The sequence below is a fragment of the Mesorhizobium sp. WSM4849 genome (assembly GCF_055811385.1).
Genome location: NZ_JBVVPW010000038.1, coordinates 1 through 57,283 on the forward strand (window position 1 = coordinate 1; position 57,283 = coordinate 57,283).

The 57,283-nt window shown below is 60.9% G+C and carries 52 protein-coding genes and 5 pseudogenes (1 of these 57 cut by a window edge); 31 read left to right on the top strand and 26 right to left on the bottom strand.

The genetic code is table 11. The annotated features are described in order from the left end of the window. A partial coding sequence (locus AC0L3L_RS30500; protein ID WP_473640796.1) for a DUF899 family protein occupies positions 1-406 on the bottom strand: 406 nt, incomplete at its 3' end. Between the two features lie 247 nt (positions 407-653). On the opposite strand from AC0L3L_RS30500, the gene AC0L3L_RS30505 reads away from it, so the two are divergent. Next, on the top strand, positions 654-1,049 hold the full coding sequence (locus AC0L3L_RS30505) for an MAPEG family protein (RefSeq protein WP_473640798.1): 396 nt from the start codon (positions 654-656) through the stop codon (positions 1,047-1,049). A gap of 230 nt (positions 1,050-1,279) precedes the next feature. Here the strand turns inward: AC0L3L_RS30505 and AC0L3L_RS30510 are convergent, their stop codons facing one another. Then, positions 1,280-1,672: a hypothetical protein gene (locus tag AC0L3L_RS30510; RefSeq protein ID WP_473640800.1), complete on the bottom strand. Its 393-nt coding sequence runs from the start codon at positions 1,670-1,672 to the stop codon at positions 1,280-1,282. A 215-nt stretch (positions 1,673-1,887) separates the two neighbouring features. Here AC0L3L_RS30510 and AC0L3L_RS30515 point away from each other — a divergent pair, with 215 nt between their 5' ends. Beyond that, entirely contained in the window at positions 1,888-2,271 is a 384-nt protein-coding gene (locus AC0L3L_RS30515; protein ID WP_473640801.1) for a VOC family protein, read from the top strand. 532 nt (positions 2,272-2,803) lie between these two features. Here the strand turns inward: AC0L3L_RS30515 and AC0L3L_RS30520 are convergent. Continuing rightward, positions 2,804-3,997 (bottom strand): IS91 family transposase, encoded by a 1,194-nt coding sequence (locus tag AC0L3L_RS30520; RefSeq protein ID WP_473640803.1) that lies wholly within the window; start codon positions 3,995-3,997, stop codon positions 2,804-2,806. Positions 3,998-3,999: 2 nt separating this feature from the next. Then, positions 4,000-4,901: pseudogene (locus tag AC0L3L_RS30525) on the bottom strand (tyrosine-type recombinase/integrase). A 384-nt stretch (positions 4,902-5,285) separates the two neighbouring features. Here AC0L3L_RS30525 and AC0L3L_RS30530 point away from each other — a divergent pair. Next, positions 5,286-6,455 carry an MFS transporter gene (locus tag AC0L3L_RS30530; protein WP_473640805.1) on the top strand — a complete coding sequence of 390 codons (1,170 nt, stop codon included), beginning with the start codon at positions 5,286-5,288 and terminating at the stop codon, positions 6,453-6,455. A 538-nt stretch (positions 6,456-6,993) separates the two neighbouring features. Here AC0L3L_RS30530 and AC0L3L_RS30535 read toward each other — a convergent pair. After that, positions 6,994-8,187, bottom strand: coding sequence for an IS91 family transposase (locus AC0L3L_RS30535; RefSeq protein ID WP_473640803.1), 1,194 nt, complete (start codon positions 8,185-8,187; stop codon positions 6,994-6,996). Positions 8,188-8,189: 2 nt separating this feature from the next. Beyond that, positions 8,190-9,091, bottom strand: a pseudogene (locus AC0L3L_RS30540) (tyrosine-type recombinase/integrase). Positions 9,092-9,289: 198 nt separating this feature from the next. On the opposite strand from AC0L3L_RS30540, the gene AC0L3L_RS30545 reads away from it, so the two are divergent. Beyond that, positions 9,290-9,922 carry a tyrosine-type recombinase/integrase gene (locus AC0L3L_RS30545; RefSeq protein WP_473640889.1) on the top strand — a complete coding sequence of 211 codons (633 nt, stop codon included), beginning with the start codon at positions 9,290-9,292 and terminating at the stop codon, positions 9,920-9,922. Between the two features lie 232 nt (positions 9,923-10,154). On the opposite strand, the gene AC0L3L_RS30550 is transcribed toward AC0L3L_RS30545, so the two are convergent. Both AC0L3L_RS30550 and AC0L3L_RS30555 read right to left on the bottom strand, forming a co-directional pair. After that, positions 10,155-10,781 carry a class I SAM-dependent methyltransferase gene (locus tag AC0L3L_RS30550; RefSeq protein ID WP_473640807.1) on the bottom strand — a complete coding sequence of 209 codons (627 nt, stop codon included), beginning with the start codon at positions 10,779-10,781 and terminating at the stop codon, positions 10,155-10,157. 365 nt (positions 10,782-11,146) lie between these two features. Further along, entirely contained in the window at positions 11,147-13,069 is a 1,923-nt protein-coding gene (locus tag AC0L3L_RS30555; protein WP_473640809.1) for a GAF domain-containing protein, read from the bottom strand. Positions 13,070-13,528: 459 nt separating this feature from the next. Here AC0L3L_RS30555 and AC0L3L_RS30560 point away from each other — a divergent pair, with 459 nt between their 5' ends. From AC0L3L_RS30560 to AC0L3L_RS30570, 3 genes are all read left to right on the top strand, one after another. Then, positions 13,529-14,047, top strand: coding sequence for a GNAT family N-acetyltransferase (locus tag AC0L3L_RS30560; RefSeq protein ID WP_473640811.1), 519 nt, complete (start codon positions 13,529-13,531; stop codon positions 14,045-14,047). Positions 14,048-15,233: 1,186 nt separating this feature from the next. Next, positions 15,234-15,905 (top strand): Crp/Fnr family transcriptional regulator, encoded by a 672-nt coding sequence (locus AC0L3L_RS30565; protein ID WP_473640813.1) that lies wholly within the window; start codon positions 15,234-15,236, stop codon positions 15,903-15,905. A 224-nt stretch (positions 15,906-16,129) separates the two neighbouring features. Continuing rightward, positions 16,130-16,630, top strand: a complete 501-nt coding sequence (locus tag AC0L3L_RS30570; protein WP_473640815.1) for a DUF4062 domain-containing protein — start codon at positions 16,130-16,132, stop codon at positions 16,628-16,630. Here AC0L3L_RS30570 and AC0L3L_RS30575 read toward each other — a convergent pair. Further along, positions 16,610-17,041 (bottom strand): hypothetical protein, encoded by a 432-nt coding sequence (locus tag AC0L3L_RS30575; RefSeq protein ID WP_473640816.1) that lies wholly within the window; start codon positions 17,039-17,041, stop codon positions 16,610-16,612. The two genes, AC0L3L_RS30570 and AC0L3L_RS30575, sit on opposite strands and share 21 nt — an antisense overlap. Before the next feature lie 72 nt (positions 17,042-17,113). On the opposite strand from AC0L3L_RS30575, the gene AC0L3L_RS30580 reads away from it, so the two are divergent. Continuing rightward, positions 17,114-17,500, top strand: coding sequence for an ATP-dependent DNA ligase (locus tag AC0L3L_RS30580; protein ID WP_473640818.1), 387 nt, complete (start codon positions 17,114-17,116; stop codon positions 17,498-17,500). A gap of 315 nt (positions 17,501-17,815) precedes the next feature. On the opposite strand, the gene AC0L3L_RS30585 is transcribed toward AC0L3L_RS30580, so the two are convergent. The 4 genes from AC0L3L_RS30585 to AC0L3L_RS30600 all read right to left on the bottom strand — a co-directional run bounded on the left by AC0L3L_RS30585 (position 17,816) and on the right by AC0L3L_RS30600 (position 22,531). Further along, entirely contained in the window at positions 17,816-18,016 is a 201-nt protein-coding gene (locus AC0L3L_RS30585; RefSeq protein ID WP_077376813.1) for a hypothetical protein, read from the bottom strand. 48 nt (positions 18,017-18,064) lie between these two features. Continuing rightward, complete coding sequence (locus AC0L3L_RS30590; RefSeq protein ID WP_254026881.1) at positions 18,065-18,412, bottom strand: hypothetical protein; 348 nt, start codon at positions 18,410-18,412, stop codon at positions 18,065-18,067. Between the two features lie 640 nt (positions 18,413-19,052). After that, on the bottom strand, positions 19,053-20,954 hold the full coding sequence (locus AC0L3L_RS30595) for a TPR end-of-group domain-containing protein (RefSeq protein WP_473640820.1): 1,902 nt from the start codon (positions 20,952-20,954) through the stop codon (positions 19,053-19,055). A gap of 659 nt (positions 20,955-21,613) precedes the next feature. Then, positions 21,614-22,531: an NADP-dependent oxidoreductase gene (locus AC0L3L_RS30600; RefSeq protein ID WP_473640822.1), complete on the bottom strand. Its 918-nt coding sequence runs from the start codon at positions 22,529-22,531 to the stop codon at positions 21,614-21,616. Between the two features lie 108 nt (positions 22,532-22,639). Here AC0L3L_RS30600 and pdxR point away from each other — a divergent pair, with 108 nt between their 5' ends. Continuing rightward, entirely contained in the window at positions 22,640-24,043 is a 1,404-nt protein-coding gene (gene pdxR / locus AC0L3L_RS30605) for a MocR-like pyridoxine biosynthesis transcription factor PdxR (protein WP_473640824.1), read from the top strand. Positions 24,044-24,258: 215 nt separating this feature from the next. On the opposite strand, the gene AC0L3L_RS30610 is transcribed toward pdxR, so the two are convergent. From AC0L3L_RS30610 to AC0L3L_RS30620, 3 genes are all read right to left on the bottom strand, one after another. After that, on the bottom strand, positions 24,259-24,954 hold the full coding sequence (locus AC0L3L_RS30610; RefSeq protein WP_473640826.1) for a type 1 glutamine amidotransferase domain-containing protein: 696 nt from the start codon (positions 24,952-24,954) through the stop codon (positions 24,259-24,261). A 209-nt stretch (positions 24,955-25,163) separates the two neighbouring features. Continuing rightward, on the bottom strand, positions 25,164-25,919 hold the full coding sequence (locus AC0L3L_RS30615; RefSeq protein WP_473640891.1) for an SDR family NAD(P)-dependent oxidoreductase: 756 nt from the start codon (positions 25,917-25,919) through the stop codon (positions 25,164-25,166). Between the two features lie 230 nt (positions 25,920-26,149). Beyond that, positions 26,150-26,665: a hypothetical protein gene (locus tag AC0L3L_RS30620; RefSeq protein WP_473640828.1), complete on the bottom strand. Its 516-nt coding sequence runs from the start codon at positions 26,663-26,665 to the stop codon at positions 26,150-26,152. Between the two features lie 164 nt (positions 26,666-26,829). Here AC0L3L_RS30620 and AC0L3L_RS30625 point away from each other — a divergent pair, with 164 nt between their 5' ends. Further along, positions 26,830-27,747, top strand: coding sequence for an AraC family transcriptional regulator (locus AC0L3L_RS30625; protein ID WP_473640893.1), 918 nt, complete (start codon positions 26,830-26,832; stop codon positions 27,745-27,747). A gap of 557 nt (positions 27,748-28,304) precedes the next feature. Here the strand turns inward: AC0L3L_RS30625 and AC0L3L_RS30630 are convergent. Beyond that, complete coding sequence (locus tag AC0L3L_RS30630) at positions 28,305-30,065, bottom strand: adenylate/guanylate cyclase domain-containing protein (protein ID WP_473640830.1); 1,761 nt, start codon at positions 30,063-30,065, stop codon at positions 28,305-28,307. Between the two features lie 601 nt (positions 30,066-30,666). Further along, complete coding sequence (locus tag AC0L3L_RS30635; protein ID WP_473640831.1) at positions 30,667-30,918, bottom strand: hypothetical protein; 252 nt, start codon at positions 30,916-30,918, stop codon at positions 30,667-30,669. 417 nt (positions 30,919-31,335) lie between these two features. Here AC0L3L_RS30635 and AC0L3L_RS30640 point away from each other — a divergent pair, with 417 nt between their 5' ends. Genes AC0L3L_RS30640 through AC0L3L_RS30660 form a run of 5 tightly spaced genes read left to right on the top strand, consistent with a single transcriptional unit; the run spans position 31,336 to position 36,730 of the window. Continuing rightward, positions 31,336-31,974, top strand: a complete 639-nt coding sequence (locus AC0L3L_RS30640; protein ID WP_473640833.1) for a thermonuclease family protein — start codon at positions 31,336-31,338, stop codon at positions 31,972-31,974. 44 nt (positions 31,975-32,018) lie between these two features. Beyond that, positions 32,019-33,482, top strand: a complete 1,464-nt coding sequence (locus AC0L3L_RS30645; RefSeq protein ID WP_473640835.1) for a hypothetical protein — start codon at positions 32,019-32,021, stop codon at positions 33,480-33,482. Beyond that, a complete protein-coding gene (locus tag AC0L3L_RS30650; RefSeq protein WP_473640837.1) occupies positions 33,463-34,302 on the top strand; it encodes a hypothetical protein in 840 nt (279 codons plus the stop codon). The genes AC0L3L_RS30645 and AC0L3L_RS30650 overlap by 20 nt, the downstream gene beginning before the upstream one ends. Continuing rightward, complete coding sequence (locus AC0L3L_RS30655) at positions 34,302-35,612, top strand: hypothetical protein (RefSeq protein ID WP_473640838.1); 1,311 nt, start codon at positions 34,302-34,304, stop codon at positions 35,610-35,612. The genes AC0L3L_RS30650 and AC0L3L_RS30655 overlap by 1 nt, the downstream gene beginning before the upstream one ends. Next, entirely contained in the window at positions 35,609-36,730 is a 1,122-nt protein-coding gene (locus AC0L3L_RS30660) for an OmpA family protein (protein WP_473640840.1), read from the top strand. Before AC0L3L_RS30655 ends, AC0L3L_RS30660 begins: the two co-directional genes overlap by 4 nt. A 353-nt stretch (positions 36,731-37,083) precedes the next feature. Here the strand turns inward: AC0L3L_RS30660 and AC0L3L_RS30665 are convergent, their stop codons facing one another. Then, positions 37,084-37,974: an ankyrin repeat domain-containing protein gene (locus tag AC0L3L_RS30665; RefSeq protein WP_473640841.1), complete on the bottom strand. Its 891-nt coding sequence runs from the start codon at positions 37,972-37,974 to the stop codon at positions 37,084-37,086. 226 nt (positions 37,975-38,200) lie between these two features. Between AC0L3L_RS30665 and AC0L3L_RS30670 the strand changes: the two genes are divergently transcribed. The 3 genes from AC0L3L_RS30670 to ligD all read left to right on the top strand — a co-directional run bounded on the left by AC0L3L_RS30670 (position 38,201) and on the right by ligD (position 40,515). Further along, positions 38,201-38,953, top strand: coding sequence for an IS5 family transposase (locus AC0L3L_RS30670; protein WP_473640843.1), 753 nt, complete (start codon positions 38,201-38,203; stop codon positions 38,951-38,953). Beyond that, on the top strand, positions 38,937-39,215 hold the full coding sequence (locus AC0L3L_RS30675) for a hypothetical protein (protein ID WP_473640845.1): 279 nt from the start codon (positions 38,937-38,939) through the stop codon (positions 39,213-39,215). The genes AC0L3L_RS30670 and AC0L3L_RS30675 overlap by 17 nt, the downstream gene beginning before the upstream one ends. Before the next feature lie 307 nt (positions 39,216-39,522). Further along, complete coding sequence (ligD, locus tag AC0L3L_RS30680; protein WP_473640846.1) at positions 39,523-40,515, top strand: non-homologous end-joining DNA ligase; 993 nt, start codon at positions 39,523-39,525, stop codon at positions 40,513-40,515. A gap of 29 nt (positions 40,516-40,544) precedes the next feature. Here ligD and AC0L3L_RS30685 read toward each other — a convergent pair whose 3' ends face one another. Next, complete coding sequence (locus AC0L3L_RS30685) at positions 40,545-41,135, bottom strand: SOS response-associated peptidase (RefSeq protein WP_473640848.1); 591 nt, start codon at positions 41,133-41,135, stop codon at positions 40,545-40,547. A gap of 58 nt (positions 41,136-41,193) precedes the next feature. On the opposite strand from AC0L3L_RS30685, the pseudogene AC0L3L_RS30690 reads away from it, so the two are divergent. Continuing rightward, positions 41,194-41,292: pseudogene (locus tag AC0L3L_RS30690) on the top strand (SOS response-associated peptidase family protein); the annotation flags it as partial. A gap of 221 nt (positions 41,293-41,513) precedes the next feature. Here the strand turns inward: AC0L3L_RS30690 and AC0L3L_RS30695 are convergent. Continuing rightward, positions 41,514-42,694 (bottom strand): annotated as a pseudogene (locus AC0L3L_RS30695) (extracellular catalytic domain type 1 short-chain-length polyhydroxyalkanoate depolymerase). Between the two features lie 839 nt (positions 42,695-43,533). Between AC0L3L_RS30695 and AC0L3L_RS30700 the strand changes: the two are divergent. Next, positions 43,534-44,091: a hypothetical protein gene (locus AC0L3L_RS30700; protein WP_473640850.1), complete on the top strand. Its 558-nt coding sequence runs from the start codon at positions 43,534-43,536 to the stop codon at positions 44,089-44,091. A 68-nt stretch (positions 44,092-44,159) separates the two neighbouring features. Here the strand turns inward: AC0L3L_RS30700 and AC0L3L_RS30705 are convergent, their stop codons facing one another. The 4 genes from AC0L3L_RS30705 to AC0L3L_RS30720 form a co-directional block, all read right to left on the bottom strand. After that, positions 44,160-44,657 carry a helix-turn-helix transcriptional regulator gene (locus AC0L3L_RS30705; protein WP_473640852.1) on the bottom strand — a complete coding sequence of 166 codons (498 nt, stop codon included), beginning with the start codon at positions 44,655-44,657 and terminating at the stop codon, positions 44,160-44,162. A 278-nt stretch (positions 44,658-44,935) separates the two neighbouring features. Beyond that, complete coding sequence (locus AC0L3L_RS30710) at positions 44,936-45,328, bottom strand: hypothetical protein (protein ID WP_473640854.1); 393 nt, start codon at positions 45,326-45,328, stop codon at positions 44,936-44,938. Between the two features lie 3 nt (positions 45,329-45,331). Continuing rightward, positions 45,332-45,691 (bottom strand): hypothetical protein, encoded by a 360-nt coding sequence (locus tag AC0L3L_RS30715; RefSeq protein ID WP_473640856.1) that lies wholly within the window; start codon positions 45,689-45,691, stop codon positions 45,332-45,334. 73 nt (positions 45,692-45,764) lie between these two features. Then, positions 45,765-46,478, bottom strand: coding sequence for a ParA family protein (locus tag AC0L3L_RS30720; RefSeq protein ID WP_473640895.1), 714 nt, complete (start codon positions 46,476-46,478; stop codon positions 45,765-45,767). 692 nt (positions 46,479-47,170) lie between these two features. On the opposite strand from AC0L3L_RS30720, the gene AC0L3L_RS30725 reads away from it, so the two are divergent. The 11 genes and pseudogenes from AC0L3L_RS30725 to AC0L3L_RS30775 all read left to right on the top strand — a co-directional run bounded on the left by AC0L3L_RS30725 (position 47,171) and on the right by AC0L3L_RS30775 (position 56,362). Continuing rightward, on the top strand, positions 47,171-47,572 hold the full coding sequence (locus tag AC0L3L_RS30725; protein ID WP_473640858.1) for a plasmid mobilization protein: 402 nt from the start codon (positions 47,171-47,173) through the stop codon (positions 47,570-47,572). Between the two features lie 3 nt (positions 47,573-47,575). Beyond that, positions 47,576-50,095, top strand: coding sequence for a relaxase/mobilization nuclease domain-containing protein (locus AC0L3L_RS30730; protein ID WP_473640860.1), 2,520 nt, complete (start codon positions 47,576-47,578; stop codon positions 50,093-50,095). Positions 50,096-50,101: 6 nt separating this feature from the next. Then, positions 50,102-50,308 carry a hypothetical protein gene (locus AC0L3L_RS30735; RefSeq protein WP_473640862.1) on the top strand — a complete coding sequence of 69 codons (207 nt, stop codon included), beginning with the start codon at positions 50,102-50,104 and terminating at the stop codon, positions 50,306-50,308. 44 nt (positions 50,309-50,352) lie between these two features. Beyond that, positions 50,353-50,541: a hypothetical protein gene (locus AC0L3L_RS30740; protein ID WP_473640864.1), complete on the top strand. Its 189-nt coding sequence runs from the start codon at positions 50,353-50,355 to the stop codon at positions 50,539-50,541. Positions 50,542-50,902: 361 nt separating this feature from the next. Continuing rightward, positions 50,903-51,371, top strand: a pseudogene (locus AC0L3L_RS30745) (Ros/MucR family transcriptional regulator). 33 nt (positions 51,372-51,404) lie between these two features. Beyond that, a complete protein-coding gene (locus AC0L3L_RS30750) occupies positions 51,405-51,695 on the top strand; it encodes a hypothetical protein (protein WP_473640865.1) in 291 nt (96 codons plus the stop codon). Between the two features lie 429 nt (positions 51,696-52,124). Next, entirely contained in the window at positions 52,125-52,631 is a 507-nt protein-coding gene (locus AC0L3L_RS30755) for a YciE/YciF ferroxidase family protein (RefSeq protein WP_473640867.1), read from the top strand. Positions 52,632-52,646: 15 nt separating this feature from the next. Beyond that, positions 52,647-54,194 (top strand): FAD-dependent oxidoreductase, encoded by a 1,548-nt coding sequence (locus AC0L3L_RS30760; protein ID WP_473640869.1) that lies wholly within the window; start codon positions 52,647-52,649, stop codon positions 54,192-54,194. Between the two features lie 107 nt (positions 54,195-54,301). Continuing rightward, positions 54,302-54,535, top strand: a complete 234-nt coding sequence (locus AC0L3L_RS30765; protein ID WP_473640871.1) for an endonuclease/exonuclease/phosphatase family protein — start codon at positions 54,302-54,304, stop codon at positions 54,533-54,535. Between the two features lie 136 nt (positions 54,536-54,671). Then, positions 54,672-55,103 carry an endonuclease/exonuclease/phosphatase family protein gene (locus AC0L3L_RS30770; RefSeq protein WP_473640872.1) on the top strand — a complete coding sequence of 144 codons (432 nt, stop codon included), beginning with the start codon at positions 54,672-54,674 and terminating at the stop codon, positions 55,101-55,103. Positions 55,104-55,798: 695 nt separating this feature from the next. Next, positions 55,799-56,362 (top strand): sigma-70 family RNA polymerase sigma factor, encoded by a 564-nt coding sequence (locus AC0L3L_RS30775; RefSeq protein ID WP_473640874.1) that lies wholly within the window; start codon positions 55,799-55,801, stop codon positions 56,360-56,362. 684 nt (positions 56,363-57,046) lie between these two features. On the opposite strand, the gene AC0L3L_RS30780 is transcribed toward AC0L3L_RS30775, so the two are convergent. Continuing rightward, positions 57,047-57,283 carry the final stretch of a class I SAM-dependent methyltransferase gene (locus AC0L3L_RS30780; RefSeq protein ID WP_473640875.1) on the bottom strand. 717 nt of this gene lie beyond the right edge of the window, so only the last 237 of its 954 coding nucleotides appear in the window; its start codon lies beyond the right edge, outside the window — the gene reads right to left on this strand; its stop codon occupies positions 57,047-57,049.

The following is a 57,283-nucleotide window of genomic DNA, read 5'->3' on the forward strand; positions in this document are numbered from 1 at the left end:
CGATCCACCGAGGCGACGAAAAAGCCAATCCGCCGCAGCAAGGATAACGCTCATGCCCTAAGTTAGCGCCTATGGGGCAGGGTCCCTCCTCAATCGGAAGCTCTGCCGCTGGCCCGCTGCTCGGACCCCGTCGCTTGTCGCTGCGGTGTCGGGGGAACATGTAATGGTAGAGGATCAAAGTATCGGTGCCGGGCCGGAACAGTTCGGACAGGCGCACCTTCGCTGCTGCCCCGTTTGTGTCAATGTGGTCGAATTCGTAATCTTCGGGAACGGCCCCGCCCGGCGGGAGTGCTCGGATCTCCGCGGCCACCGCCTCCATTTCGCGCCTGAGTGCCACCTCGCGCTGCAATAGCCTGTTGCGAGCGGCGCGATACTCCGGACTTTCATTCGGAAAGGAAACGCCCATGGATGACTCCAGCGAAAGCGAGTGCGCTGAATTGTAGCACAGCTCCAGCGGACCCGAAACGATCCGCACGTGGCAACGTTCGCTTCGGGGCAGCTCAGCCGGCCCGCCTAGTCGTGGAAGTCGAACGCTTGGTGCCCGATGCGCACCTGTTCCGACCCTCGGCGGGACAGTCAGTCCGGCCAGCGGACCGGCATACAATGCACGATTCTGGTAAGGTCTTTGAAGAACGGGCAGGTGTGAGGGTTGAATGAGCTTCGAACTAACGATGCTTGCAGCGAGCTGCGTGCTCTGTTTAGTCCAGATTCTTGTCTCCTCCCACGCAGCCAGCCTTCAGCGAGGTTATCGCTGGACGGCCAGCTCTCGCGACACCGAAGTCCCTCCGCTCACGGGCGTAGCAGGACGTTTGGAAAGAGCACTTCGAAACTTCCTTGAGACGTTCCCGGTGTTTGTAGCTGCGCTCTTCCTTGTTCACGTGCTCGGTCGTGAGAGCGCGCTGAGCGAATGGGGAGCTGGTCTCTATTTTTCGGCCAGATTGGTTTACTTTCTACTCTACGCAGCGGGCGTTCCCTTGCTGCGCTCGCTCGTCTGGAACGCCGCGTTCGTTGGAATTATCCTTCTTTTGCTCGCGTCAGTCTGGCCTTAGCTGTCGTGACCGTATGCCGATTGCCGCTGCGGCGACGTCCGCTTCCTTCACCATCGCGGAAGTTCCAAGAACAACTCTCGAACGACCTCATTGGGTCAGGTTTTGCCGCTTGAGCCGGCGGCCCGAACCGGTAACTAGCGCCATAAGGCGACCTTCATGTCACCGTTCGCGCTACGACCTGATGCGACCCCCAAGCTGACGTTAACGCGTCGGTCACTATTGCTCCGCAGTCAGATGCGCTGGATGTAACCTTTGAAGCTCAGAAAGGCGCCCAGCGTGCCGGTAATCAACGCCGCCACAACGGTTGAGGTGCGGCCGCTATAGATTGTCGAACCTACCGCAAGTGCGATCTGGGGCAAGACGATGCGCATGATGCCACCGATCGTCATTAGCCAACCCAGCACTGTAATGATTACGCGCCAGTCCAACTCCCATCTATTGTGCAGGTTAACGATTGCGAGGCCAGCGAGTAGCGACAGCAAACCGGACAGATAGAACAGGATGCCAGGGCGTAGTCCCTCAGCGATCATACTCTCGTACACGTCGAGATTAATCAGCATGCCGAGCGCGACAGCGATGAACGTCGGCCCCAGAAGTCTGGCGAGAAATAGCGATCGATCCAAGAGACACCTCCGCATCGCGCCGACCAATCAGAGTGTACACTCCTCAGCGTCCGCAAACCACCCGACACGGTCATACCACACTCTTAGGACGGTTTGCCCATGACGCGGGGCCCTGGGACTTGGTCGCGCCAATAGCCGACCTTCGGCTGGAATCGATTGTTGCCAATGGCATCATTCAGGGATCAATCTAATATTGTCAGGCAGCAGAAGAACCTATGAAACGCACATGGACGATCATTGGCGTAGCTGACGTGTCCCAGAGCATCAAGTGGTACCAGTTGCTACTTGGCCTGCCGGAGACGGCTCCTGCCCACGACTACTTCGGGCAAATCGTCGACTCGGATGGAACGGTCTTGCTTTGTCTCCACGAGTGGGGTGCCCACGAGCATCCCACGTTGACAAGTCCCCACTACGCCGCGCCTGGCAACGGCCTCCTCTTGTTCTTCCGGGTCGACAACTTTGACGTAGCTTTGCCAAGGGCGCGGGCGCTCGTCAGCCGGCTGGAAGAAGAGCCACATGTGAATCCCAGCACTGGAACTACGGAGTTTTCGCTCCGAGATCCTGACGGATATTACGTCACCATCAGTGCGCTTAACTAACCGCTCCATCTAGCCGACAGGTTTCCGGAAGGCTGTGTCGCTGGAAACTGCGGTCACGTGGAACGTCCCGCATGTCCGTGTTGGGTCACGAATGCTGGTTCCGGCCAATGTCGGCTTCCAAGAAGAATAATTCGACTCTGGAAGGTCTGGAAAGGGTCAGGTCACGACGATGCCCACACTAACCTGAATGGCCGCTCTTGAATATTCGCAGCCCGAAGCTGCCGGTCTGCTGTCGTGAAGAGTTTCGGGCGCCGGCAGGCGTACGAAACTCCCCGAGGAAGGAACCCGCGGGCCACAGTCGAAGGCTATGGGGATTTCGGGTTTCGGCTGATGTCCGGGATGGCGTGACCGCCGCTGGGAAGCGCCGGCATGGATGGGGATAGGCCGCTTCGTTGCGCCTCCGCGCGTTGTTGCCGGCCCGGCACACGGCTGGTTGCTACCCTGTCGACACCGATGATCACGATGCGCGCGCCTGGGTCCGTTGCCGGAGGCTGAGTGCCCTTGGCTGAAGGGGAGACCATGCCATGCCGGGTCATGGAGAGTTCTCCCGGTTCGTCGCCGTTTTGTCCGGCGGTCCGCGCGGCTGCTTCCACCGTTCGAACACCTCGATCACGATCATGCGTCCGCCGCAGCACGGGCACGGCGGGCGGAAGTCGTCCGGTTCAGCCGATGGATCGTTCGTGGCGGGAGGCGCGACCGCGAGCAGTTCGCGCGCGAGTGCGAGGCTGGCCTTGCGGGCGGAGCCGGCGAGCAGGCCATAGTGGCGGATGCGATGGAAGCCACACGGCAGGACATGGAGCAGGAACCGACGGATGAACTCGTCCGCGGTGAGCGTCATGAGCTGCTGCCGGTCGGCGCCTTCGCGACGATAGTCCTTGTAGCGGAAGGTGACGCCGCTCTCGTCGAGGCGGATGAGGCGGCGGTTCGAGATGGCGACCCGGTGGGTATAGCGCGACAGATAGGCGAGCACCGCTTCAGGCCCGGCGAAGGGCGGCTTGGCGTAGACCACCCAGCGCTTCTTCCGGATCGGCGACAGGTGGCGCAGGAATGCCCGCCGTTCTCCGAGATGAGCAATTGCGCCGAAGAAGGCGAGCCGGCCAGCGTCGTGCAGCGCGACCAACCGGGAGAAGAACAGCCGGCGGAACAGCTTGCCGAGCACCCGCACCGGCAGCAGGAAGGCGGGACGCGACGATATCCACCGGCTTCCGTCCGGCGAGATGCCACCGCCTGGCACGATCATGTGCACGTGCGGATGATGCGTCATCGCCGAACCCCATGTGTGGAGCACGGCGGTGATGCCGATGCGTGCGCCCAGATGCTTCGGATCGGCCGCGATGGTCAGCATCGTCTCCGACGCCGCCTTGAACAGCAGGTCGTAGACCGCCGCCTTGTTGTGGAAGGCGATGTCGGCGACCTCGGCTGGCAGCGTGAAGACGACGTGGAAGTAGCCGACCGGCAGCAGGTCGGCCTCGCGCTCGGCAAGCCATGTCCGCGCCGCGGCACCCTGGCACTTTGGACAGTGCCGGTTGCGGCAGGAGTTGTAGGCGATGCGCCAGTGGCCGCAGTCCTCGCAGGCCTCCACGTGACCGCCAAGGGCCGCGGTGCGGCAGTGCTCGATCGCCGACATGACCTTGAACTGCTGCAGTGTCAGATGCCCTGCATGGGCGGCCCGGTAGGCGGGCCCGGCAGTGCGGAAGATATCGGCAACCTCGATCGAGGCGCGCACGCTCAGCCGTCGGGTGAGATCTCTTCCGGCTTGAAGAGGCCAAGCTTGTCGAGCGGGCTGGTGACGGTGCGCACCGTGCGGGTTGCAACCTTGGTGTAGAAGGCGGTGCTATTTAGCTTGGCGTGCCCGAGCAGGACCTGAATGATCCGGATGTCGGTGCCGTCCTCCAGTAGGTGGGTGGCGAAGCTGTGGCGCAGCGTGTGCGGCCCGACGCGCTTGGCGATGTCGGCCGCCTGCGCTGCCTCGACGACCACGCGATAGAGCTGGCGGGTGCTGATGGGCTTCATCGCATGCTGCCCCGGAAACAGCCAGCCGTCGCGGTGCATCACGCCCTGCTGGCGTCCGACCTTCCACCACTGGCGCAGCAACAAGAGCAGGTCTTGCGACAGCATGGCGTTCCGGTATCGCCCGCCCTTGCCGCGCTCGACACGTAGCAGCATGCGCTCACTATCGACGTCGGCGATCTTCAGCGTCGACACCTCCGCCACGCGCAGGCCCGCGCCATAAGCGGCCGACAGCGCGGCCTGGTGCTTGAGGCAGGTGGTGGCGTTGAGCAGCCGGGCGACCTCGTCGCGGCTCAGCACCACCGGCAGCGTGCGCGGGTGCGCCAGACGAACGAGCTTGCGCGCCAGATCGGGACGATCGACCGTATGCGTGAAGAAGAAGCGCAGTGCCGACACGATGCTGTTCATCGTCGGCACGGGAACACCGTCGTCCTGCTGCTCGATCTGGAACTGGCGCAGGTCGTCGGTGGTCGCTGTGAACGCCCGAGGAACGTCGCCAGGCGTCCGATGTCGCGGAGATAGTTGCGCTGCGTCTCCCGTGAGAAACGCCGCATGTTCATGTCGTCGATCAGCCGCTGACGAAGTGGACTGATAGGTGCATCAAGAACAGGATAGGGCATGGTCAGGCTCCTTGTTGAAGAAGCCCGTAATGCTCTGCCGCTGCCGAACTACCCTCAATGCGAGCGCGACGTCCGGTTCGTGATCTCTACCTTACCCCACGCGCCCATCCCGCGCAGCGGGTTCGTTCTCCGGCCCCTAGGCTGCCGAGCAGCAACGCGCCTCATCTCGATCATTCCGCAGGCCGTTGCCGCATCGCTTTGATCATATCGCGGTTCGCTCCCGCAAGGCGCGAGAGCAGCAAATGGTGACAAGCCGCCGCCGTGGCGTTCTTCCCCGCGGGCGGCCGCGAAGGACTGGCTGGCAAACCGCCGGCGACCTGTCACTGCTGCCGTGCGGCACAGCGTGCTAGGAACCATTCTAAACGTCATGACGAGGATTCCGCCTTGCCCGCCGTTCCTGCCCGCATCCTGCCGACGATCGTCATCTCGCAGTTCGCCGCGACTTCGCTGTGGTTCGCCGGCAATGCGGTGATGCCCGACCTGCAGCGCAGCGCCGGCCTGCCGGCGTCCGCCGTCGGCGACATCACGATCGCCGTGCAGCTCGGCTTCATCGCCGGTACGCTGGTCTTCGCCTGGCTAGCGATCGCCGACCGCTACTCGCCGCGCATCATCTTCTTCCTTTCCACGCTCGCCGGCGCGGCGGCCAATGCGGCGACGCTGGCGAGCGGCGGTGAGTTTCTGCCCCTGCTCGCGGCTCGGTTCGCAACCGGCTTCTTTCTCGCCGGCATGTATCCCGTAGGCATGAAGATCACGTCGGGCTGGTACGACCGCGACCTCGGGCTCGCGCTCGGCTGGCTGGTCGGGGCGTTGGTGCTCGGAACGGCATTTCCCCATCTCATCCGCGGCCTGGGCGGCGATCTGCCTTGGCAGGGCGTGATCCTGTCGGTCTCGGCGGTATCGATCGCCGGCGGTCTGGCGATGCTCTTTCTCGTGCCGGACGGGCCGCAGCTCAGAGCGGGCGCGAAGTTTGACCCGGCCGCATTCGCGACGATCTTCCGCTCGGCCGATTTCCGGGCGTCGGCCTTCGGCTATTTCGGCCACATGTGGGAGCTCTACGCCTTCTACGCGTTCCTGCCGGTGCTGCTGGCGGCGCGACTTGGCAGCGACGGCGCGACGGTTTCGATGTGGAGCTTCGCGGCGATCGCCACTGGCTTTCTCGGCTGCATGGTCGGCGGCTACCTTTCGCGGGGGATCGGCAGCGCGCGCATTGCCTATATGCAGTTGTCGGCGTCCGGCCTGTGCTGCCTCGTCTCACCGCTGGCGTTCCTGGCGCCCTTGCCGGTGTTCCTCGCCTTCCTGTTGTTCTGGGGCGTGGTCGTTGCCGGCGACTCGCCCCAATTCTCCACGCTCAACGCCCGTTTCGCCCCGCCGAGGCTCGTCGGCTCGGCGCTGACGATCGCCAATTGCATCGGCTTCTCGATCACGATCGTTTCGATCGCGCTGCTTGACTGGCTGATTGAAACCGCCGGACCGCAGTATGTTTTCGTGATGCTGGTGCCCGGGCCGGTGCTCGGGCTGGCGGCGTTAAGACGGCTGGCCGCGAAGCCGGCGTAAGGAACACCCGGTGGCGGCACTGTGCCGCCGCGGCCGGGGATGGTGATGAAGGGGACGCCGAGACCGAAGGACGACATGACCGAGTAGAGTTCATCGCCTGTGGCTGCGGAGTCAGTCCAGCCAGCAGTCGCTGACCTTCATCCTATCTCCACTGCCGGCGAGCCGCGAGGTCTGCTGAGAGGTCGTGAACGGAAAGGCTGCTCTTCGCATATGGTTCCCGAAAGCAGACTTTCCGTTTCCGTGAAGAGTTTCGGGCGCCGGCAGGCGTACGAAACTCCCCGAGGAAGGAACCCGCGGGCCACAGTCGAAGGCTATGGGGATTTCGGGTTTCGGCTGATGTCCGGGATGGCGTGACCGCCGCTGGGAAGCGCCGGCATGGATGGGGATAGGCCGCTTCGTTGCGCCTCCGCGCGTTGTTGCCGGCCCGGCACACGGCTGGTTGCTACCCTGTCGACACCGATGATCACGATGCGCGCGCCTGGGTCCGTTGCCGGAGGCTGAGTGCCCTTGGCTGAAGGGGAGACCATGCCATGCCGGGTCATGGAGAGTTCTCCCGGTTCGTCGCCGTTTTGTCCGGCGGTCCGCGCGGCTGCTTCCACCGTTCGAACACCTCGATCACGATCATGCGTCCGCCGCAGCACGGGCACGGCGGGCGGAAGTCGTCCGGTTCAGCCGATGGATCGTTCGTGGCGGGAGGCGCGACCGCGAGCAGTTCGCGCGCGAGTGCGAGGCTGGCCTTGCGGGCGGAGCCGGCGAGCAGGCCATAGTGGCGGATGCGATGGAAGCCACACGGCAGGACATGGAGCAGGAACCGACGGATGAACTCGTCCGCGGTGAGCGTCATGAGCTGCTGCCGGTCGGCGCCTTCGCGACGATAGTCCTTGTAGCGGAAGGTGACGCCGCTCTCGTCGAGGCGGATGAGGCGGCGGTTCGAGATGGCGACCCGGTGGGTATAGCGCGACAGATAGGCGAGCACCGCTTCAGGCCCGGCGAAGGGCGGCTTGGCGTAGACCACCCAGCGCTTCTTCCGGATCGGCGACAGGTGGCGCAGGAATGCCCGCCGTTCTCCGAGATGAGCAATTGCGCCGAAGAAGGCGAGCCGGCCAGCGTCGTGCAGCGCGACCAACCGGGAGAAGAACAGCCGGCGGAACAGCTTGCCGAGCACCCGCACCGGCAGCAGGAAGGCGGGACGCGACGATATCCACCGGCTTCCGTCCGGCGAGATGCCACCGCCTGGCACGATCATGTGCACGTGCGGATGATGCGTCATCGCCGAACCCCATGTGTGGAGCACGGCGGTGATGCCGATGCGTGCGCCCAGATGCTTCGGATCGGCCGCGATGGTCAGCATCGTCTCCGACGCCGCCTTGAACAGCAGGTCGTAGACCGCCGCCTTGTTGTGGAAGGCGATGTCGGCGACCTCGGCTGGCAGCGTGAAGACGACGTGGAAGTAGCCGACCGGCAGCAGGTCGGCCTCGCGCTCGGCAAGCCATGTCCGCGCCGCGGCACCCTGGCACTTTGGACAGTGCCGGTTGCGGCAGGAGTTGTAGGCGATGCGCCAGTGGCCGCAGTCCTCGCAGGCCTCCACGTGACCGCCAAGGGCCGCGGTGCGGCAGTGCTCGATCGCCGACATGACCTTGAACTGCTGCAGTGTCAGATGCCCTGCATGGGCGGCCCGGTAGGCGGGCCCGGCAGTGCGGAAGATATCGGCAACCTCGATCGAGGCGCGCACGCTCAGCCGTCGGGTGAGATCTCTTCCGGCTTGAAGAGGCCAAGCTTGTCGAGCGGGCTGGTGACGGTGCGCACCGTGCGGGTTGCAACCTTGGTGTAGAAGGCGGTGCTATTTAGCTTGGCGTGCCCGAGCAGGACCTGAATGATCCGGATGTCGGTGCCGTCCTCCAGTAGGTGGGTGGCGAAGCTGTGGCGCAGCGTGTGCGGCCCGACGCGCTTGGCGATGTCGGCCGCCTGCGCTGCCTCGACGACCACGCGATAGAGCTGGCGGGTGCTGATGGGCTTCATCGCATGCTGCCCCGGAAACAGCCAGCCGTCGCGGTGCATCACGCCCTGCTGGCGTCCGACCTTCCACCACTGGCGCAGCAACAAGAGCAGGTCTTGCGACAGCATGGCGTTCCGGTATCGCCCGCCCTTGCCGCGCTCGACACGTAGCAGCATGCGCTCACTATCGACGTCGGCGATCTTCAGCGTCGACACCTCCGCCACGCGCAGGCCCGCGCCATAAGCGGCCGACAGCGCGGCCTGGTGCTTGAGGCAGGTGGTGGCGTTGAGCAGCCGGGCGACCTCGTCGCGGCTCAGCACCACCGGCAGCGTGCGCGGGTGCGCCAGACGAACGAGCTTGCGCGCCAGATCGGGACGATCGACCGTATGCGTGAAGAAGAAGCGCAGTGCCGACACGATGCTGTTCATCGTCGGCACGGGAACACCGTCGTCCTGCTGCTCGATCTGGAACTGGCGCAGGTCGTCGGTGGTCGCTGTGAACGCCCGAGGAACGTCGCCAGGCGTCCGATGTCGCGGAGATAGTTGCGCTGCGTCTCCCGTGAGAAACGCCGCATGTTCATGTCGTCGATCAGCCGCTGACGAAGTGGACTGATAGGTGCATCAAGAACAGGATAGGGCATGGTCAGGCTCCTTGTTGAAGAAGCCCGTAATGCTCTGCCGCTGCCGAACTACCCTCAATGCGAGCGCGACGTCCGGTTCGTGATCTCTACCTCACCCCACGCGCCCATCCCGCGCAGCGGGTTCGTTCCTCGGCCCCCAAGCCCCTTCTTGGATACCCGTTTCCCTCTCGGCCGATGATAGCTGGAAGGAGATACACGATGGGACATTCTCAATATGATCCTGTGCTGCAGGAGCGACGGGCTTGGAATGCTGGGAAGAAGGTTGGCGCGAAACGAGCGCTGAAGCCTCGGCAGATATGGACGATCCGGTTTTTCTTGGATCGGGAGGCCCGATTGCGCGATCGAGCGTTGTTCGACCTCGCGATCGACAGCAAGTTGCGCGGCTGCGATCTCGTGAAAATCAAGATCGGCACCTTAGTGGTCGGTCACGAGATTCGGCCGCGTGCGATGGTGGTGCAGCAGAAGACGGGCCGGCCGGTTCAGTTTGAGCTGATGGCTGACGCGCGGTCGAGCCTGCTTGCTTGGCTGGAAAGGCGAGGCGGAAGCGTCGACGATTATGCCTTCCCGAGCAGAATTGACCATTCGGCCCACATCAGTACGAGGCAGTATGCCCGTCTGGTCGATGAATGGGTCGGAGCGATCGGTCTGCGTCCCGAGGAATACGGCACGCATTCGCTTCGCCGCACCAAGGCATCGATCATCTACAAGGCTACCGGCAATCTCCGAGCGGTGCAGATACTCCTTGGTCACACCAAGATCGAAAACACCGTAAGATATCTTGGAGTGGACATGGAAGACGCGCTCGCTCTCGCAGAGGGAACTGAGATCTGACCGCAGGACGGCGGCCACTTGGCTCTGCTACCGGGCTGCCGCTCGTAATCTTGGCAGCAAACTTGTCACCCCAAGGTCGCCTTGCCGCTCACGCCAAATTCTGTCGAGCGGCAACGCGCCTGATGTCGGCCATAGAGGCGATCTTTGCCTTCGCCCGGAAGCGGACATTGCGGTGACCATCTGGAGTTCATGGTCGCGCCACAACCGGCCATTCCCGGAAGGTCTGTGTGCGTCACGCCCGACTCGCCCGAACGCTCAGCCACCGATCATTGGGCTTTCCGATGTACCGACGTACCTCGCTGACGATCCAGCCGGCGTCTGTGAGTGCGGACCGCAGGGCAGACTCGCGCCAGTACGTCTCGACGTAGCGCCGAGGCGCTGCAGCGCTGCCGTGTGTGGACACATCCTCGCCATCGCCCTCTCTAACCGAGGTGTGCAGTCGGCCACCGGGCCGGGTCGCCTCGGCAAGCCGTCCAAGCACCGTGCCGAAATCCTCGCGCGCGACGTGAATCAGGCAGGCACAGGCCCAGATCCCGTCGTACGGCGTGCCAGGACGCTGCGGGTCGGCCAAGTCTTCGGTCAGCGGGTCCAACAGGTCGGCCTCGAAGCCACTCTCGCGAAGCAGTTCGACGAAACCCTTCGAAATGTCAGTGCGTCGGACGCTGATCCCCCGCTTCTCAAGTTCAAGTGCATCTCGCCCGCCACCGCTTCCGATCTCCAGCACCCTGCCCGAGCCACCCAGCTCGGTCACGAAAGCATCGATCTCGGTCGCGACCCATTCGGGCATCGCCGCAGCCTCGGCAGCGTACTCCGCCGCGACCGTGTCATAGGACCGCACGGTATCCCGGTCGGTGCTCATCCTAGCGCTCCTCCTTCAAGAGAAGAGGCCGGATGAGCGAGAGGCCCATCAGCCCATTGCGCTCTTAAATTTTCGGCAGTTGGTGACATCGCGGGCGATTTGGTTCCCCAGCTTTAGCAGAAATGCGATCAGAAACACTACCGACCGATTGCCCATGCTGCCGGGCGGCAATGCGCCTGATGTCGGACGCTTACTCAACAATGTCTATGCCTGAAAGCGGACCTTCGACAGAGCTCAGCCCGGCGGCAATCCGTCCGGAAAGCGATCCGCCGCGAGGTTCAGCTCGATGCCAAGCTCTAGCCAAGCCTTGGCACCGGCAAGCATGGAAGCGAAGCCCTCGGTCGCGTCAATCGCAGCACTCTCCCTCAATCCATCTCTATCCGAGTACCTGTTGCACCGTTGAGCAGCCGCTTGAGATGAAAGCTGGCGAGCCGGTCCCCTTGCATACTGCTTACTACGGCGGCGAACGAGCCAAGCGCGCCGGGGTTGGCCGATTCGAGCTTGGCGAAGGCGTCCAGATAGGCTTCCGTGGAAGCATCACCGAACTGCTCGGGCCGCAGCGCCTCGAATGCGCGCAACGGCTCGCTTCTTCCTCTTAAGACCAGATCGCCCACGGGACGGCCTCGAAAATCTAGTACTTGCCTTGCCACGCTCTCGCTCACGCAGATTCGTGTTCCAAGCTGCTTGTTGGCCGCCTCGAGTCGGGCGGCGATGTTGATGGTGTCGCCATAGGCAGAGTAGTCAAAGAAGCGGCCGCCGCCGAAATTGCCCACGATCGCCGGACCGGCATGTACGCCTATGCGTGTGGGACCCAGTGCGGTGCTCTTCTGTCGCCACGTCTCGCGGAACGACTGCGCGAAGTCATCGAGGTCGAGCGCGCAAGCGATAGCGCGTGCGGCGTGGTCAGGTTGATCGCCTGGCGCACCAAACAAGATGTGCAGTGCATCGCCGACAATCTTCGCGACAGTGCCCTCGTGAGAGAACACGACGGAAGTCATGCCGGAGAGATAGCCGTTGAGCAGGTCGCTGAGAGTGCCCGGCTCCATTCTCTCGATAAGAGATGTGAAGCTTTCGATGTCAGTGAAGACCGCGGCCACCTCACGGCGCTGCCCGGCAAGCTCGATCTCGTCTGCACCGGCGGCAAGGCGCCGTGCCAGGTTAGGCGAGAAATATCGTGACAGTATCTCACGATTGCGCGCTTCAAGCTCTGTGAAAAGCCGGACATTTTCGATAGCAATAACCGCCTCGTCGGCAAAGGTGTTGAGCAGTTCGATTTGCTTGTCCGTGAACGGCCGAACTTCCGTTCGGCGAATCATCAGCGCTCCGACAGCTTCGCCCTGGCGCAAAAGCGGTACGGCAAGTATTGTTCGAAAGCCGAGGCTCTGTGCCATCTGCCGCCCCGTCTCGAATTCGTCGCCAGCGGTCGTCAGATCATGAATATGGATAGGTGATCGATCCAACACGGATCGGCTCGTTACAACGTCTCGGACCAAGGGCAAGCCAGTCGTGCTGATCGGGATGGGTCCGCAGTGTGCACCAACAGAGAGCCACTCCGAGCCCCGAAGATAAATCGTCGCATCGAAGGCATTGCAAAGCTGAGCCGCGCTTTTGGCCACGACGTCGAGAACTGGCTGAATATCCGTCGGAGACCCGGCAATCGCGCTCAGGATGGCACCTGTCGCCATCTGCTGCTCAAGCGTCTCGGCAAGATCTCGGTTTCGTCCCTGCACCTCCTCGAAAAGCTGAGCATTTTCGATGGCGACGACCGCCTGGCTGGCGAAACTACTCACCAAGGCGATCTGCTCGTCAGTGAAGGGCCGGACTTCTATGCGCCGCAGCGTCAGCGTTCCGATCGCCTCACCCCTCCTGACGAGAGGAGTTGCTAGGCCCGTCCGGAAGCCTTGCCGCATGGCCGAGGCGCGGCCGGCCGCGAACTCGTGGTCTGGAGCTGCGAGATCCGGTATGTGAATGGTCACGCAATCGAGCACCGATTTTCCCACTGCCCAATCGCGGGCCAGCGGCACAGCGGAGAAATCGATCGGAACTGGCCCGAAATGGGCGCAGACATCCAGGGCGTCGCCATTGCGCAGCAAAAGAACTGCATCGTACGAGTTGCAGAGCTTCGCCGCACTCGCGACGACTTCGTCGAGGACCGGCTGGACGTCGGTCGGAGAAGAAGCGATCACCCGCAATACTGCGGCGGTCGCAGCCTGCTCCGCGCGTGCGTCCTCAAGCTCTCGTGCGAGCGCCTCAACCCGAGTCTGGAGTTCCGACGCCGAGTCGCGCAAATCATCCTCTCGAAGACAGGGCGCGATACATCGGTGACGCCGCGCCACCCGAGAATAGTAGGGTACTCCGAGTCACGCCAGCCAGCACGATCGGCCGTTCCGCGATTAGTCAGCAATGATGACTGTCGAGAATGGCCGGAACTGACCCCGAAGGCGACCCATTGGGCATCCAGCGTGCACATCGAACGCCTGGCTTGTGCGCCAAGACCTGACATTCGCACCGGCTGCTTTGCGCCCAATCTCGGCCATTCCATCGGCTATCGCCGTCCACCAAAAGCCGACATCGCTCGTCCAAGCGCTAATGGCTACTTCGCGCCATGTTCAGACATTCGCGGTGCTTCTCCATAGCGGACGTTAGCTCATCGGTAGGAGTCGACCTGCGGACCATGCCTGATGGTACGTGTAGGGAACGGCGTGACCCCCCATGCGATGAAGCGGCGGTAGGCCGCCGCTCCGAATTTGAGCGGCCCGTCCGGCAACGCTATAATTGACCGGCAGGGGACGTTATCGATGACGCAAATCAGAGCCATGACTGAGCAGGACGTGCCGTCGGTATCGCTGCTCATTGGAGAGTCTTGGCGCAGGACGTACTCGCCAATCATGGGTGCCGAGACCGCGGCCCGGATTTCGGATGAAGATCACACGCTGCAGCGGATTGCGGCAGAACTGACAGACACCAACAAAATGTCGTTCGTGGCAGAACGGCCAGACGGCTCGATTGCCGGCTACGCGATGGCTAAGATGAATGAAGCCGGCGACGTCATGCTTGACCGGCTCCACATCGATCAAAGCGAGTACAGCACCGCGCTAGCCGCCAATATATTGCACGCTGTCTTTGCCGCCCATTCCGGCATCCCGAGCATCGCACTGGAAGTGCTCGAGGGAAACGACCGGGCAATGGCCTTTTACCGCAAACATGGTTCGAAGTGGTCGATCGCAGGGCCGCGTCGCATGGTGCAGAAGGCCATGCATCGTTGATTATGCGCAAACTGCTATCGCGCGCCTAGTCGGAACTCGCGCATCGAACAGTACATCACGTCTTCCGTCCCCAGCGCACCGGCGGCCTCCCCGTTCGCAATCCAAATAGACGTCATTCAGCTGTTTGATTGGCATGTCAGCGTGAGCGAACGCGAGGTCCTGAGCGTCAGAAGCCGACAATGAAGCCGGACTGATTGCGATCAGCACGGTGCCGAGCGTCACAGGCGCGAGGGACTTAACAACTGACATGATCATTTTGAGATCCTCCCCAGCTCCCTTCGGTCAACATTCAGTCCTTGGGGTCGCAGGTGTAGTGCCGTTCGAAGGTCCCGTCCGCGCGCCGCTGCTTGTCGAAGCCGCGATGTAAGGCTCGATCGCGCGCTCGTGGACCAGCCAAAGGGGATCTCGGCCGAGGCGTAGCCACTGCCGGCGGCCAAACCGTTTCGGGATCGAGACCGAAGCGATCCTGGTGCGCTCGATCGTCGTGCTGGCCGCGCCTGCCTCCGCATGACGGGTGGCGCGGCTTCGCAAAGCGCACATGATTTCGTCACGTGAGATGCGGATGTCGCCAAGAACGTCATCGGGTAAACGGCTCAACTGGTCCGTTGCCGACAAGAGAGCGTTTCGCTCGGCGCGGAGGCGCAACCACCTGCGAAATGGACCAATGGCGGCAGCATGAATTATAACCATGATCAGATCGTCCCTTCATTGATCTGAATTGACCGGTACGGAACGGCGCGGCTGGCACTCCGGGCGAGAGCGTCAGCCGTCCGCGAAGCAGTTTACGCGTAGTGGTCGATGGACCGGTTTTGCTGTGGCGTGCCCGCACGGCGGGCGGTGGCTGGCCCCGGGCCACGCATGTAATAAAGCTCCGGGCGGTAGCGCGGCGCGACGAATTTGCGAAACCCCGCAGCAAATTTTGTGACGGGAGCCAAGAATTTCATGACTGTTCCCTTTCCCTTCGCCGGCTTGCACACGAGCCGGCCGGGCCTGGATGTTGCAAACAAGGATATGACAGTCGAACCAGGCTCGGCTGTGGGAATTCCCACACCGGGGAAAACATTGGCGAAATCCGCTCCCAGTTTGCATCCCGGAAAGCGGGGCCTGCGGCCATCAAATTTCCTTGGATAGGGAGTAAGGTGAAGTACACTTGATTGAACAAGAGACCATTGAACAAGAGACCGTTGTGACAGGCTCTCTGGCCTTCATCTCAAGACTTTGCGATGCCGACCTCGCCGCGCTGACCAAACGGTGGCACGAGCGCAGCTATCGACACAACGAGCTGATCATTTCCCACGGCGACACTGGTCGCGAAGTCTACTTCCTGCTGGAAGGACGGGCTCGCGTGACACTGGTTTCAGCGGACGGCAGGGAGATAGCGTATCGCGATGTCGAACCGGGTGACATTTTCGGGGAGCTCGGAGGCATTGACGGGATTGCACGCTCTGCTAGCGTCGTCGCGCTGGAGGCAACCCGCGCTGCACGGCTGTCCGGCACAGCATTCCGGGATATCGTGATGACCCATCCGACTTTCGCCTGGATGCTGCTTGAGCATCTGTCTGCCCAGCTCCGGCGCATGACCGAGCGGGTATTCGAATACAGCACTCTGGTCGTGCGAAAACGGCTGATCGTCGAGCTCCTGCATCGGGCGGAGAAAGCCGCACTCGTGGACGGCGAGGTGTCCATAAGCCCGGCACCGACGCATTCCGAGTTGGCGGCAACGATGAGCACGCACAGGGAAGCGGTCTCGCGCGAAATGAGCGACCTCGCCAAGAGAGGCCTGATCGAAAAGCGCGGCAGCAGGTTATTGCTGCATGACGTCTCGGCACTACGGGCGCTGGTCAACAAGAAGGAATAGCGAAGGCTGTCGCTGCGGCGGGGGGCACCGCACGTTTCATACTCCTCGGCCGCAAGTGATTATTCCTTCCGGCAAACCGGGCAACCTAGCGTGCCAGCGCGCGGGTCGGGGTTTGATCGCTTCACCCTTGCAAGAATCATGACTCGGCTTCTTGATGCGGGCACGGAACGTTATCCCCCAGCCTGCTTGCAGACTTACAAGGGCGGATCGAAGGGTGAAGCCGCGTGGACGTTAAATACCAAATCTTCGTCAGCTCGACCTACGCCGATTTGGTGGACGAAAGACGGTCGGTCATCGAGGCCGTTCTTAACCTCGGGCATATTCCTGTGGGGATGGCGGCATTCCAAGCCAGCGACGACACTCAATGGGTTTACATTAAGCGGCGCATCGATGACAGCGACTACTACGTACTCATCGTAGCAGAGCGGTACGGCTCAGAGTTGAAGGGTAAGAGCTACACCCAGATGGAGTACGGGAACGCCGTCGCCCAAGGCGTGCCTACCGTGGCGTTTTTGCTCGAAGGCGGTGCTCGCAAGACGTGGGCCGCGGAAAAGGGCGAGTTCGAGAAAAAGGCCAAACTCGAGAGATTCCGAAAGCTGTATGAAAAGAAGCTCGTCAAATATTGGCGCAACAAGGACGATTTGGCGGGTAAGGTTGCGATGGCTATTAGACGTTATGACCGTGGTCTGAGCGGCGGCCCGCCCTTAGGCTTTGCAGCTGTTTAGCAAACGGGGGTTGCTCGGGAGTGCCGAGCCGAGCCCCAAGCGAAGAAAGGACGGGCTATGGAGCAAGATAACGTTTTTTACGTCGGTGTCGATGTGTCGAAAGCCAAGCATGCTGTCGCGATTGCCGAGGGCGGACGCGGTGGAGAGGTCCGGTATTTCGGCGAGGCGTTCCCCGCGCGTCGTCACCGGAACGTCGTAGCCGTGAAGCCGAACCTTGACGGTCCCGTCATCGTGAACAAGCGTCACCTCGCCAGTCATCGTGATCGTGTCGCCTTCGGACAGTTTCGCCATCGGCATCGCCCTCGCAAAGGCCGCCGCTGAACTGGACGTGGAAAGCGCCATCATCGACGGTGAGATCGTCGTATTGAACGAGACTGGCCTGTCTGACTTCGGAGCCTTGCGGAAAGCCATCACCCGACGCCAGCACGACCTCTATTCGTCGCCTTCGATCTTCTGCATCTCAATGGTCACGACCCGCGCGACATGGCGCTGGAGGACCGCCGCGAGATCCTTGCCGAGATGATCCCGGACGGTGGTCGTATCCAATTCAGCCAGGCGCCTCCCGGCGAGGCTAAGGCGATCTTCCACCTGATAGACCAGGCGGGGCTCGAAGGCATGGTGTCGAGGCGCAAGGACAGCAAATACCGGAGCGGCAATTCGACGGCTTGGCTCAAGACCAAGGCTTACAGCATCGATGAATACGAGTTGCTCGGCGTCGAGCGTGAACCCGGAAAGCCGGCTTTCGCCCGAATGGCCGAGCGTGGCACAGGACGCTATGTCGGGAGCGCCTTTATCACCTTGAACCGGGAGATGCGGGAACGCCTCTGGGAGCGCTTACAGGAGCATTCTGGGCTGCGCCAAACGGGATGAAACGGCCGGCGACGCAATGGGTCAAGCCGGGGCTGATCGGCCGCGTGAAGCATCTCCGCGGCGAGGAGAATCTGCGCCATGCCTCGCTGCAGGATTTTCGGGAGGAAGACTAGGGTAAAACTCAGTCATTCTGGCTATGCCGCGAATGGCCGAGATGGGTTAGGCCCTGCCGTTTGAATCGGTCGGCGGCAACGAGCACAGAGCGCCATTTGCCGACATTCACGGAGCGTTGGCAATCCCGACCTACGCCCGACCGCCGAATCGGCTGTGCGGTCGTGCCCTGTGCCGGCACGGAACTGCAGACGAGTGCAGCATTCATGTCCCACGACCAGGTAGCAGTCGCCAACGTTGTACGAAAAAGGCGGGATGCGTTTCGGTCCACTGGGCGACAAGTGGTTGCGCCTGTATAAAAGCGGCCCCGGGATGGATGGCCAAATCGCCGACGATCAACTCGCGCGACTCGCAGGCCTCCGGAGCGGATGTCAGGCAAGCCAGAATGACGAGCGTATAAAGCATTGTCTTGTTCCTTCGCGGAGATCGAGTTCGTCCTCGGAGGCGACAGGTTCAATGGCCGGCACGAACGAGTTCGGGAGGGGGCTCGGCTCCTGCCACGAAGAGTTTGCCGCCGGCCCGCGAAATCTCGACGGTTTGGCTGCGCTCGTCCAACCTGCCTGGAACCGAGATCGTGAGGCTTTGGCCTTCATCGAGGGTTGCCTCGAAGCGCACAGGCAAGCCCGCCTCGCCTTCAGCGATCGTGGTGACCACCCGGAAGCTGTTATCGGCTTCCGTATAATAGACGACGCCTTGAAAACCGCCGAGATCGATACTCCCTCCTTGTAGGGGGTCCAGTTCACCTGCAGAGGCGTAGCCCGTCGTCACGCAAAGCGCTGCAAGGACCGTGTATCTGTACATGATATTTTCCTCCTCAACCGAACAGGTCAGAACAAGATCGGTGCGCAAAGCATATGAGGAGTGGGTAGGTTCGTCTGTGGGAATTCTCACACGCGTGGCAACGCATTCAAAAACGAGGCCGGGCGCGTGTGGCAAGATGCGGATCGCGTCATGAGCGCCGGTCGCACCCAACGTCGGCTTTTGGGAAAGATTCCAACGCAGGAAGGTCGGGATTGGGTCATGAGCGGGCATTTGCGAGAGTCTGTTTTGCGCCCAATCTCGGCCGTTCGAGGCGCCTTTGCCACTGCCCAAAAGCAGACGTTACCACGGCAAGCTGTAGGTCGACGTTGCGCCATTTCTTGACATTCCCGGCGATACTCCGAAGCGGACCTTCACGTAAGGGCTCGAGTCGACCCGTTACGGAAGTCGAGGTAGCCGCTCGCCCGCATTGACAGCACTCAGTCGATCCCTCAGCCCAATGCTTCTGCGCAGGTCAGCTATTGTCGGCAATCGCAAGCCGCCGCCCATCTCCACGCCGCGTTTCCGGCGTTCGAGAAGCGAGCACCATGCCGAGCACGATCGCCTTTGCCAGTATCAACATCGCCTTGAGTATTTTCGTCCCTCATCGTCGAGCTGTCCGAGTGGCTGATGGCGACGTAGATTAGCTTTCGTTTTCTGGCCGATGCTTGGTCTGTATGAACGGTCCGGTTGGCAGTCCAAATTGCGTCAGCAGCGCCTGAAAACGCGGATGGTCGTAGACATTCTTGAAATCGCTGTCGATCAGCCAGCGAGCGGTTGCTTGGGGCGCGTTGACGGCCCAGCGCTGGAGCAAGTCGAGGGCCTGCTCGCTTTCGCCCAACAGCGAATAGTCGCATGCGGCGTTGAATTGCGTCAGCGGATCGTCCGGGGCGATGGTTAAGGCGCGAGACACCCATTCGAGCGCGCGCGCTCTCTCGCCGAGTCGGACCAGCGCACCGGCCCCAAGACTGGCCGCCAGCGGGATGTCGGGATGTGCGGCGAGCGCGCGTTCGGCTCGCTCAACGCCAATCAGTGCGGTCCGTCTGGCTTCTTCGTCACGCCCAAGGTCAGCATATGTCTGCGAAAGGATGAGCCACTCCTTGTAATCATCGGGCGAGAGCGCAACACAGTGTTCGTCCATCCGTGCCGATGTCTCAAGGTCGCCCCGATCGCGCGCGGCAAAGCAGTAGAAATAGTAAGCTTCATAGAGGCTTGGGGCCAGTTCGATCGCCCGCTCGAATTCGGCGACGGCTTCGGGGTAGCGATCCTTGTAGTGGAGCGCCATCCCGTAGGAGGTGTGCGCTTCCGCCAGATTGGGATCCAGCTCAAGCGCCTTCAGGCTCGCCACGTGAATATCGTTCACAGTCGTGTCTTCATGCTGGTTGATATAGAGAAACCAGGCGCAATCGGCGAGGCCGGCATAGGCGCGCGCATAGCTCGGGTCCAGCTCCGCCGCCTTCCTGAACATGCGTTGTGCAAGCAACACATGCTGCTGGGTATGTAGATGATAGAGATGGCGGCCCCGGAGATAGTAGTTATAGGCGTCGATGTTTTGCGTCGGTGCTTCGATCGCCTTCTTTTCATGCGGCAGCAGGTTGACCTTCAGCTGCTCGACGATCTTCTTTGTGATCTCGTCCTGCATGGAGAAGATTTCCGTCAGGTCGCGGTCGTGGCGATCGGCCCAGAGGTGCGTGCCGTCCTTCGCGTCGATGAGCTGTGCATTGATGCGCACGCGCTGGCCAGCCTTTCGAACGCTGCCTTCGAGAATGTAGGCGACGTTGAAGCGCCTACCCACCTCCTGCACGTCGGCGTGCTTGCCCTTGTAGGTGAACACCGAGTTGCGCGCGATGACGGATAGCGCCGAGACCTTCGACAGATCGGTGATGATGTCCTCGGTGATGCCGTCGACAAAGTATTCCTGTTCAGGATCGCCGCTTATGTTGGCGAACGGAAGCACCGCGATCGAGAGCTTCGCCTTTGCGAAGGTCGCGGAACTCGAGGAGAGTGTGGCGATCCGCCTGCTGGTCGGTAGATCGAGCATTACGTCGAAGACACGAACCGGGGGATCGATGTTCTTCAGGGTCTGCTCGCCCCTATCCTCGAATGCGAGGTCGAGCTTGTTGCCGATGTGGTCACGGACAGTGCCCGAGACAGCAACGCCACCCGGCTTGGCAATGCCCTCGATACGCGCCGCAACGTTCACGCCGTCGCCGTAGATGTCGTTTTCCTCGACGATAATGTCACCGAGATTGACGCCGATGCGGAACTCGATCCGCTGGTCCTGTGGCACGTCGACGTTGCGCTCGCGCATCTTACGCTGGATGTCTGTCGCGCACGCGACCGCGTTCACCACGCTCGGGAATTCCACCAGGATGCCGTCGCCGGTCAGCTTGACGATGCGCCCTCGGTGCTCGGCAATCTTCGCTTCGACAAGCTCTTCCCGATGAGCCTTCAACGCCGTAAGTGTGCCGGCCTCATTGGCGCCCATGAGGCGGCTGTAGCCGACCACGTCCGCAGCGAGGACAGCAGCCAAACGGCGTTCCATGCTTCTCCGCCTTGAGGCTCAAACAGCACGCACCTTACCACGCGGCGGCCGCTTGTGGAGCAGCGACCTAGGGGAACGCACTCCATTTAGCTTGCGATCACGAACGTCCGAGTTGGATCCACCAGCACTGGTTGCCGCGAATGTCGGCTATTGGGTAGCAAAATGGGTTGATGAAGGTCGGCTTGGGGTCATGGCGGTGAATTGACCCGGAGCAAGCGAGCTTCCGCTTAGCGTCGATTCCTGCGGCCTGGTTTTCGCAAAAGTCCCGGATTAAAGCGACAGTTTTGCGTCTGATTTTTGGACCGTTCCACAATAGGCAGTTTCGCGACCCCCGCAACCATGGCGGTTGCTGCGGCGTATTTTTGACCCAGCCTATGGGGCTATCCGCTTGCCCGAATTCTGAGCCAGAGCGCATTGAGGTATATGCAAAAGAGCCAGGGCAGGTCGAAAAGCGGAAGAGCGGGCCTCGGCTGGATTGCGCACCATCTCGGTCGTAGAACCGCGCAATCATGGTACCTGAAAACGGACCATCGTACAGATTGAGCCCGTTCGACATCTCATGCCAGGGGCCCCAGGTTGCCACCGGCGCGTCTGATAGGACACGGCTGGCCGATCTGGACAGCGCCCGCCGGCCGCGTGCATCGAAAGGCGCGTGTCGCTCACGGACGAACGCGGATGATCGTCTTCCCCGAGCGTCGCTCGGTCGGGTTGAAGGCGGAAACGGCATCGTCGAGGGTCGAGATGTTGCCGATGTTCGTCCGCAGTCGTCCGTCTCGCACACGCTGGACGATCTCACTCAGTTGAGCACGATCGGACTCGACAACGAAGTCGACCGCCAAGCCATTGGCGGGCTGCGCGTCGGGCGGACCGACGACGGTCACCAGTGTTCCTCCGGCTCGAATCAGGGCAGCGGACCGTTTCTGGATGTCGCCGCCGATGACATCGAACACCAGATCGACTCCACCCACGTCTTCCAGGGCGTCGTTCTCGAGGTCGATGAATTCATTTGCGCCGAAATCCAGCGCCTTCTGACGGTCGGCGGCGCGTCCCGTGCCGATGACATAAGCGCCGGCCTCTCGTGCGAGTTGCGTCACCATCGAACCGACTGCGCCGGCCGCGCCGTGCGTCAGGACGCTCTGCCCCGCCTGAAGACGGCCGTGCTGGAATAGTCCCTGCCACGCGGTCAGACCCGAGATTGGCAAGCTCGCGCCCACCGTGAACTCGACGTCACCTGGCAGCGGCGCGAGGTTGCGTGCCTCCATGGCTATATACTCCGCCAGTGTGCCGTCGCGATACCAGTCTGCGAGACCGAACACGCGCTGGCCCACCGACAGTCCCGTCGTGCCGTAGCCGAGGGCGGTAATCACTCCGGCCAGCTCGTGCCCGGGGATCGATGGTGTCCGGTCACGGTCGCGTCGATCGGTCCAGGTCGAGGGCCACGCCAGCTCAGTCGGGACGAATCCCGACGCATGAACCTGAACGACGACGTCGTTTATCGCTGGCTGTGGCTCGGGTCGCTCCGCTAGCTTCATCCCGGCCGTTCCCGCAGCCTGGTCCGTTACTGCGATTGCCTTCATCGGAATAGTCTCCTCGGTCATTTGTCACCTGGCGATGGCCGGTAGATATGTCCGGCTCTGGTCATGAAACAGGACCAAGATTGGCGGGAATGATGGTACCATTGCGCCATGGCCGCTGTGCCCATCCATCTCGACCGCGCCGCAAGGACGCCGCTGGCGACGCAGATTTACCGAGCGGTCCGGGACGCCATCGAGACGGGGCGGCTAGACCCGGGAGCAAAGCTTCCTTCCTGGCGTGATATGGCCGCTCAGCTCGGCGTCTCGCGCGGCACCGTACGCGTCGCGTACCAGCGCCTCATCGACGAGCAGTTCGCGGTCGGCGCCGGCGCGGCGGGCACCCGCGTCGCCGAGGGCCCGTCGCCTTCGTGGTCGCCCTTGTGGTCGCCAGACGTCCCGCCCCTGCCGGAGCTGTTCCATACCTATGGAACGCCGCCCCTGCCGTTCCAGATGGGCGTGCCCTCGCAAGATGCCTTTCCGTTCAAGCTGTGGTCGCGCGTCTTCGCGCGAGCGGCGCGGCGGGCGGCGGCCGCGCCGGTCAGCTATCCCGATCCCCGGGGTGATCCGCAGCTGCGAAAGGAGATCGCGGCCTATGTCGGGATCGCACGGGGTCTTCGGTGCAGTCCCGCCCAGGTGTTCATCGCGGCAGGCTATTCCGGGGCGTTCGGTCTGGCGGTGCGCGCTCTGCAGGTCGAGGGATCGCGAGCCTTGATCGAGGATCCGAGCTTCCCGATCACACGCAAAGCGCTCGACCTGGCCGGCATCACCGTGACGGCCGTTCCGGTCGACGCCGAAGGCCTGGATGTCGCTTCCGGCGTCCGGAGCGCTCAGGACGCAGCGCTGGCGATCGTCACGCCAGGGCAACATGCGCCGCTCGGGATGACGATGTCGCTGACCCGCAGGCTTGCGTTGCTCGCTTGGGCTCGGCGGAGCGACGCCTGGATCATCGAGGACGATTATCTGAGCGAGCTGCAGCTGACCGGCCGGGCGGCTCCAGCGCTCGCTTCGCTCGATCACGGTGGACGGGTCCTGCATATTGGCAGCTTCAGCAAGACGATCAGCCCAGTTCTTCGCCTCGGGTTCGTCGTTGCGCCTATCGAACTGACTGGCCGGTTCGGTGACGTATGCGCCTGCCTGGCGCCGGCTCCAGCCCTAGCGCTCCAAGGCGCGGTGGCCGAGTTCCTACGCGAGGGGCACTATATTCGGCATCTGCGGCGCATGAAGCGCCTCTACGCGTCTCGGCGGCAGGCCCTGCTCGAGGGCCTCGCACAGGTCGGGTCGGAGTCGCTGAAAGTCGAAGCCACCGCTGGCTTGGCCGTCATTGTCTCGACAACGGCCTCTCTGTCGGACGTGGAGATCGCCCGCCGCGCCCGCTCGTTCGGCTTGGCTCCGTCGCCCCTCTCTCAATGGTGCGTCCGATCACCCCCGTGGCAGGGGCTCCTGCTCGGCGTGACCAACTTGGATACGCGTCGGCTTACACAGTATTGCCGACAGCTGGCGGAAGCTGCGCAATAGCGCCACTTGCGCTCAGCGATCCTTGAAGGGCCCGATCCTGCAATGGACTGCTCCTGCCCCTTCGCTTGGGGACACGGGCCGTGTCCGCAAGCCACCCAGTTTGAACCCTTGGAGCGGTCGGACTGGATCGCGCCGCATTTCGGCCTTTGGGATTAACTTGGCACCGCTTAAAAGCAGACATTGCCGACCACTAATGGCAAAACTTAGAGTCTTCTTCAACGAAGCGCGGCGGTGACCGCTTCCGCCAGCGCCGCCGACGACCCGGGATTTTGACCGGTAAGCAGGTTGCCGTCCTCGACGACATGGACGGCCCAGTTCGGTCCCTGCTCAAAGACCGCGCCAGACTTGCGCAGCGTGTCGGCGAGGAGCCAGGGGGCATTGTCCGCGGTGCCGAATTCGATTTCTTCCTCGTCGGTGAGGGAAGTCATCTTGCGCCCCGCGAAAGGCCATTGGCCAGTCTCGTCCTTCGCGGCCAGCAGCGCCGCCGGGCCGTGGCAGACTGCCGCGATGATCTTCTGGTTGCGATTGGCCTCGACCAGCACGCGACCCATGTCCGGGTCCTTGTAGAGATCCTCGACCGGGCCATGCCCGCCCGGAACAACGACGGCATCGTAGCGGCTCACGTCGACGTCGGCGAGGACCAGCGGCGCCTCGATACGCGCCGAATTATTGGTCAGATAGCTGCGCATGCGTTCGGCAACTTTCTCGCTGACGGTCTTGGGGTCGAGGCTGCGCTTGTCCATTGTGGGAGCGACGCCGCTCGGGCTCGCGAGGTCGACCTTGAAGCCTGCTTTGATCAGCGTCTCATCGATCACCACGAACTCCTCGGCCCACACGCCGGTTTCGTAGATGGAGCCATCCGCACGCGTCCACCTATCAGCCGCGGAAAGAACGATCAGAATATTGGGCATCTTACTTCTCCTCACTTCGCTTGCCGTCGCTCAACTTGCCAAAATCCCCGGACCATTCCGGGGTGGTGAGCACAGTATGGCGGCGAAGCACGCATCGATGTTGCCCGAAGCTCGCCGATACTTGCCTGATTGTCCGGAGCCGGCAGGCCGGCCGCGTGAGACTCCGCGCCGGCCTGAGCTTTTCGGCCCGCGAGACGGGCTGGTCGCGGTCAGATGTTCTGGCCGCCCGACACTTCGATCCGCTGCGCGGTGACCCAGCGGTTGTCGGAACCGATCAGGCTGGCGACCGCCGGACCGATGTCGTCTGGCAAACCGACGCGGCCAAGCGCGATCATGTTGGCGAAGGCCTCATTGTACGCCGGCGTGTCGCGCACCGCGCCGCCGAGAAAGTCGGTCTCGATCGCCCCGGGGGCGATCGTGTTCACCGTGATGCCGCGGCTGCCCAGTTCCTTGGCCATGTAGAGCGTCAGGATCTCGACCGCTCCCTTGGCGGCTGAATAGGCTGAGAAGCCCGGATAGCTGACGCGGGTAAGGCCCGAGGAGAAGTTCACGATGCGCCCGCCATCGGCGAGCAGCGGCAGGAACGCCTGGGTCAGGAAGAACACGCCCTTGACGTGAACGTTGAACAGGAGGTCGAACTGCGCCTCGGTCGTCTCGGCAAAGGCGGCCATTTCGCCGTGGCCGGCGTTGTTGACCAGATGATCGAAGTTATCTCGGTTCCAGGTCGAATTCAGCGCCGAACGGACACTCTCGACGAAGGCGGGAATGGCGGAGACGTCGCCGACATCGAGCGGCAGCGCGACCGCCCTGCGGCCCATGCTTTCGATCTCGGCCACCACGGCCTTGGCGCCTTCGGCGCCGCTGCGATAGGTGAGGATGACATCGCCGCTATGGCGGGCGATGCTGATAGCGGTGTTGCGGCCCAGGCCGCGGCTGCCGCCAGTGACGATCGAGATGGTGGTCATCGGTATCTCCTTGGTGATGAGCATTGTGCCCATCAGCACTATCGTCGACCGAACCCGATCCATGTTGCCGGATAGTCGGCCATTCTTGCCTGTTCCTACGCCGACATCCGCTGCCGCCGTTCGACGCAGGACGCGATGACCATTTCCCGGGCGGAGCCGAGATTGACGACGCTCGCTGCGAACAGCGGCGAGTCGACGAGCGAAGGCGTGGCGAAAGCGGGGCAAGGGATTCAAACGCCGTCGCTGCTGCTCCGTCGTTGCATATCCGCGCCGTTGGAACCGTCGAGCCGCAACTGCAGGCGGAGCAGCGCCCTGCCGCACGCGCTCTCCAGGAAAAGCGTCACGGTGGCAGCGAGGAGCAAGAGAAGCCCGGCGACGCCGGTGACCACCATGGCCGCGGTGACGGGAGCGGCAGGGAGGTACCGGAGCTGGACAAGGTACGAACCGGCTAGACCCGGGACGGTGGTTGCGGCGAACAACACGACTGCGGCATTCAGCAGGTCAAGTCCGCGCAACTGCAAGCGTATCCGCCGCTCCGCCAGAGCGATCGCCGCCGCCGGATCCGCATATTGCGACGACAGGCGGTCGTCGCGAGCGGCCAGCGACGCGCGAAACTCGCGCCACTGCGTTATCGCGAGATTATAGCGCATCGTCGCGCCGTTCTGCAGGACGGCGCAAGCGTTCGTCAGGATCGCCGGCCCTGCGATGAACGACAGCGGAAAGAACGGATTGTCGATCAAGGTCATCTGCACTCTCCTGCGATCTTCGCGTGGCAGCCAGGGTCCCAGCCAACCCACGCCCGTCTCGTGTCCCACCAAAGGAACGTCCGAAGTTGCCGGAAACTCGCGAGTTCTTGCCCATTTCTCCTCATGGCGTTGTGACGCGGGGCGACGCGGGTTACTATTCACCCATGGCTCACACTTTGCTCGAGGCCGTACGGCGCTATGCGGAGGCACACGCAGACGCGAACGGCGTTGCCCAGACGCCGATCCCGGGGCTGACGCTCATTCGGCAGACGGCCCCGACCGAGTTGCAATACGCCATCAACAAGCCGCTGATCGCCATGGTGCTGCAAGGAAGCAAGCGGGTGGCCATGGGAAGCAGCACGTTCGACTTCGGCTCGGGAGAGTCCCTCCTGATCACCGCCGACGTGCCGACCGTCAGCCAGATCACGCGCGCCAACATCAGCGTTCCCTATTTCTCGCTCGTCGTCGATCTCGATCCCGCGGTGATCGAGAGCCTGGTCGTTGACATGGGTTCGCTCCCGTTCGATGCCGGCAACCCGGTCCGCGTCGATCCGACCGAAGCGGAAGTCGCCGACTCCGCATTGCGCTTGATGCGCCTCCTCGATCGGCCAGCGTCGTTGGCCGTTCTGCAGCCTCAGTTGATCCGGGAACTGCATTTCTGGCTGCTGTCGGGTCGGCACGGCGGAGCAATTCGTAGCCTCGGCGTTACCGACAGCCATGCGCAGCGCGTGGCGCGCGCGGTGGCGCTCATTCGCGCAAACGTCGCTGAGCCGCTCGGCGTGGAGCAGCTGGCGGACGCCGCCAGCATGAGCGTGTCGTCGTTCCATGAGCACTTCCGGGCCATCACGTCCCTGACGCCGCTTCAGTTCCAAAAGCAGCTCAGGCTGATCGAAGCACGTCGGATGATGCTGGCCGATGGCGAGATGATCAGCAACGCGGCCTACGCCGTGGGATACGAGAGCGTCCCGCAGTTCACGCGCGAGTACGGTCGCATGTTCGGGCTGCCGCCCGCTCGCGACTTGAAAGCCGCCAGGATCCGAATCCGGCCGTCGCCCGAGTTGGCCATTTCAAGTGTCAATTAACAGGCACACGCACGCTCAATCTTGATCATCGATAGCGTGACCGAACTTCCGAAGCGGGTCACGTCACGACGATGCCCACGCCGATCCAAGCGTCCGCTCTTGAAGACCCGCAGCCTAAAGCCGCCATTCCGCTTCCGTGAAGAGTTTCGGGCGCCGGCAGGCGTACGAAAGTCCCCGAGGAAGGAACCCGCGGGCCACAGTCGATGGCTATGGGGATTTCGATTTGCGGCTGATGTCGGCGCAGGCGCGACCGCCGTCGGGGGACGGCGGGTTCGATGTGGACAGACCGCTTCCTTGCGCAGACACAATGCCGCGCAGACCGCGACCGATATAGCCTCCACTGCATAAGCGCGGGCTTTTTGCCTGTCGGGGAGGCCACAATCGAAGGTCGTGGAGGGGTGGAGGTTTTGCCGTTTGATCGGCTGCCGGGAAGGAGCAAGGAGCGCCACAACCCGCCATTCCCTGTTTCGATCGCAAACGGCCGGAGTCGAGCCATTGAGACATCCACAGCGTTGTCGAACGGGTTGTCGTTACCAACAAACGGTCGCTCAGTGACCTTATGACGGCAAACCTGCTTTTCTCAGCAAGCGGCCAAGCTCCCGAACTTTCTCAGGATCGCGGTAATACTCGCCGCTGGTGAAGGTGGAGGCCGTGAGATCTGGCTTGCCCCCGACAGCTTCTCTAACGAGCCGACTGGCTTCGTCGACTCGGTTGAGTTCTACGAGTGCAGCCGCCCGATAGAGGCGCGATCTGTTGGTCTGAAACGTTAGCCTACCGAGGGATTCAATTGCTTCGGCATAGCGGCCCAGCGAATGGAGGGCCACGCCCCTTTCCTCGACGCAATACACAGGAAGGAATGGATCAAGCATCTCGGCTTCGTCGAGCAAGGACAATGAACGCTCTGCTTCGCCCACAAAGGTAAAGACCGCGGCGCATCTTGCCTTGATGTAGGCATCCGTCGGGTTCAATTCCATTGCTCTGCGGCTGTGCGCCAGGGCCTCGTCGAAGTTGCCACCCATAAGTTCAAGCGCGCCCATGATCCGGTTTGCCTCGGCATCGCAGGGGTCAAGCTCGAGCGCGCGGCAAATGTCCCGTCGACCTTGCACGGGGTCGAAACCCGGCAGCCCTGACGCTGCGCAGACCCTCCACGCATAGGCGGCTGCATAGTTCGGATCGGCGTCGATCGCCTTTGTAAACCAGCCGACGGACTGGCGTGCATTGTCATCGGTGACGCCGCCGAGGCGGTGATGATCAAGTCCTCGAAGCAGGCAGTCGAACGCGGTCATGTTTTCTGGCGGCTTTCGGCGCGCCGCCACCATGGCTGCGTCCTCCATCCGTCCGGATACCGTCGCGGCGATCCTCGCGACGGTTCCATCAACCAAAGCGAGGATTTCCTCGAACGGACGCTGGATCTTGTCGCTCCAGACCACCGTCCCCTGGTCGGTTTCCGACAGCGTGAGGCTGATCGAAACCCGCTCTCCGATCTTGCGCACCTGCCCCTCAAGCACATATCGAACGCCCAGAGCCTCGCCGACCCTCACCGGATCTGGGTGGGAGTCCGCAACCGCGAAGCTCGCACTCCGCGAACTGACCGAAAGACGCCGAAACCGCCCCAGTTCGACAATAAGCTCCTCGGTGAGGCCCTCAGCGAGATAGCGCTGGTTCTCGTCGTCGCCCGAAACCCGGAAAGGGAGCACCGCGACCGATGCCGGCCACCGTTCCGTCGTGATGACCAGTTGCGTCGGCGCCGACTGCAGCCGATGCGCTCCGATCTCGCCGCGGACCCGATAGAGGTGCACCGATTCCGTAATGTTCTTGAACGCCCGCTCGCCCATATCGTCGAATATGAACGCAGAATTGCGGCGGACATGATCGAAGAGCGCACCGCTCACATAGATCGAGTCTGGTTCGGCTGCCGCCTGTATGCGCGCCGCGAGGTTGACGCCGTCTCCGACCAGATCATCGCCCTGCACCACGACATCCGCGATATGGAGACCGAACCGCATCCTGAAAGGTTCGGTGTCGGGCTCTTGTGCGCCTGCAAGCGCGCTGCGGATCTCGAATGCACTGCGCACGGCGTTTACGGCGCTCGGAAATTCGGCGAGGGCCCCGTCGCCCGTCGTCTTGAAAACCCGGCCGTCGAGCAGATCGACCTTTTCCGAAATGAGGGCCTGACAGCTAGCCAAGCGTTCCGCGGTTCGCTCCTCGGCTCGCTCCATCATTCCGGAATAGCCGACGATATCGCCGACCATAAGGGCAGCCATTTTGCGTTTCATAGCGAAGCTCCGTGGCGGGCGATCTCCCAATGGCAGCGCCATCGTCTTAGGCGTATCAGGTCAGGAGCTTAGCGCATTGCGAAGCCGGCCGCATCGGGAAAGCGCCTTGCGAACGTCTCGAAGAGGTTGCCGAAACGTCTAACAAAAAGCGCGCTTGTGCGTAGTCCGGCTTCCATCCCTTTCGCGACCTTCAGAAGAAACGGCGCGACGGCCGGAATGGGTCAGGAACGTTGGTTCCGGTTAACGTCGGCTATCGGGCAGCGAAATGGGCTGATGAAGGACGGCAAAGTCACGACGATGCCCACAGCAACCTGAATGTCCGCTCTTGAATATTCGCAGCCCGAAGCTGCCGGTCTGCTGTCGTGAACACTCCGGACGTCCAACTTTGCTGTGTCAACCGTCTGGATGCGTCGCATCAGGCCGAGAGGCTTCGGCCGGGGCAAATCCGGAATGAGCACAGTTGGCGGCTAGCAGTGTTCGGCATTTGCGCTGCAAAAGTCGCATAAGATGCAGTGCGGAATTCAACGGCTGCAAGGTCGTTTTTGAAGATTGCTCTGCCCAGGCTGCTTCAACGGATCCGGTCTCGGCGTCATGCCCCGGCCAAGAGCGCGTCGAGCGGGCCATCTGAACCGTACCGATCGGGCTAATAGGGGAATTGGGCGAAAAGCTCGGTCATCATTTTTTCGCAGACAGCGGGGTCAGTGGCAGCTTTGCATTCTACATTTCCCAGCGCTGTCCGGGCGTTTTGGCTTTTGACTTTTCCGACCTCTTTGACAGTCAGTACTCTCTTGGTGCCATTTTCTTCGATAGTGCACTGATCGCCGTAGCAGGTGGTTACTTGGGCCAAAGCCGCCGGTGTCGCAAAGAGAAACCAAGAAAGGAAAAGCACTCTCATTCGATTATCCATCTCGATGCAGCAAGCAGTCACCCCCGCTATGTTCGAGCATGAAGCAGCAGTCGGTCAACGGGGCAAATCCATGAACCACCATATCGAAGAACTGTCGATGGGGGTGATCAAAGCTCGCCTTGATGGCCGCCACGCTCGGCAGCACGTCCTTGTAAGTTGGGAACAACCTAGTCTTTGAGATAGACGGAAGAGCGGGAGAGAAACCGGACTTTCTGATCTTCGCCGATTTGGAACATCAAGGATTGCATAATTGGCGGCTGTCGTTTAGGTAGCCGCATAACAGCCTGCGGGGGCTAAATGAAATCTTTTAGTGAGGGGGGATTCCCTCTTTCGGGCGTCCGGAATGCATTGCTGGCAGCGGCGTGCGCGGTTTCGTGCGCGTGGCCAGCTGGCTCCGCCGGGCAGGTGCTGAAGGGCAAGGCTTCCGTCGTTGACGGGGACACGATCGAAATCCACGGCGAAAGCATCCGCTTCAACGGGGTCGACGCGCCCGAATCGGCGCAGGTCTGCCTGAACGGCGAAGGGAAGAAATACGGCTGCGGCGCGAAGTCAGCCGACGCACTTGCCTCGTATCTCTCGAAATCTTCGCCGACCGCTTGCGAATTCGTTGAACGGGACCGCTACGGGCGGTTTGTCGGCAACTGCTTCAGGGCAGACGGTGCCAGCGTGCAGGAATGGCTCGTAGCGAACGGTCACGCTCTCGACTGGCCGCGCTACAGCAACGGAACCTATGCCGGGAAGCAGAAGGAAGCGCGCGCCTCAAAGCGCGGCCTGTGGTCCGGATCCTTCGACCTTCCCTGGGAATGGCGGGCAAGCAGGAGCGAGCCTGCCACAGCCCTCCCGCTGCTTACCCCGCTGGCCGAAGTTTCAGCCGCAAGCGGCTGCAAAATCAAGGGAAACATCAGCGCGAAGGGCGAGCGCATCTTCCATGTCCCCGGACAGGAGCACTACGCCCGCACCAGGATTTCTGAAGGCAAGGGCGAACGCTGGTTCTGCAGCGACGCCGAAGCGGTTGCCGCAGGCTGGCGGCCGGCCCGCAAGTAGCGGCCGCATCAAGAACATTGTGAATCTCGCTGTGGGGGTGGGACTTGGCAGTAAAATTCGAGGCGCTTGAAAAGCTGAGGGAAAGACTTCGGGAGTCCAACCACGACTTCCGCGGAGGAACCGAAATCTTCTCGAGCCTTAACGTCGACAAGGTCGCTCGCGATCTCGATCTCATCGCCGCAGGGAAACGCCGCGGCGAGAGCAACCAGCCCGCCAAGGCATCCAGGAACCCGGACGACCTGGAGCACACGGTCATCGAGCTGGTCGAGGAAGAAAAGCGGAAATCCCACCAGACGATCGAGGACCAGCTGCAGTCCTTCTCGGGAAGGCTCGGCAGTCTCGAGTTCGACGAACAGTTCAGCGCTCTACGGCAGGCGAACGCGTCGGGACTGGCGGATTTCAAGGGCGAGATCGCCGTCGGCCTGGACATGCTGCACGGGCTGCGCAGGGCGCTCAACACGGCGGAAACCGAACATACCTGGTTCAAGGAGAAGCACGGACTTGTCCGGGCCGCGCGGCTGCACGAGGGACCCTGGCACATCTTCAGGTTCATGCTTCTCATCGTGATGTTCGGGCTGGAAACCATCGGCAACGCCAGCCTTCTCGCCACCGGCAACGAGCAGGGCTTTTTCGGCGGCATCATGCTGGCGTGGATGTTTTCGTTCCTGAACATCGTCGTTGCGGTGCTCGCGGCTGTGTTCTGCGCCCGGCTTGTGACCCACAGGTCGTGGCTGAGAAGAGCCGTCGGAGGCACGGCCATCCTCCTCTACCTGGCGTTCGCATTCGGGCTGAACCTCCTCCTCGCGCACTACCGCGAGGTCAGCACCAGGATGTCGGAAGACTGGACAGGAAACGCGGGAACCCTCGTGCCGACCAGCATGAGGGAGAACCTTTTCGGCCTGACGGACGTAAACTCGATCCTGCTGTTCCTGATCGGTTTCGTCTTCTCCCTGATCGCGTTCATCGACGGCTGCTTCATCGTCGATCCCTACTGGGGCTACTCAAGCGTCGAGAAGCGGCTCCGCTCCGCGCGCGAGGAATACGTGAACGCCAAGGCCGACCTGATCGAAACGCTGAAGGATACGCGCGACGACCATAACGAAAAGGTCGAGGACGTGGTCAAGCAACTCGGCAGCAGGAAGCGGGAATTCAACGCCATAGTGGACCACCGGGCGAGGCTTGTTTCACTGTTCGAGCAGCACCAGGTCCAGCTTGAGCGCGCCTGCAACCAGCTGCTCGCCAAATACCGCGAGGCCAACATTGAGGCGCGCACCGAACCGCCGCCGAAACATTTCTCGAACGCCTACAAGCTCGAACGCGTCAAGGTGAAGGTGTCGTCGGACGGGTCGTGGAACGATGCCGACCTGTCTGCCGACATCCGCACGGCGCAGGACGAGCTTTCTGCCCAGGTGAAGCTGATCGGGCTGGAATGCGAGAGGGGCATCGAAGAGTACAAGGCACTCGACAACCTCTTTCCGGATAGCATGAATGTCCAGACGACCGCGTAGGCGAAGCGCCGCCAGGAAAAGAAGCGGCAAAGGCCACGGTTCCACGATCCTGGGAATCGCCGGACTGGGCGTCGTGCTCGCCGCGATGGCCGCGGGCCTCGTTTTCCTCTTCGTCAAGTCGGGCGAAACGGTGGAGCTCGACCCCGACACGAACTGTCCTGTCGCCGGGCCGTCAAGCGCCACGGCGTTCCTTTTCGACACGACGGACCCGCTGTCTGAGGTCACCCTTAGCGACCTGAAGAACCATTTCAGGACCGAAGGATCGAAGGTCGGGCCGGGCGGGTACATCCGCATCGTCAGCTTGACCGCGGAGCCGGGGGAAGTCCTCACCTTGTTCGACGGCTGCAATCCGGGCGACGGGTCAACCGTGGACATCTGGACCAGCAATCCGAAGCGGCAGCAGAAGAAATGGGAAGAGGAATTCGGAAAACCGCTTGAAAAGCTCCCGGACGAAGTCGCCAACGGCTCGTCGGCGGACCAGTCGCCAATCATGGCGGCTATCCAGCAGGTCAAGCTGACGCTGTTCGACGCCGAAATATCGAGAAAGGCGGCGAAGCGCCTGATTGTCGCTTCCGACATGATCGAGCACACGAGCCTCTATTCGCAGTACCGGTCGAGCCTGGACTACGGCGCGTTCAAGGAGAGCAAGGCCGCGCAAATCTACGGCACGAGCCTCGACGGAATTGCCGTCAAGGTTCTCTACGTCAACCGCGAAAAGAAAGCCTTCAGCAGCCGCGAGCACGTGGAGTTCTGGGCAACGTGGGTCCGCGACGAAGGGGGCGACTGGGAAGAAGCCGAAAAGCTTGAAGGATTGAACTGATGGCAAGACGCCAAGGCTTTGCATTCCTGTCGAACCCCAGGCTGCCGCTGTTCGCATACGCCGGCGTCACGGTTTCGGGAATCCTGTTCATTGTCGCGTCGAAGACATACGGCATCGACAGGCTGGTCACAACTGCGACTCCGGTGTTGCTCATGCTCGCCTACGGCCTGCTGCCGATGTTTGTCGGCAGGCTCAGGCTCCACGACGAGCAGACAGGCGACAACCTGTACTACATGGGCTTCCTGTTCACGCTCACCAGCCTCGGCGTCGCCCTTTTCCAGTTCGGTTCTGAAACCTCGACCGATGAGATCGTCAGGAACTTCGGCGTCGCGATCACGTCGACGATCGCGGGCATCATGCTCAGGATCCTGTACAACCAGATGCGGCGCGATCCTGCCGACATCGAACGTTCCGCGCGGCACGAGCTGGCGACCATGACAAGGCGCGTCAGGGCCGAGCTTGAAAGCGTCTCGCGCGAATTCGCCGACTTCCGGCGCGTCAGCAACCAGATGCTGGAGGAAGGGTTCGGGGAGATCGCTGAACAGGCCGGCCGCAACGGCGAGCACATCAGGGCGTCGTTCGAAAAGATGGCGATGGAGGCCATAAAACCCGTGCAGGAGGCGTCGGGCAAGCTGGGAAACGCCATGGAGGAGAACTTCGGCAGGATCGAAACGCAGTTCTCCCAGATCGTGAAGAAGGTGGATTCGTCGGCGGAACTGCTCGATCGGGCGAACGGCGCGATGTCGGCGTCGGTCCTCAAGCTCGGCCAGCAGGCCGACAGCGTCGCCGGGAAGCTCGAGAAGGTCGTCATTCCTGACGAAGTCCTGAAAAACGAACTGGCACCGATGGTCAAGTCGCTGTCGGACGCCGTCGCCCAGTACGCCGTCAAGACGGAAGCCGCGTCGGTCGAGCAGCAGGCCCGGATTTCCGAGATCACGTCTGTCGTCCGCGAGATGGTCGAGAAGTCGGACAGGACCGCAGCGGCGGCGGAAAAATCCGCGGCGGCCGTCGAAAAGTCGATGGAGGCCGCGGCAAGCCAGCAGCGGGTCATGGAAGCGATCGTCAAGCTAATGCAGCAGCAGTCGCAGGAGACGAAGCAGCTGATGACCCGTCTTGTGGACAGAAGCGAACACGGTACGGCGCTCACGTCGGAGGCTGAAAAACTGATCGAAGATGCCGCGCAGGAATTTGTCGATCAAGGAACCGCATCCGTCGAACCGCCGCCGTATCCCGACACCTTCCGGACGCTAAACGGAGCGCCGCCTGCCGTCGAAGCCGAGGCACCGAGAAGAGCCTGGTGGAGCCGATGAACGGCCTCGGTTCAACGTCAGTCAACTTCGAGAGGAAAGGCTACGCACGCGGCCTGATCCTCGGCCTCACCATGGCCGAAACGATGCTGCTGCTCGTCTTCTGCCTCCTGCTGGCCGCCGGCGCGATCATCTCGAAGAAGGAAAAGGAAACCCAGGCAGCGCTCAAGGCGGTCGAGGCCGGTGAGGAACGCGTCCTGCAGGCCGAACTGGAGAAGTCGAAGGCGGAAAATGAGAGGGAACGGCTGCTTGCCGAAGTGGGGAAACTCATGCGGGCGGCAACCGGACGCCCGATTCCGGATGATGACTGGGACAAGCTGGTCACCGCCAGGAACGCCGCCTCCGCCATCGCCGAAACTGGGCTTACACTTGAGGAAGCCGTCGAGTACGCGGCCGCCACCAAAGTTCTGCGAGACAACGCCATCGTCGAAGAGATGGCGAAAGAACTCGTGTCCGCGATGAAGAAACTGGCGAAACACGGCATCTCACCGGAACAGGCGGCGGCAATGGCCGAATCCATGAAGGCTCTCAAGGACAGCGGCTATGCTGAGAAAACAGCCGCGGAACTGACGGCGGCATTGTCCAAAGCCGCAGACGGCGACGCCAAGTCGCATGAATGGCCGCCCATCATCAGTCTCAGCGAACTCGAGGGCTATAATTTCAGGGTCGGCAGCGCCGAGCTGTCAGAAACCTTCAGAACCAAGCTTAAGGACAAATCGGCGGAAATCGCGGAAACCGCCAAGCAGTATCGCGTCGACATCATCGAGGTAATCGGCCACACGGACGAACAGGTCATGGCAGGTGACTTTTCGAATATGGACAGCGGTCTAAAGCCAGTTCTCGACGGCGAGAAGCCGATCGGGTCGCTGCACCCGGCCGACAATGCAGGCTTGGGGCTCGCCCGAGCGATTTCGGTTGCAGAATTGCTCGAAAGGCTACCGGAACTAGACGGGTTCACCATTCTGCCGATGTCCGGCGGCCAACTCATCCTCCCCGGAGACAGGCTTACGGACGGCGCACAACGGGGTGACGTGAAAGCGCGGCGTCGCATCGAAATTCGGGTTCGTAAAAGGTCCGAGCAGCAAACGACCAAGATCCTTCCGCATTTTAGCGGCGGATAGCGTTGAAAATCCCGCCATTAGGTAGCAACTGCCACCAGAACTTCAACGGCCGATCTGGTATCCCTGAAACCAAGTTTCAGGGATCGGCGAAATGGGCGTGTCAGACGAGAAAGCAGTGACCGCCTGGATACGGCCATGAGAAAGCGGGCTTAGCAGTCACAGCGTTCCAAGACTAAGGGGGCATCGTGGATCAAAATACTAGGGCGTGTACTCATAAACGACGCCCAGTCGATGAACGGTGAGTGGCAAGCACGTTTCATCGGTTGCCCATGCCCTTTGCTCAATCGCCCCTTGGGACCCTCAAAGGTGGCTATTGAGCAAACTAGCCGACGCAGGCTTGAGAACTCATCGATTCAGGGCAGCGGGTTCGGCTTGTCACTGAGCGTGCGCAAGTACGCGATCAGGTCGACCCGTTCGGTCTCGTTCGGAACGCCAGGCGTCTCCATGTAAACGCCCGGCGTAGTGGCCATGGGCTCAAGCAAAAATTTGTTCAGGTCCTCGTACGTCCATACACCCTCCCAGCTCAGCAAGGCCTCGGAGTAACGCATATCTGCCATAGTTGCCTTGTCGCGGCCGACGACGCTCCACAAGTTCGGTCCTATTTTTTTCCCTCCCTTTGGCTCGGCGTTGTGGCAAGGCCCACACACGCGGGTGAAGTAGGTTCGGCCTTTCTCGACATTGGCAGAAGCCAACTTCATCGAGATCGGGGCTGGCGTCGGCAAGACGACGCCGTGCGACATGAGGTAGTCGGCAACTTCGCGTTGCCCCCCGCGTTTTGCCATATGGAGTGGTGTCTTGCGGTCCTCTGCCCTCGCATTCACGTCCGCGCCAGCCTCGACCAGTGCCTTCACGCAGTCGAGACAACCGAGATTGACGGCGGCATGAAGGGCGGGTTGGCTGCTGCCGTCGGCATTTGGATCTGCGCCCCCATCCAGCAATAGATTTAACAGATCGATCTTGTCTATCCCCATAGCCGCCATCAGCGGGGAACCAAGAGCCGTCTGGGCGTTGACGTCCGCACCCCGTTCTATGAGCAGTTTTGCTGCTTGGATGTGGCCCATAAAGACCGCGAGATAGAGCGGCGTTGCGCTTCCATCACTCTCATCTACATCAGCGCCCGCATCGAGCGCTGCCGTGATAGCCGCGACATCGCCCTCCATGGCGGCGGCGTGGATGGCGGCGGCATGCGATACAATCGGAATGTGCAAAAGCAGCAGTGGAATGAAAAGCAAGGACACGCGCATTTGGCATCTCCCAAGGCAAGTCGCAGTAAGCATCACGCTTTCAAGACTGCAAAAGTATAGGCGAATGCCTGAACTTAATAGCCTTGAAAGAATGAAAGTTTTCAGGAACCGGCCTACCATACTCGGTCGCCCCGCCTCGCCGATCGGATGACCATATCTGGAGGCGGAGCCAATATTTGAATGTGGGCTTGCCGGCGTGATTCAAGCTCCGAAAAGGAACCTGAACATGCGATACGCCTTTACCGACGCCGAATGGCTATTGATTGCCCCGATCCTTCCTTGCAAGCCGCGAGGGGTCCCGCGCGTGGATGACAGGCGCGTCCTGAATGGCATCTTCTGGGTCTTGCGGTCTGGAGCGCCCATGGCCAAGTGCTATGGACCATATACCACCTGTTACAATCGCTTTGTGCGTTGGCGCTGCGCGGGTGTTTGGGATCGTATCCTGACTGCCATCTCGCATCGAGACGATGCCGAGATTCAGATGATCGACAGCACGATAGTCCACGCTCACCAGCACGCGACATGCATCCAGAATGGCTCCGGCGAAGACCTTGGACGCTCCCGCGGAGGGCTGACGACCAAAATCCACGCCGTGGTCGACGCGAATGGTCTACCGCTCCACGTCTCAATCACCGGCGGTCAGCAGCATGATAGCCTGGTCGCACGCGCTCTGCTTAAGGGCTTACCGCGCGGCGGGATGGTTCTCGCCGACAAGGCTTACGACGCGACCGAGATACGAACGTTCGTGAGCTCACGTGGAGGCTGGGCGAACATCCCGCCCCGTCGGAACCGGCGTGGTCCAATCTGCTTCAGCCTGTACCTCTATCGCCATCGAAATCAGGTCGAACGATTCTTCAACCGGATCAAGCACTGTCGGCGCATCGCGACGCGCTATGAGAAACACGTCGCCAACTTCCTCGCCTTCGTTAAGCTCGCGGCCATCCGGCTCTGGCTTCGGGTTTATGAGTCCACGCCCTAGTCAGCTCGTCGAACGGAATCTTGTCCATCTGATCATAAAGATCGACGTGGTCCGCGTTGAGCACGATCACCAGCTGACCGAGCTGGCCATCACTTACAGCCTGGACTTCTGGGACTTCAACGCTTCGGTGGCGCCGTTCTTCGGGCATTGGGCCGGCGTGATGTCGCATCCTGCAATCCTTACTCACCACGCCATGACTTGGTGGCGCAGCCGCAAGCGTTCTCCCACGGCCGCACGATTCAGCAGCGCTTTAGGCGGCTAATCCAAGGAGGATATTGCAACGGCCTAAACCTGATTGTACCTTCCTGCGGTCACGCCGATGCGGGGAACTTCACTAGCTTATTAGGGAGCACAAGAAGAGAATACCGATCGCCACCGCGTTGTTATCCACACACACGACCAATTCCTGCTTAGACGTGCCGCGACCTGCTTGGCTCTCTGATCGTGGCGGTAGTAAAGCAGGCGCGGGCAGCGCGAGAAAGGTCGCAACATTCCCGACGTTCTATACCGTCATCATGTGGTAGTCTGGCCCGCATGACGACGCTTCATCTCAATTGGCGCGGAAGACGGTGAATCCGGCAAAGCCGAATAGAACGCATCCGCCGAAATGGATCGAGCCTCAGCTGACGCGCCTGGTCGACGAAGCGCCCAACCGCCCCGATTGGCTTCACGAAATCAAGTACGACGGATACCGCATGCACGCGCGGATCGACGGCAGCGACATCCGCTTGCTCACCCGCACCGGCCTCGATTGGTCGCATCGCTATCAAGCGACGATAGCGGCCCTCCGCGCGCTCCCGGTGAAAGAGGCATATGTCGACGGGGAGCTGTGCGCCGTTCGGGCAGACGGGGTCACCTCCTTCAGCCGCCTGCAGGCCGCTATGGACGAGGGGCGCACGGGCGATCTTGTCTTCTTTGCTTTCGATCTTCTGTTCCTGAACGGAGAAAGCATTGCGAAGCTGCCGCTCATCGACCGCAAGGCGCGACTGGAAGGCCTGTTTTCGACCGACATGCCCGGCCTGCGCTTCAGCGATCACGTGATCGGCGACGGGCCTGCGTTCCGCAAGCACGCCTGCCGGCTTGCACTCGAGGGCGCTATCTCAAAGCGGATCGACAGCGCCTATGCATCCGGCAATCGCGGCCTATGGGTCAAGTCAAAGTGTCTCAACAGAGAGGAATTCATCGTCGTCGGCTGGACCGATCCGACTGGAAACCGGCCGCATATCGGCTCGCTGCTTCTCGGCTACTACACCGATGATGGTCGTCTGCCGTACGCGGGCCGCGCCGGCACGGGCATCACGGTTGCAGAACTCAAGCGATTGGCTCGCCGGCTTGGGCCACTTCAGACAGCTCGAATGCCCCTCGACGTTCCGCCGCCGCGCGAGAGCCGGTTTGGCTCGCCGCTTGAGCTGTCGCGTGTGCATTGGGTCAGGCCTGAAGTGGTGGTCGAGGTCACCTATCTCACCTGGACGGAAGACAATGTCCTGCGCCAGGTCTCGTACCAAGGCGAGCGTGAGGACAAGCCAGCCCGGCAGGTGGTGCGCTCCCCGCCCTATCCCTGATCGACATCGGGGCGCCGTTTCGTTTCAAGTCACCCAACTTGCCCTACCTGCAGTGTGCCGGGGGGAAGGGCCTTGATCAGCGACTTCGCCGACACCGTAGGGTCGAGCCAATCCGCCCACGCGCTGCGATCGAGGATAACAATCTGCCTGTCATGATAGGGCGCGATATCGGGTCCAGGCTCCATCGTCAGCATGGTGAAGGCTTCGCCGACCTCCGGCGTGTCACGCCAGATTCCAGCAATGCAGAAGATCGGCTCGTCCTTCTTTGTGAAGAGCCACTTGTCCTTTCGCTTCTTCTTGGGGCCTATCGGATCGGTGAACTCGTAGAAGCCGTCCGCGACGATGAGGCACCGGTTCGACGAGAACTCCCGGCCCTCCGAACGGAAATTATAGACGGGCCGCTTGTTCGGTCCGGGCCAGCTCCAGCGACGTTGCATCATATCGCCTTCGCCTCGGACGCCCTCGATAGTCCTGATGATCGGCGCCACGTCAGTGATCTTGATGTCCTCGCGTGCCTCGATGTTCGGCGCACCTTCTCCGAAGCGGACCTTGATATTCAGGTCGGCGAAGTCCTCCACGATCGAAGCGACATCAACCATCAATCGATAGTCATTGCACATCAGTCCTCCGTTCCATCGCATTGCACCGCGATCGTGTTCTTGTAATGTTCTCGCGATTATGAGCGCGAAAGTTTTCGATTCCGACGCATTGCTCGACGAACGTCGCGTCATCATACGGAGCGACGGCGGCGATGTTGAGATGGCAGAGCTGCCTTGGCGCACGCCGGATCGCGGTAAACATGGACCCCTTCCTCTTCGCACGACAGCCACAGTGCGCGTCAGGGATGGCTGCCCGAACGGGTGAAGATCCCTTTGGGGCTTCAGCTCCGCCAGGCGTTGGCAAGCCCCGCAGGCTCATCTTGGCCGAATAGGTTGGCTCAACATCGAATTTTTGCTGATCGCGCAGAGGTCCTAAAGTGCCGTTGTTTCGGCGAGACGCTAGTGCATCAAGCCTGCCGATCGCAGGGCGTCCTCTATGACTTTTCGTATCCCCGCGGCGGAGTTGGGCTTCTGAGAAGGCTGGATGTTTGCACGTTTCGCAGAGTGAGGGACATTGGGAACCCCAGCCTTTGGGCTCGAGAAAGCGCGTGCGAAACCGGGCGCGAGCGCCTCGTTGTTGGCTTTTGCCGGCTTGATCTTCACATCTCGTTTTACGCACGGCTTCGCTATTCCCCAGAACCGCGCGATATGCCGGGTAGAGGAGATACCGACGTCCAGCATGTACGGTCCCCCAGCGCCAAGCGCGGCGTCGCCGGCCGTGTCAAGTGGCGTACCGTGGCCCATTCCGGCGATGCGATATTCCTCGATCAGCTCCTGCCCTTGGGCATTGCACCAGACGCGCCGTGAATGGCCATCCACCATTTCTGATCGGGTCGAACGTGCATCGAGTCCGTGAACGGCCCGCCATTGCGCAATGATCGCATCAGCGTTGGAAGAAGCTACGGTTTGATCGGCGGAGTCGTGCCAGACGGATATCGAGGGCCAAGGACCTTGGTGCGGCGAGGCATCGCGTAGGGCTTTCTGCAATTGCCGTTCCGAGGGCATGCCATGACCGCGCATGCGGTCGAAGGCCTCAGGGACGGTCTTCGCGCTTCCATACGGCAGGCCAGCGATGATCGCGCCGCCTGCAAAAATCTCCGGGTAGCAAGCCAGCATGGCCGATGTCATGGCGCCTCCGGCGGAGAGGCCGGTGATAAAGATGCGCCCACGGTCGAGGCCATGGGCCAGGACCATTGTTTCGATCATTTGGCGAATGGAAAGTGCCGCTCCGCCGTTCCGCTTTGTATCGCTGGGCACGAACCAGTTGAAGCAGCGGCTGGCGTTGTTTGCGCGTTGCTGCTCGGGAAACAGCAGGGCAAAACCTTCCTGATCGGCTAGTTGCGACCAGCCGGAACCATGGTCGTAACCGGCCGCGGTTTGCGTGCAGCCATGCAGCACGACGACAAGAGGCGCAGCTTCACTCAAATCGTCGGGAACGTGGATCCTCGCCCGCAAGGCGCCGGATTAGAGCCGAAATCGTCCAGATCCGATAACCGATCGCGGCCTTGGCCATTGGTCTGAAAACCCTGCCCGGCGCGGAATGCCGCAAGGCGGGTGATGGTGTCGGAGATTTTTCGCAAATCAGAATTCCTTAATTCCTCGTGGTCGGCCGCTAGACGGCCACGCTGCGCACAACGCACGGTCAGCAATATCGTTGCTGCACTGCACAATAACAAGTTTGAACTGTTGCGGAGCGCTCCAGGCACCTCCCGCTCCAACGGAGCTGGCGTAGGGATAGCGGCATTGCAGCCGATCCGGCCCCTTCGATTTAAATCTCCCTGGTCAAACCTGGTCAAACTTCTCCGTGTTCAAAGCTGGTCCTCAAAAAGAGGCGGGGACGCCGCGAACTGCACGATCCGCCGCTGGTGACAGATTCTGTCATTAGCTCGCTGCACTCGTACGCTAGCATCATTTCGTCCGCACGCACGGAGCTAGACTGGTTGATCGCTTCGCTGTCCAAGCCATAAGCACTGAGGCCGGACGTCGCCGATCGGCCTCAGTGCGAACGTCACCTCTAGCCCGGCCGTCGAAACCGAAACCTGCCGGTCCCCTGTCGGCCCCAATGCACTCATTTCGGAACATGCGAAGCCGACTAAAGTGGCGATTGGAAATCAAACCCACTGCGCCGCAGTGTTAATGGTTTATGCCTCTAAAGTTGCATAAAACGCGGTCTGGAACTTGAACATTCCGCTCAGGGCAGGCGCGCGGCCGCAAACTGTGATAGGTGCTCGTTGCACATATCCTGGTCGCCCAGAGTGCCTCGTTGTGGCCACGCCGACCAAAGGCGGAAAGATGTCGGCCTACACGCGTTGGCCCGTTGGCAAGGGCTGAAATTGCCTCTTGGCGTGCTCGGAGGTTAGGGCATGTGGAACGATGTCCCCATCGCAGTGTTAAATGACGAAAAGAGGGAGGCAATACGGTGGCTGATCTCAAAGAGACGGCATTGGTCGCGCGGCTGGCGGTGCGGCACGGGTTGTCAAGGGACGCGGTAGAAACCGTGCTGCGTGCCCTGCGCTCGGGCGGCGGTTCCATGGCGCAGTTCAGCCATGCCGAATTCGGCGGCATGTCGCAGTGGTCATCAGGCATGACAATGGTCGGCGACATGTTCAACGATGCGCTAAGGGCTAAGCTGAACGGTGTGGCCACGGATCTCGCAGCTTATCTGCGGGAGAATCCTGAGGTCGCCCGTAATGAACCTGCCGAAGTGAGCTATAGATCGCAGCAGCAGGTAGCTAAAAGTCGGCCGGGCGGACTCGGCACACCCTCATCGACCGGATCGCAGAACGATTTGCGCTACGCGATCTATCCCGACACACGGCGACTGGTCATCGAGGATGCCGGGCAGCGTACGATCTACGACACCGGCGATCACGTTATTTCGGGGATCGCCCAGGCGCAAAGTACGGATGCGACACTGACATTCCGCAGCCAGAACGGCCTTGTGCGGCTCTCGGAGCTGAAAAAGGTCGATGCTTAAGGTGTGGCCCCCATTAATGCGCTGCGGTGATGCTCGCGCCCCGCGCCATTCACCGCAGCGCGAGGCGCCTAAAGACGTCCTTCTTCGCCTCTTTGCGTTTCCGCCGCTGCTCCGTCTGCGGCCCGCTCCAGGGCGACCATTTTCTTGACCAGGGCCAACAGATCGCGCTTTGTGCCGTGCGGCAGAGACACGACCTGTTGCACGAGTTCCATGCTGTCGCGCGCTTCCTCCGGCGTACGGCCCCATAGATGCGGGGCAGCGCTGAACAGCATTTCCATCGGCATGAATCCGAGGATTTCGCACAGGTGGATCATCCTCGTTACGTGCATTTTTGAGAATGCGCGTTCATAGCGGCCATAAACCTGCATCGAAAGGCCAAGCAAGGGCGCGAGCTCGGCACGCGTCAGATCCTTATCCTCGCGCGCCTTGCGGATGAAGGCGGCAATTCTTTCATCGATCTCGCCGAGGGTTTTAATGCCTTCGAACCCCGGGCGGCGGAATACAGGCTTGTCGATCTCGGGATCGATCGTCTCAACCAATTCCATTTTGTTTTTATAGGCGTCCATATCCTTAGGCACGTCCTCTCCCTTCTTGCGTTTTTCGAGTCGCGGACAGGGCGACGACCTCATTCAAACATTCAAAACGGGATTGACCCAAGTACGCCCCGGCACTCTCTTGCACAGCTATTTTCCAGAAGCGGGAAGTGGGGACGTTGCTTTTTGCTACTCGCAACAGGCAATCATCAGGACCGTGCGCTCGCCTTGCATGGTTCTTTCCAGCGGAAGCCTGCATTCATAACGCCTTTGAGCTGGCGTGGGGACAGGCACAGCCCACTGAGAAAAAATCAGCGCGCCCTGGCTGCAACCATTCGCCAAGTACCCGGCTTTCCCTCGAACACAGCTTCGACACGTTTTTCCCCATCGACCCACCCCAGGCGCGCCAGGAGTTCGCACGCGACAGAATCTTTGCCAATACTAATACATCGCTTCACGGTAACCGTCGATCCAGTCCCGTGCATTGAGATATCCCAATTGGATAAGCGAAACAGCTCGCCCTTGGCGGTTCCGTCAGATGGCCGGATGACCGCATCGAGAGCGGATTCCATAAGCCCGTTCAATGGTAAAACGGCTTTTGAGCCTTCACTAAAGTCGAAGCCTTGGCGACCGACTAACGGTGCGGCATAGATGCCAATAAGGATACCGATCGTGATCCCGAGCAGGAAGCTGCGACCGCTCACGGGTCAATAGCCGTTGTCTCGGAGAAACTGGTCGATGGCCGCCTTTATGATCACCGTCATTTTGATGTCATTGTCGAAGGCAGCCTTTTGCAGTCGCATCTTCGTATCGTAGTCCAGCGGGCAATTGACGTAGTGCTTGGCTTCCCGCGCGTGCGCCCGCTTAAGGTCGCGCAGGCGATAGCGTCCCTCCTCCTGAGCCAGAGCACGTTCGATCGCCTTGCTCTTGCGCTCGTCACCGCTCGGGTTCGGCAGACCGCGCCGCGGACGCTCTCTTGTTGCATCCGCTTCTGAAACCGGTGTCGCTGTTGGTTCCCGCGCAGCCGTTCGCACCTCTGCCTGTTCCGACACATAGGGCGGCTTCATTGTGGCTTTGGATGTGGCCGGCTTCGGCCGTCGCGGTGCGATCGGAAAGTCAGAGACGGACAGTTTGCCTGGTTTAGACATTTCCCACCTTTCTCCGGTTTGCCGCGAGATGGCGATCGAGCTCCGCCACAAACGCCGCGATCTCCGCGCGACCCTTCATGACCGGGCCGGTCAGTTCGAGCATCTGCAAGGTACCGAGGCCGTTGCGGATTTCGCGGTAGCAATTGCGTTCGGTGAGCTCGGTATCCATCAACCTCGATTCATAGCCATTGTCGCGAAGATTGGCGATGAACGGACGGATCAGCCTGTAAGCCTCGAGAACGCGCCCCGGAAGGGCGATGCGCGTCACCACGTTGACGTGGGGGATCGTGCGCCCCTCGCTGTCGCCAATATCCGCCGTGATGGTGGCGGCTTCGCCGGCCGCCTTGATTTCGTCCTGGTTCGGCTGAATTGGCGTCAGCACCAGGTCGGAGTTGCGGATGATCGTATCGCGAATGACGCTGTCGACGCCCGGTGAGTCCATCAGAATTACGTCATAGACGCCGTCTTGTTCGGCCAGCACGGTTTCAATGCCTCGCTGCGTTGCCGCGCTGTGCAGCTCGATGTTGGCCGGAAGATTGTCTTTGGCCTCACATCGCTTCCACCATTCGGCGAGGTTCTGACGCGGATCGGCGTCGATCAGAAGAACCTTCTTTCCATGAATAGCGTACTCGCCGGCAACGAGGATCATGACCGTCGTCTTCCCCGCGCCGCCTTTTCCGCTGATCGCGCAAATCCTTTGAGACATGTCTGATCCCTCTTTTGCCGTCCCCAAAGCCGAACACGGCAGGCCGTCACCACGTTCATGCCTTCTCTTGGGCAAACAGCATTTCCAAACGAAGTGAATGCTTGGTTTCGCATGGCGATTGCACCACGTGATCACACCTCACTATCCAAGGATGTGATACTTCAATCACATCTTACCTTCATTTCATAACGTCGTAGCATGTGAACACATCGTGTGAATAAGTCGTGTGAAATGGGATCAACCGCGCGCTGCCGTTTGAGCCATCCTTGAAGTCTCCACGGTCGCCCAGTTTCCATTTTTGACTGATGAGGTCGGCTCCGGCCTTTCCGCTCCTTTTGTGGTGAACCCCGGAGCCGCGCGAAGGCCGTCTGCGACGCTCGCACGCAGTCCGCCAGGGCGAAGAGCGGAGCGTCCCTAGCGGACGAGGGGCACACAAAGGCCGACAAAGCGGTCCTGGAGGTGAACCCTGGAGAGCGTTTTAGCGTTTGAAGGGCAGGGGCCAAGGCCCTGCCCATGGTTTCGATGTGGACGAGCGAAATGTGAGCCGCTCGACGATTTCCTCTGTTGAGTGGAGAAATTTCACGTCTATTGAGTGTGGCAGGATACGGAAAAATGTGCGACATTTTTCCCAACGATCGAGGAACACGCCCTCGATGCCTGCCGCAAGCGCCAGAGAGAGGGGCCCAAGGCCAATGGACGACGCGAAATTCGAGGTCCGGCTCGAGCCGGACCGGAAGGGTCGAATGGTGCATGCCCGCGTCAGCGCGGACGAATATGCGGCGATCGAAAAGACCGCCAAGGCGGCCGACATGACGGTTTCCGGATTCTTCCGGTCGCTGATCATTGAGGGAGCGGGCGCTCGGCCATTCCTTGCCGAGGAAGACCGCCTCGTGATGGCATTGCTGCTGGAGGACATGCGCGCGATCGGCGTGAACCTCAATCAGGTCGCGCGGGCGCTCAACAGCGGCAAAGGCGTTCATCCGAGCGACGTCGATATCAATCTCGGGAACGTGCAGCGCGTCCAAGCGGCCGTTATGACGGAGTTGCGATCGCTGGCGAAGCGCGCCGGCCATAAGCGGCGAGGGGAGGGGTAAGGCGTGGAAATCTTCTTCGGCGCCTTCACGAGCGAATGGGAGCAGCGCCGCGCGGCGTTGCTGCATGAGCTATCGCTTGGGCCAAAACGCCGTTCGTCGGTCGAAGACGAAATGAAGCGTCGATTGAAAGCGATGGCCGAGCTGGGCGGTGGCGGTGGTTCTGGTTCAGGTGGAGGCGGTGGCAGCCGGCCGAAAATGCAACGGGCGGCCGCCAAGTCGATCTTCGCGGCCGAGACGCGGGCAGCGGAGGCGTCCCGTCCAAGAGAAGCGCGGCTAGCGGCGGTTGCCCAGGGCAGCCAGCCCGCGGTTGTCAAAATGGCATCCTATGGCGCCGGCGCGAGGGTGGGGGCGATGCTGAATTATGTGTCGCGTAGCGGCGAGCTCGCCGTCGAGAACGAGAACGGCGAGCGCATCAGCAGCCGCGAGGATCTGGCGCGGTTGCGGGGAGACTGGAACCATCTTTTCCAGAACCGCGCAGAGAGCCGCGATATCAGCAGCTTCACCGTAGAGATTCAAACTGCGGCGGTTTCGTCAGACGAGGCGATGCATGAGCTGGTCAGGAACAGTTTAACGAGCGCATTCGGCGATCGACGCTACGCTTATGCGGTCACGCGCCAGGCCGACGGCGCGCTGACGGTTCAAGGGGCGGTCGTGCTCAGAAGCGGGCAGGGCGAGCGGCTGACTGGCGACGACAAGGCCGCCAGCATCATTCAGGCGCGATATGACGCGAGTGCCGCCGCGCAGGATGTGGTTGCGCGGTTCTCGTTCCAGGGCTACGGCAACGGTGTCGAGTATGGCGCCAGCAAATTGCGGAGCCTGGTCGAACGTCATGACGGCAACGTTCGCGACGACCGCGGTCAAGTCATCGGTGACGAAGAGCTCGCTGGCGACCTGGTGCAAAAGGAATGGCGCGGTGATCTGCACAGCCGCAAAGGCCGCGACGTGATGCACCTGATCATGTCGGCCCGGGCCGGTACGAATGTCGAGGCGTTTGAAAACGCTGCACGCGACTTCCTCGCCGAGCAGTTCGCCGGCCATCGCTACGTGTTTGCCATGCATGATCCGGCCAACGATCCGAAGGAAGAAGGGGATGGAGGCAAGCGGCCACATGTCCATGCGCACGCGATCATCACCATGCGATCGGAATCGGGTGATCGGGTCGAGACGACCCCTCAGGTGTTTCGGGAGTGGCGGGCCACGATGGCGGAGAAGGCCCGGGCGCAGGGAATAGCGATGGAGATGACCGATCGTCGCGAGTTCGCCAGTCCGCCCGCCTTTACCCGCAATCAGGTGAGGCCGGTGAACAGTGAAGGGCGGACCGAGCACGTCGGGACCAGCGAGGCGGCACAGGGACGGTACGACGCCAAGCGGGGCGGATGGCGCAGTCTGGCGAAGGCCGAAAGAAGCCGGGAGTATGCCATAAAGGCAACACAGAGTTGGCAGAAAATTGCGCTCGCCAGCGGTGATCGACGTGTTGTCGCTTATGCAGAGCAGCAGCGGGATCGCTTGACAGCAAGCCTTTCGGCAGGTCAGGCGGAAGCGAGCGTAAATGTCGTTCGTGCAGATTTCGGATCAAAATTCCGCGCCAATATGGTAACCTTGCAGAAAGTCGTTTTGGAGGGCCAGGAAATGCGCGAGACAACACGAGCAGAGTTTGAAGCCTATGAAAAGAAGGTCGAGACGGCCTTGTTCCGGCTGGAGCGGAGCGTCGGTCCGGACGAGCGGGCCGACTTCGATGAAGTGGCGACATTGGCGCGCGAACACGTCAATCAGCGCCACGAGCTGGTGGAACTATATGAGCAGCGCAACGAAGTGCGGGCCGAGCAGAAGCAAGAAGAGCAGGCGGAGGCCGAATGGCAAGCAGCCGTCGCCCAGGACGGCGATGTCGCGGTTGATGCTGGCAACGACGTCCTCTCGGTTCAGGATCACAGCTCCGATCTGATCGAATCCAGTTCTGCTGAAGAACGGCAAGCCGCAATGGAACAGCCGCAAATGCCGAAAGAGGAGTTAGAACGGGCCATTCAGGCCGAGATTGATCGGCTCAAAGCAGAAGGCTACAGCACCGCATACATTTGCGAACGGAGTCTGGAGATCGAGGACGGCGTTCGCCAGCGGTATGCCGAGGCCATGCAGAACCCCGACAATCCCGCTCTTGTCGGCGCAGCTAAAAATCGGGAGGCGCTGATTGCTGGCGCCGAAAGGGTAGGGGAGCAGTCAGCAGAGCAAAAGGACAAGACCCCGACGAATGCCGATGCCGTCGTCGAACAGCAGCGCGAGCCTCGTCTCGAGGAGCCGGAGCGCCAGCCAATCGATCCGGATGCGCGCGAGGCGCACGAACTCGCATCAACAGTCGATGCTACAAATCGGCTGCAGGATAAGTTAAACAGGGACAAGGAGGCCGCACAACGCGGCGGCGAAACGACGCGGACCGATCCGGCGCAACAGCACATTCCTCGCCTCGAGGAGCTGGAGCGCGAGGAACGAGAAAGAAAGGAACGCGACCGCGACGAGCGGGACCGTTAATCGACCATGTTTGATCGACAGGATTACGTTTACCAGTACAGCGACCCGAAAGGTGATGAGGGGTTTGGCAAGCTATTTGCTATCGTCATCTGTTTCGTTTTCTTCCTAGGTGCACTGCAGGTTGCTTATGAAACGCTGTCTGGCTGGTACCAAAACTTCATGCAGTGGGGCAGCGAAATGCTGGCTTTTTTGGCCGGCTTTTGGCCGTTCTGATCGTTCCGGGCCTCCGGCATTCGAGTCTCATGCGAGGATAAGAAATGGCAGACGAACCGAACCGGAATCCGACTGCTGACGAAATAGCCGGTATGCAGTGGTGGAATGCACTTACCGAGGCTGAGCGCGCGGACTGGCTGGCGCGGGCGGATTCGGCAGTGCCCGCCGAGGCTTGGGCAGCCTATAAACGTCAGGGACCGCTCGACCTAAAACCTGCTGCAGGGATCCACTGAAAAGAGACCGTGTGGCAGCCATCCGCGTCCTCACGTCCCGCCATTTGAGACGGAATCGAGAGCGACAACCTGCCGAACTTTACCGCCAAAAGGAAAGTCGGCGGCCCATCTTTCAATGAGCATTGCCTGAACCCGCCGACCTGCGGATTGCCAGTGGCCCCGCGATTCGCAGCTTTGCCGGAACGAAGGCGTGCCGTCTAGCAATGTAGGCGTGTACGTTCCAGGTACGGAAGTTTTCAAGACTCTGCATTAAACCGCAGCCGCCCGACCGATGATCCCGGTTTTTTCGTTCTGTGGGCCTGCTTCTTGCGCGATCGAACTTTCCCCCATACGAAAGCGGAATAACAATAGGAGTTGATGAATGATCGAAGAGAACAACCGCCAGAATGCGGAATTGATGGAATTGACCGCGGATATTGTCTCGCGGCGTTTGTCCAAAATAACGCAGTGCCCGTAGCAGGCCTGCCGGATCTGATTTCTTCGGTGAACTCCGCTCTCGTTAGCTTAGTCAGACCAGCTCCAGTTGAGCAGCCAACACAGACCCCGGCGGTCAATCCGAAAAAATCTGTCTTTCCCGACCACATCATTTCCTTGGAAGACGGGCGCAAGTTCAAGTCGATGAAACGGCACTTGGGCTTGCTCGGCATGACGCCTGACGAGTATCGGGCCAAGTGGGGTTGGCGCGGGACTACCCTATGGTGGCACCAAGCTACGCTGCACAACGGTCAGAGCTGGCGAAGTCAATCGGACTTGGTCGCAAGACGGGCGCAAAAATGCCCACCAAGAAGGCTCCAGCCAAGAAGGCCCCAGCCAAGCGGGTGAAGGCCTAAGAAGACCCTGCCTCAGGCAAGCGGACCAATGCGATGACACGCCGATCCATTGCCGAAGAGCTTGAAAGTGCCGCTGATCGCATTGCGGACATTTCGCGCGCGGATCTGCAGATCATCTTGCGGCGCGCGGCATTGATGCTCAGAAACGTCGCCGGCGTGCCGCTGGAACCGGCAACCGAGGACGCTCTCAACTCCATTGCTGCCGAAATGAAAATCGGCCGCGCGGACCTCATTCAGATCGTGCTGCGGGAATGGCTGGAAACGAACGCCTATCTGCCCGTGCGCGAAATCGATGAGGAGAGTGAAACGGACGGGAGCGCGTAAATGCAACCTTCCGCGATCACGCAATGCACGGCGACGCTGCGACTCAACTATCGCTAAGGCGCGGCGGACCTGATGGCCCGTCCGGCCAGCGCCTTTCAGGCAACCTCCCACTGAAAGGCGCCGGCCTGTCGTATCCGTCGACGGCCAAGGTACGAGCAATAGGAACCATTGGCAGTTCTAGCTTCTTGGCGGTCTGTCGCGCTTTGAGGTCGACGATCTCGTCATCTGACTTTGGCTTCAACCGATGTGGGTCTCTGTCCCGTTACGTTTGTGTGAGACACACAGGCGGCAATCCCCTGCCCCCAAAATATCGTCGCGATCAGGTTCTCAGATGAAATTTGTGGAAGCAGCCACGAGGCCTTATTTGGAACGGCCGAGATAGCCGCGCGTTGTATTTCGACGTCGCCTCACTTCTATGGAGCGCCAGTGATGGGACTCTTCACGAAAGACATCAAGACGATGGAGGATCTGTTCCTGCATGTCCTGCAGGATATTTATTATACTGAAAAACAGATCATCAAAGCATTGCCGGACATGATCGAAAAAGCCACCAACCGCGAGCTGACAGCTGCCTTCCAAAGTCACCTGAAAGAGACCGAAAAACACGTTCAGCGTCTCGAACAGGCGTTCGACCTGGCCGGCATATCGCCAAAAGCGTCCAATTGCCCGGCAATCGACGGCATTATCAAGGAAGCTAACGAGATCGCCGGTGAAATTGCTGAGAAGAAGGTGCTTGATGCCGCGTTGATCACCGCCGCGCAAGCCGTCGAGCATTACGAAATCACGCGATACGGAACGCTTATCGCCTGGGCAGAAGAGACCGGCAAGGACGCGATCGCCAAACTATTAACGACCACCCTCAAAGAGGAAAAAGCGGCCGACAAAAAGTTGACGACAATCGCGGAGCGAAAAGTCAATCAGAAAGCCGCCGGCTAATCGAGGCTGCAAATCATGGACGCGCGCGGCGAACACACCCGGTCTTTGTGGATGAAGGTCGAGGTCGATTCTGCGGCCCGGTGTTTCTCGGGCAGGCAGAGATGCGACACCGTCATCATCGGATCGGGTATCGCCGGACTTTCGGCAGGTTATGAGCTCGCTACCGCTGGGCATCAGGTCATCATCATCGATCGCGGTCCTATCGCGGGCGGGATGACGTCGCGAACGACTGCGCATCTCGCGCCCATTTGCGACGACGGTCTGAGCAGGCTGATCAATCTGCGCGGCGAGGCAATTGCGCGGCTTTTTCAGCAAAGCCAGGAAGCTGCTGTCGCACGTATCGAACAGATCGTTGAGGAGCTTGGGATCCAGTGCAATTTCCGGCGGCTGGACGCGTTCCTGTTTCCCGCAATGGGAGTTGATCTTAAGCAGGCCAGCGACCAGCGCCAAGAGGAGTTCAGTGCCGCTAGGACGGTTGGTGCCGCAGCCGAGCTTGTCACTGGTGTGCCCCTCAAAGGCTTCGAAAAGGCCCCGGTACTTCGCTATCCGAACCAGGCTACGTTTCATCCTCTAAGATATCTGCAAGCAATTGCCGAAGCGGTCCGCGACAAGGGAGGCCTCATTTTCGCGAACAGTGCCGTGATGGCAATCGAGGAATTGCCGGAACGTGGGGTACACGTGTCCACTGAGAACGGCGGAGTGATCGAAGCGTCAAATGCAGTGGTCGCCACCAATTCCCCAATCAACGATCGCTTCAAGCTGCACACCAAGATGGCTCCTTATCGAACCTACGCGATGGCTTTTACGCTGGCCCGCGGTGAGCTCCCGGATGCGCTTTTCTGGGATACGGGCGACCCCTACCACTATGTCCGGATGAACCCGGGCCCCGGGTTGGTAGACTATCTCATTGTAGGTGGCGCCGACCACAAATCAGGCGAAGCTGATGACGGGGACATTCGGTTCGAGGCAATCGAGGCGTGGATACGCGCCCTGGTGCCAGCATTGGGCAAAGAGGTGACCCGTTGGTCCGGACAGGTCCTGGATACGGTCGATTACTGCGCCTTCATCGGTCGCAACCCCGGCAGCAGATCGGTCTACGTTGTCACAGGTGACTCCGGACAGGGTATGACGCACGGCACGCTTGCAGGAGTTTTGGTGAAGGATCTCATCTTCGGTCAACCCAACCCTTGGATAGAAGTCTATGAGCCCGCACGTATAGCCACATCCGGCGTGGTCAACTACATCCGAGAAAACCTCTCGGCGGCCGAGAACATTGCCCGCTACTTGCTGCCCGGCGAACTCAAATCCTTCGATGACCTTTCCCTTGGTCAAGGCGGCATTTTGCGAGATGGACTGCAAAAAATCGCTGCCTGTCGCGATAGCGACGGCACGCTGCATTTGCACTCCGCTGCCTGTACGCATTTAGGGTGCGAAGTGGCATGGAACACGACAGAGCAGTGCTGGGACTGTGCTTGCCATGGATCGCATTTCGCTCCGGATGGGGCTGTCCTGAACGGACCCGCATTGCTTCCTTTGGAGCCGGTCGAAGTTCGGGGGTCGTGAACGTCCCGACTTGGCGCGATCCGCATGGCGACCGGCGGACTAAGTTTGGGCCAACGGTCAAGCGAAACCGAAGCGTCGACGTCCAAATGCGGCAAGAGGATGTCCACATGACCCGCATCGCGACCTTCAACGTGAACGGCGTCAACGGCCGGCTGCCCGTGCTTTTGAAGTGGCTAAGCGAAACCAATTACGACATCGTCTGCCTTCAGGAGCTGAAAACCTCGGACGAGAAATTGCTCGTCGATGCCATCAAGCAAGCGGGATACGGCGCGATCTGGCATGGCCAGAAGTCTTACAACGGCGTAGCGATCCTCGCCCGAGCAAGGGAGCCGCTGCAATGACGACGCGGCCTGCCGGGAGATCCTGACGATACACACCGCCGCTACATCCAGGCCGAGGTGGACGGGCTCGTCATCGACTGCCTTTATCTGCCCAACGGCAATCCAGCGCCTGGCCCAAAATTCAACTACAGCTGAGGTGGTTCGAGCGTCTGATTGGCTACTCAAAAACCCTCCTCAAAAACGACGCCCCAAGTATCTCTGTGGCGACTATAACGTCGTTCCAACTCCCACTGTAGCGCCAAGATGCTGGCTAGGCGACGCGGTCTACTTTCCGGAGAGTCGGCAAGCTTACGCCGAAATGCTTGGGAACGGGTTGGATAGACGCCGTCCGATGCATGCATCCCGAAAAGGGCACCTACACCTACTGGAATTCTCCTATCGGGGTGGCTACGATCGGAGTTCTGGCCTCCGGATGGACCATCTCCTGGTGAGCCCATCCCTTTCGAACCGGCTCCGCGGTGCCGGCGTGGATGTAGAGTTGCGTGGATGGGACAAGCCAAGCGACCATGCGCCAGCGTGGATCTGGCCGACACTGCGAGGAAAGCGAGCGCCACCTTCGCGCTCCTAGGCACCCTGTCGTTGGTCATTGGCGCGTTCATAGCGAGCGCGGCTGCAGCACTGGGCGGGAGCCAGAGAGACGAAGAAGACGCGTTGGTTGGTCGAAACGATCTTCAGCGTTCCCCATCTCACTGAAGCAATCAGTCTGCGTCTCTCCCCTGGAAGGAGGCGCGGGCCGGCCCGGCAGATGTTGAGCGTGAATAACGTGGCTGCACTTCGCCACTCCGGCATCACCTGCCCGGCTGTTGCTGTGGCTCGGAAAGTGCTGGCTCAATCGAGGGCGCATCCACCGCCCCTGGCAGCCTGTCGTATTGGAACTGCTCAGCCTACTGCAAGTTCAGAAGCGGATCGAAGGTGATCGGGACAGAGGAAGTCCTGAAAAAGCAGCGGGAAGAGGCGGCCAAGAAGTGCGGTCAACCGTAGACGGCCGGGGCAACTGCAAGCCAAGGGGTTGTTGGCTGGTGGAGATTCGAGGTCGCGGCCGACAGGGGAGACCAGCTAGTATTCCGTCATATGGACCGGATTCCGCGGCGACATAGGTCAGCGCAAACGTATGGCCCGCACCAGTCCTCGCCCGCTCCAGGCCTTTTCCCGTGAGCTATTTTTGTGCCCGGAACGATACAAACCTTCATGCATTTACGCAACTCTTCGTTCTTCAACTCGTTCTTGCTGGGAGCTGGACCATTGTCCTCGAGAGGCTACGCCTTGGCCAACCAGGAAACGGATGAAGTTTCCATCGTTGACTTGATACCTGCGTTGCGCGCCTTTGCGCGCACCTTCTGCCGTGTTCCTGACGATGCCGATGACCTTGTCCAGGAGACGTTGACCAAGGGGCTCGCCAACATCGATAAGTTCGAGCCTGGAACGCGTATGAAGTCATGGCTCTTCACCATCATGCGCAATACCTATCATACGCGTGTCAAAGCCGCCGACAGGGAAAAACCCGGCCTGCTTGACTGTGCCTCTCTGATCCCGATTTCGGAAGCGACGCAGGAGTGGTCCGTTCAGAGCAAGGAAGTCCATAGCGCGGTCCAGAAGCTGCCGGAACATCAGCGCGAGGTCCTGATGCTGATCGGGGTTCTTGGGGTCAGCTACGAAGAAACCGCCGAAATATGCGATTGCGCGGTGGGAACGGTAAAAAGCCGCCTTAACCGAGCGCGCGCCGGCGTGCTGGAATACCTCGGCGAAAGTTCGTTGCAGACATTGGTGGAAAGACGCAATCACCTGTCCGAAGCACAGGGAAACTTCGCAGTCGACAGGCGTCGATAGCTAGTCCTCTTTCTTTGCTTTGCATCGACGCTTCTCGACAAGCGCGTTCTGCAATTGAACCGCGAGGTTGGTCAACCGGTTGGGGACCTTTTCCTGCTCGATGGCAGTCAGCAGAGATGCAATCTTCCGGTCTATTGCCAGCCGGAGTTGCGGGCTGATTGTATCGTCGCTTGAGCGAGACATCGTGTTCTCTTAACGAAGTGGTCCCTTCACCAGTGTGGTGACAGCAATCAGAGTTTGCAAGGATTTACGCGCCGTCCTTACAGTCAGCACCGAGCCTTGCACAGCATTGTTTCGAAGCCGCTGGTGTCGCCGGGAAAGCCTATGCTCTTCCCTCCGTTCCGCCCCGGCAATATTCCCGGGTGCGCTTGACAATTCGACTCTTGCGACCTCAACTGGCCGCTGGTCATGATTGGCGTCTGCGGTTGCAGCAGTCGTTCTTAAGAGAGCCGATCTGCGGCGTGACACTGATCGGAGTTGATCCGATTGCCGTCGAGCCTGCGTTACTCGGTGTGCTGCTTTTAGCCTCTGTTGGACAAAACCGCGTTTCCTCGATCTTGTCCGTGGCCAAATCGGTTATCGCGCCGACGCCGGAGCCTTTGTCCTGACGGCCGAGATGTCTTTCTTGCCGCCGGATGCCATCTAGTCCTCCTTCGGATTGTGGGCACTCACAGGTGGCCTCTTCTATTTGATGCCCGAACAATTATTGGGCCGTAATGTTCCGTCGGATGCCGTAAGAAGAAAGGCATTGCCATCCCACCGCCGGAACGGCTTTTCGCCGTCAACCACGACCTGCATGCCGTGGGCTCTAGCGAGGTGGTGAACATCTGCACGATCCAGCGCCGGCGATCCGCGATAGGAGTAATTCAGAAGTGCTGCCATGCCTGCCGTCTTCAGGACACGCGCAATTTCCTCGAAATA

Bases quoted from the DNA above. Each gene is read 5' to 3' on its own strand.
- AC0L3L_RS30505 (WP_473640798.1), top strand. From the start codon at position 654: ATGAGCTTCGAACTAACGATGCTTGCAGCGAGCTGCGTGCTCTGTTTA.
- AC0L3L_RS30515 (WP_473640801.1), top strand. From the start codon at position 1,888: ATGAAACGCACATGGACGATCATTGGCGTAGCTGACGTGTCCCAGAGC.
- AC0L3L_RS30545 (WP_473640889.1), top strand. From the start codon at position 9,290: ATGGGACATTCTCAATATGATCCTGTGCTGCAGGAGCGACGGGCTTGG.
- AC0L3L_RS30550 (WP_473640807.1), bottom strand. From the start codon at position 10,781: ATGAGCACCGACCGGGATACCGTGCGGTCCTATGACACGGTCGCGGCG.
- AC0L3L_RS30575 (WP_473640816.1), bottom strand. From the start codon at position 17,041: ATGGCTTTCCGCAAGGCTCCGAAGTCAGACAGGCCAGTCTCGTTCAAT.
- AC0L3L_RS30580 (WP_473640818.1), top strand. From the start codon at position 17,114: ATGGCGCTGGAGGACCGCCGCGAGATCCTTGCCGAGATGATCCCGGAC.
- AC0L3L_RS30585 (WP_077376813.1), bottom strand. From the start codon at position 18,016: ATGCTTTATACGCTCGTCATTCTGGCTTGCCTGACATCCGCTCCGGAG.
- AC0L3L_RS30590 (WP_254026881.1), bottom strand. From the start codon at position 18,412: ATGTACAGATACACGGTCCTTGCAGCGCTTTGCGTGACGACGGGCTAC.
- AC0L3L_RS30595 (WP_473640820.1), bottom strand. From the start codon at position 20,954: ATGGAACGCCGTTTGGCTGCTGTCCTCGCTGCGGACGTGGTCGGCTAC.
- AC0L3L_RS30600 (WP_473640822.1), bottom strand. From the start codon at position 22,531: ATGAAGGCAATCGCAGTAACGGACCAGGCTGCGGGAACGGCCGGGATG.
- pdxR (WP_473640824.1), top strand. From the start codon at position 22,640: ATGGCCGCTGTGCCCATCCATCTCGACCGCGCCGCAAGGACGCCGCTG.
- AC0L3L_RS30610 (WP_473640826.1), bottom strand. From the start codon at position 24,954: ATGCCCAATATTCTGATCGTTCTTTCCGCGGCTGATAGGTGGACGCGT.
- AC0L3L_RS30615 (WP_473640891.1), bottom strand. From the start codon at position 25,919: ATGACCACCATCTCGATCGTCACTGGCGGCAGCCGCGGCCTGGGCCGC.
- AC0L3L_RS30620 (WP_473640828.1), bottom strand. From the start codon at position 26,665: ATGACCTTGATCGACAATCCGTTCTTTCCGCTGTCGTTCATCGCAGGG.
- AC0L3L_RS30625 (WP_473640893.1), top strand. From the start codon at position 26,830: ATGGCTCACACTTTGCTCGAGGCCGTACGGCGCTATGCGGAGGCACAC.
- AC0L3L_RS30630 (WP_473640830.1), bottom strand. From the start codon at position 30,065: ATGGCGCTGCCATTGGGAGATCGCCCGCCACGGAGCTTCGCTATGAAA.
- AC0L3L_RS30635 (WP_473640831.1), bottom strand. From the start codon at position 30,918: ATGAGAGTGCTTTTCCTTTCTTGGTTTCTCTTTGCGACACCGGCGGCT.
- AC0L3L_RS30650 (WP_473640837.1), top strand. From the start codon at position 33,463: ATGTCCAGACGACCGCGTAGGCGAAGCGCCGCCAGGAAAAGAAGCGGC.
- AC0L3L_RS30655 (WP_473640838.1), top strand. From the start codon at position 34,302: ATGGCAAGACGCCAAGGCTTTGCATTCCTGTCGAACCCCAGGCTGCCG.
- AC0L3L_RS30660 (WP_473640840.1), top strand. From the start codon at position 35,609: ATGAACGGCCTCGGTTCAACGTCAGTCAACTTCGAGAGGAAAGGCTAC.
- AC0L3L_RS30665 (WP_473640841.1), bottom strand. From the start codon at position 37,974: ATGCGCGTGTCCTTGCTTTTCATTCCACTGCTGCTTTTGCACATTCCG.
- AC0L3L_RS30670 (WP_473640843.1), top strand. From the start codon at position 38,201: ATGCGATACGCCTTTACCGACGCCGAATGGCTATTGATTGCCCCGATC.
- AC0L3L_RS30675 (WP_473640845.1), top strand. From the start codon at position 38,937: ATGAGTCCACGCCCTAGTCAGCTCGTCGAACGGAATCTTGTCCATCTG.
- AC0L3L_RS30685 (WP_473640848.1), bottom strand. From the start codon at position 41,135: ATGTGCAATGACTATCGATTGATGGTTGATGTCGCTTCGATCGTGGAG.
- AC0L3L_RS30705 (WP_473640852.1), bottom strand. From the start codon at position 44,657: ATGGACGCCTATAAAAACAAAATGGAATTGGTTGAGACGATCGATCCC.
- AC0L3L_RS30715 (WP_473640856.1), bottom strand. From the start codon at position 45,691: ATGAAGCCGCCCTATGTGTCGGAACAGGCAGAGGTGCGAACGGCTGCG.
- AC0L3L_RS30720 (WP_473640895.1), bottom strand. From the start codon at position 46,478: ATGTCTCAAAGGATTTGCGCGATCAGCGGAAAAGGCGGCGCGGGGAAG.
- AC0L3L_RS30725 (WP_473640858.1), top strand. From the start codon at position 47,171: ATGGACGACGCGAAATTCGAGGTCCGGCTCGAGCCGGACCGGAAGGGT.
- AC0L3L_RS30735 (WP_473640862.1), top strand. From the start codon at position 50,102: ATGTTTGATCGACAGGATTACGTTTACCAGTACAGCGACCCGAAAGGT.
- AC0L3L_RS30740 (WP_473640864.1), top strand. From the start codon at position 50,353: ATGGCAGACGAACCGAACCGGAATCCGACTGCTGACGAAATAGCCGGT.
- AC0L3L_RS30750 (WP_473640865.1), top strand. From the start codon at position 51,405: ATGACACGCCGATCCATTGCCGAAGAGCTTGAAAGTGCCGCTGATCGC.
- AC0L3L_RS30755 (WP_473640867.1), top strand. From the start codon at position 52,125: ATGGGACTCTTCACGAAAGACATCAAGACGATGGAGGATCTGTTCCTG.
- AC0L3L_RS30760 (WP_473640869.1), top strand. From the start codon at position 52,647: ATGGACGCGCGCGGCGAACACACCCGGTCTTTGTGGATGAAGGTCGAG.
- AC0L3L_RS30765 (WP_473640871.1), top strand. From the start codon at position 54,302: ATGACCCGCATCGCGACCTTCAACGTGAACGGCGTCAACGGCCGGCTG.